Origin of the sequence: Thioalbus denitrificans (assembly GCF_003337735.1) — a bacterium.
In the GTDB taxonomy this organism is placed as follows: domain Bacteria; phylum Pseudomonadota; class Gammaproteobacteria; order DSM-26407; family DSM-26407; genus Thioalbus; species Thioalbus denitrificans.
The window spans coordinates 1-57,671 of the sequence record NZ_QPJY01000017.1 but is presented as its reverse complement, the minus strand read 5'-3'; the positions used below and the strand labels follow the sequence as shown (position 1 = coordinate 57,671).

Genomic DNA, 57,671 nt, shown 5'->3' with positions numbered 1-57,671 from the left:
CGATCGAGGAACGCCTCCACCCCGCCGCCCTCGTGGGCGCTGGTCTTGTAGTCGACGATCCAGCGCACGCCGTCGGCGTCGATGAAGGTGCGGTCCATGATCACGTGCACCAGGTGGCCGCCGAGCACCCCGGTCAGGGGGTATTCGCAGCGGGCCTCCCGCTGGCCCGGGTCGAGAATCCAGCGTCCGCGCGGATCCTCCAGGCAGCGGTGCAGGGCCGCGATGACCCGGTCCGCCGCCTGCTCCAGCGCCTGCCGCGCCACCCCGCGCCGGGCCAGCGCCGCGCGGCAGACCGGCCGCAGGGAGGCCAGCCGCGCCGCCGACCAGTGCCCGCCCTGCAGCCCCATGTTCTGCAAAAGGCGGTGCACCACCGTGCCCACGTGCCGGGCCGTCTCGCCCGCCCACTCGAAGACCACCTCCGGCTCCACCGGGGTAGGCGGTGCGGTCGCCCGCCAGCCTACCGCCGGCGGCGGCTCCGGCCGCGACCAGTCCCTGACCAGGCGCAGCTGGGCCGGCGGCGGCAGCGGGACGGACGCGTCATCCGCCGCCGCGGGCGCCTCCAGCGCGGCGCTGAACGTCCCCTCCACCACCGGCCACAGGCGCGCCAGGAGTGAATCGGCGGGGGGCGCGCGCAGGGCGTCTCCCGCCTCGACGGTCTTCACGTGGCCGAGCAGGTGCACCCGGCGCCGGGCCCGGGTGACGGCCACGTAGAGCAGGCGTCCATCCTCGTGCAGACCCTTGGCCCGGTCCAGGGCGTAGAGGTGGGCGTAGATGGGATCCCGATCCCGGCCGCTGCCCTTCATCGGGGCGATGAGCAGGTCGCTCGCCCCGCCGCCGCGGGGCCGCTCCAGCCACATGAACAGCCGTTCGCTCTCACGCCGCGGGCTGCGCCCCAGCCCCGGGAGGATCACGGTATCGAACTCCAGCCCCTTGGACTTGTGGATGGTCATCAGCTGGAGCGACTCGTCGGCCTGCGTGTCGGGGCGGGCGAACAGCTTTCCGGTCTGCTCGGCCAGGCGCTCGAAATCGGTCAGGTCGCCGCCCTCCTCCAGCCCCTCCAGCATCTCCAGGTAGACCCGGGCATCGGCGAGCGCCGTGTGGTCCTCCACGCAGGCCGGTCCGCCCAGCGCCAGCCAGCACCCCTCCACCCAGCGCCGCAGGGGCCGGCGGCCCCGCCCGGCGAGGGTGGCCACCAGCACCGCGCGCACCCGCTCCAGCCGCTCGCGGGCATCGGGGTCCAGGCTGTCGAGCCGCCCGGGCTCGTTGATGAGCGTCCACAGGGTCCGCTCCGGCGCGTCCCCCGCCAGCCGCTGCAAAGCCGCCAGGTCCAGTCCACACCAGGGCGCCCGCAGGAGCGCCAGCCAGGCGATGCGGTCGGCGGGATGGAGCAGGGCCCGGGTCAGCGCCAGCAGGTCCTGCACCACCGGCCGATCGCCCAGGGGCTCGATGTCGATGGCGCGGAACCGCAGTCCGGCCGCCTTCAGGGCCGGCGCGATGGCGGCCAGGTGGGTGCGGCCGCGCACCAGCACGGCAATCCGCCCCCCCGGGTCCTCCGCGCGAGCGGCCTGCACCAGCCGCACCACCCGGGCCGCCTCGGCGGCATGGGCGGCGCCGAGGAAGGGATGGACCTCCACCGCCGGCTCCGGCAGCCCGGGCCGGGTGGCGACGGCCCCGGCATGGGCCACGGCGCCGGAGGCGATGTCGTCGCGCCCGGGCAGGATTCGGGCGAAGGCGTCGTTCACCCATTCGACCACCCCGGCCTGGGAGCGGAAATTGCGGCTCAGGCGCAGCGGTTCGAGCGCCACCATGCCGATGCCGCTGCGCCAGGCACGCAGGAACAGCCCCACCTCCGCCTCGCGGAAGCGGTAGATGGACTGCATGGGATCGCCCACCAGGAACAGGGTCCTGCCGTCACCCGGCTCCCAGCCGGCGGTGAGCCGCTCGAGCAGGGCGAACTGGGCCTCGGAGGTGTCCTGGAACTCGTCCACCAGCAGGTGGCGGATGCGGTAGTCCAGCGCCAGGGCCAGGTCGGTGGGCGCCTCCGGCTCGCCCAGGGCCTCCAGCGCCCCCCAGGCCACGGCGGTGAAGTCCACCTGGCCGCGGGCCTGGAACACCAGCCGCAGCTGCGCCACCGCCACCGGCAGCAGCTCGAACAGGGATTCGAGCACGGCCCACTGGAACTCGTCGTAGGCTGCGGGCGGCAGGTCGCGGACCGCGTGCAGGGTCGTGGCCAGGTCGCCGTGCGCGCCCAGCTCCGCCACCAGGCGCTCGAAGTCGTCCTTCAGCGCCTGCCGGCGCGCCTTCTCGGCGGCGTCCCGGGTGCCGCTCGGCGCCGGGAAGCCCTGGGCCTGGCTGACCCGCCGGCGCCACTCCCCGCTCCGGGTGAGCAGCAGCTCGGCCAGTCCCAGCCACAGGGACCGGGCCGCTTCCAGCCCCTCCGGCACGGCCGCCACGCCCGCGCAGGCCAGCACCGGGCTCTCCACCCCGGCGGCGGCGAGGTTCTCCGCCGCCGCCCGCGCCACGGACAGCGTCGCCTGGAGGGACGCGGACGGAAATGCGTCGTGCAGGGTTTCCAGCGCATCGGTCAGCAGCCGCCGCAGGCCCGCTTCCAGGGTCTCGCGCCGGACGCGCGGATTGTCCGGGTCGGCCACGTGGCGCAGCCACTGGTCGCGCCGGGCCAGCATCTCCGCCAGCAGCGACTCCACCCGCCCCCAGTTGTTGTCCAGGTGGAGCAGCAGCCGCTCCACGGCACCGCCCCAGGCAGCCCCGCTGTCCAGCTCGCGCAGGGTCTCGCGCGCCGCCTCCCGGTAGAGCTCCGCGGCATCCTCGGCGATGGCCGGCGGCGCGCCGAAACCGGAGAGGACGGGCATCTGCCGGGTGAGCGCCGCGTTGAGGGCGTCGATGGTGAAGATGCGCAGGCGATCGGGGGTCGCGGCGAGGCGCCAGCCGCGTTCCTCAGCGTGCGCCAGCACCGCCCGGGCGAGCTCCCAGGTACGCCGCTCGTGCGCCGCCGCCGGCTCGCTCCCGCCGGCGGCGGCCAGCGCCTCCAGGATGCGCCCGCGCATCTCGCCGGCGGCCTTGCGGGTGAAGGTGATGGCCATCACCTCCTCGGGCTCCTCCACCCGCACCAGCAGCGCCAGGAAACGCTGGGTGAGCAGGCCGGTCTTGCCGGAGCCGGCGGGCGCCTGGACGATGAAGGAGCGTTCCGGATCGAGCGCCGCGGCCCGCGCGGCGATGTCGGCCCGGACCCGATCCGGCTGCGCCGCCTCACTCATCGCCAGCCTCCCCGGAAACGCCGTTCTCCGCCTCGGGCGGCGGTGCGACGGAGTGGACGCGGCACAGGGCGGGGAGCGGACACCAGGCGCAGGTAACGGGGTAGTGCTTCGGCGCCACCCGCGCATCGCCGGCGCGGAACTCCGCGGCCAGCCGCTCCAGGACGGTGCGCCAGCGGGCGATCATGGCGTTCCACTCCCCGCCGGTGAGACCGGCGACCCGGCCCGCGTCCACCGCCTCCACCCCCGGCAGCAGCTCCGCGCCGTCGGACAGGCCCAGGAAGCCGCACTCGCCCGGCCGGACCTGGGCGAAGGCGAGCGCCGCCACCGGCGCCGCCGCAGTGACCGCGTACAGGGGCAGCTGCGGCTCGTCGGGCCGCTCACCGAACCAGCCGGCCACCCGGGTCCGTCCGCTCTTGTAGTCGATGACGGCCAGGCGTCCGTCCGCCAGCCGGTCGATGCGGTCCATCCGCAGCCGCAGCTCCAGGCCGCCGAAGACCACCTGGCGCTCGCGCTCCACTCCCGCCACGGTGAAGGGCGGGCGGCCCCGCTCCACCTCCAGCCACTCTCCCAGCAGGCGCAGCAGGCGCTTCCGCTCCAGGGCGCGGAAGGACGCGGTGACCGTCTGCGGCCGCTCCCGCTCCAGCTCGGCGAGCACCGCGTCCACCACGGCGTCGAGGAGGGCCGCGAGCCCGCCGTCACGCGCCACGGCAGCGAATCCCTCCGAGTCACCGAGCCGCTCCCACAGGGCCTGGAGCAGGCGGTGCAGGAGCGAACCCCGCTCCAGGGGGTCCAGGCCCGGCTGCGGTTCGCCGAGCGGCGTTGCGCCGAGGCGCAGCTCGGCGAAGGCACGGAACGGGCAGGCGGCCTGGAGCTGCAGCAGGCGTGCGCCGCCGGGCGCCCGGCTTCCCTCCAGCGGCGGCCCCACCGGCTCGGCCATCGGCTCCAGCCGGGCCGCGCCGCGGATGTGCGCCACGAGCCGCGGCGTGGCGAGGTCCGGGAACTGCGTTTCCGGCAGGGCCGCGATGAGCGGGCTGGGCCGCAGATCCCGGTCGCCGTCGAGCCGCGGGCTGGAGAGGACGATCTCGGGAGCACTGGCCCGGAGCCGGTCCAGGGTGCGGGCGGCATAGGCCAGCTCGCGCTCGGCGGAGGCGTGGGGCAGACCCAGCCGGCGCTGCAGGCTGTAGGGCAGGAAGGGATTGGGCCGGACCGGGGCCGGCCACGCCTCGTCGTGCAGCCCCAGCACCCACAAGGCATCGAAACGGGCGCCGCCGGACTCCAGCACGCCCAGCACCTGCACCGGTGCCGTGTCGCCCTCGGGCTGGAAGGCGCTCTCGGCGGCCAGGCGGCGCAGACGCGTCATGGCCGCGCCCGGCCCCAGCTGCCGTTCCACCAGCTCCACGGCGGCGAAACGCTCCAGCAAGTTGCGCCAGGCGCCGAGCACCTGGTACTCGGCGCTGTCCAGGGTACGCTTTCCCGGCCAGCCGGCCAGATCCAGAAGCCGGCTGAAATGCTCGGCCCAGCCGCCGGCGGTGCGCGGCGGGTTCTCGCGGCGGGACGCCTCCCGCGCCCGGGCGAGCAGCCCGGCCAGGCCGGGACAGCTCCATGGCCGGGGCAGCCCCTCGCCATCCACGGCCCCGGCCAGCGCCAGCAGGCCCCGGAGCGTCACCGTGAGCTCGCCATCCTCGCGCAGGCGGGCATCCAGCAGCGCCCGCGCCGGCAGTTCATCCGGCTCCCCCAGGTAGGGGGAGCGCAGCAGCTGTCCGACCCGCTCCAGCGGCACGGGCCGGCGCAGCAGCTCGAGCACACCCAGGGCGGCGTTCACCAGCGGCTGGTCCAGCAGCGGCGCCCCCAGGGAGAGATTGAACGGGCGCGGGTCCCCCCCCGCGCCGGGCAGCAGCGCCCCCGGACGCAGGGCGTCGTCGAAGCAGCGGGCGATGCGGGTGCGCTGCCCGGCGAGATCGGGCACGACCACCCCGATACGGGCCTCCGGCTGCCGTTCCAGGCGCGCGCGGACCCAGGCTGCGCACGCCTCGACCTCGGCCTCGGCATCAGTGAAAGCGTGGCGCACGCACTGCCCCGGCGCCTCCGCAGCCCCCGCCTCGATCTGCTCGGTCCCGAGGCGGCCGAGATGATCGACGAATGCCCGCTGCTGGGGTGTCAGCTCGTCGAAGCCGGCCAGCAGCAGGCGTCGCGGCAGCAGCCAGGGCGCCTGCTCCAGCCGCTGGGCGAGGAGATCGGGAAGCCGGGCGGCGTCCACCCAGCCCTCATGGGCGCAGAGCGCCTGGTAGTGCCCGGCCCAGTCGCTGAAGGCGCGGCCATCATCGTTCAGGAAATCGTGCCCGGCGAGGGGAATCCGCCAGCCATGGAGCAGCCGCCAGGCTTCGGCCGCGAGCCGCGCCGCCTGTGGAACCTGCAGCAGCGCCCCCCCCGGCAGCGCCGCGAGACCGGCGCCGATGACCTGCTCCCACACCGCCTGTTCCTGGACCGGATCCAGCACGACGGCGGAATGCGCGTCCACGCCCATGAGCCCTTCCCAGAGACGGGAAAGCCAGGCGTTCCAGGGGAGGATGTCGAGGGATTCCCAGGCCCTGTCGCCGAGCTCGGAACGGCGGCGCGCATCATGGGCCCGCTGCAGATTGCGGGCAAGCCGCCGGTTGACGGTGACGACGGTGGTGCGGGGGGGAAGTTGTGCGAGCAGTGCGTCCATGGCGTGCCGGCGCAGCTTACCCCGGATGCCCCGGGGAGGCTACAGGATCACTGCAGGCCGACGGCCCGCGCCGCGGAAGCGGTCCGTCCTGGAAAGGGATGGCAGGAATGGGACCACCCGCCCGGCCGGGCCGGGCGGGATGACCGGCCCGTTCAGGCCGCGCTGGCGAGGAACTGCTCCAGCAGACGGTGCTGGGCCTCGGCCTCGTCATGCACCTCGGTATCTCCCTGGGCGATCTTCTGACAGGTGCGGGCCATGCGGGCGAACATGGCCGCATCCCAGGCGGCGTTCTTGGCCTGGGCGCTGCGCGAGGGGGGCACGGAACAGTCGGCGGCGGCGGTGGCCACGAAATGGGCGGCCTGGGCGTGCCAGTCGGTATCGCGGCCGCAGGCGGTGTAGCTCTCCACCGCGGCGGTCTTGGCGTCGCGGTTGACGCCATCGAGCTCGGTCTCCTGGGCATCGGGCTTGCGCGCCACCTCGACGGCCCGGCGTACCCTCGAGTCGTCGCTGAGATCCAGCACCCGCTCCACGAACATCGCGCCTAACACCCGTTTCTGGACCGCCGAGAGCTTCTCCAAGGCCTGTTTGAATTCCTGGTCGTTGCTGATGGACGCCATTTTGCCTCCCTTAGAGGAAACTCCTGATTGAGCCGTTGTCCGGCCGCTGCCCTGTCGACGGCGACCGTCACCGGCGGCGACCCCACCCTTTGTCTAGCACGCGCCCCCCGGGTGGTCAAATGAGGGCCGTATCGACCCGGCCCGGAACGGAACCGTCCGCCCATCCTGCCGCCAGGGGAACCCGCGGATGCGGTCTCAGCCGGATTCGGAGCCGGTGGCGACGGGGCGCCCGGGATCGCGGATCCATTCGCTCCAGGATCCCGGGTAGAGGAGCGATCCTGTCAGCCCGGCGAGCTCCATGGCCAGCAGGTTGTGGCAGGCGTTGACCCCCGAGCCGCAACTGTGGACCACCTGTGCGGGGGGCAACCCGCCCAGCCGGGCCCGGAACCGTTCGGCCAGCCGTCCGGGCGGCAGGAAGTGACCGTTCGCATCAAGATTGCCGGCAAAGGGAATGTTCAGGGCGCCGGGCACATGACCGGCCACCGGGTCGATGGGCTCCATCTCGCCGCGGTAGCGCTCCGCCGCGCGGGCGTCCACCAGGGCGTAGCGCCCCGTTCCCAGCGCGGCGGCCAGCTCGGCGGTGCCGACCCATGCCTGCCGATCGGGGTGTGCCTCGAAGCGCCGCGGCTCGGGCGCGGGGACCGTCACGGTCAGTGGACGTCCCTCCGCCAGCCAGGCGGGCAGGCCGCCGTCGAGAACCGCCACCGACCGGTGGCCCAGCCAGCGCAGCAGCCACCAGAGGCGGACCGCGAAACCGCCGCCCGCATCATCGTAGACCACCACCTGGCTGCCCGCTTCCACCCCCCATGCGCCCAGCCGGGCGGCGAGGGCCTGCGGATCCGGGAGGGGGTGGCGGCCCGTATCGGGCGTCGGTGGCGAGGAGAGATCCTCGTCCAGGTGGGCATAGCGGGCACCGGGGATGTGTCCCTGCTGATACAGACGCCGGCCCAGCCCGGCATCGGCGAGGGAGAAGCGGCAGTCGAACAGTATCCAGCCGGGCTCGTCGAGATGTGCCGCCAGGGTCCGGCTGTCCACCAGGTGCTCAAAGGGCATGGCTGTCTCCGCAAGGTGCGGCGTAACACGGGAGCCGGTCGGTGGGAACCTGGCGCATCCGGGGCGACCGGAAGCTGCGGCGCCCTATTCCGCGACGAGCTGGAGCGTGCCGATCTCCTCTTCTTCGAGCAGGCGCTGGCGGATCATGCGCCAGTGGCCGTCCTCCTCGCGGGCGATCTCCATCTCCAGCCCCATGGTGTTGACCGATGCGTCGCTGGCCCGCACGGTCTCGACGGTGGCGAACACGATGCGCCCGGCATCGTGCTCCCGCAGCACCAGCCCGCTGTAGTCCACGTGGTCAAGGATGCCCTCGTCGAACTCGTGCTTGCACTGCCGCGCCCACTCCTCGTAGCCGATGGCATCGAAACCGGGCAGGCCCTTGATGCTCACCTGCTCGGAGATCAGCGCCATGTGCGCGGCAAAGTCCTTGGCATTGACGGAAGCGGCGAACTCATCGAGGAATTGCGCCGCTATGCTACTGTCACTGTCCATCCATCCACCAGCTCCACGGGATCCAGAGATCGTTTATACCGCCCAAGAAGCCGGCAAGGCAAGATTGCCGGCGCGGCCCGGAGGCGGGCGGCCGAACCCCGCTTCACCACGAAGAACACGAAGGGCACGAAGAAAGGACTGCCCGACCGCCGCTTGGGCAGATTCACGCTGATTATTCCGTTTGAACAGAGGAAGTTGGATTTCGGCTCGAACGTAAGGCCGACTGACAAGCCAGGCAAGCCGCCGCCTTCGGCCACCCACGCGAATGACAGGTCGCGAACAATCGCCATGTCCGGAAGAAAGACCGCACGATCCGCAGTCAGGCTCCCGCGGTCTTCTTCGCGCCCTTCGTGTTCTTCGTGGTAATCAACAGCCTGCACGAGCTGCCGCCGCCTTGCCTGCGGGCGGGCGCGGAGCGCAGAATCCAGACCCATGTCCGGGACGCCATCCGCGATCGCCAAATGAAGCTGCGCACACTGATACTGATCTTCCTGATCGTGGTCGGTCTCACGCCCGTGGCCGCGGTGGTCGCCCTGAATCTGCCCATGGTGCTGGACCGGCTCGGGCTGTGGGTGCAACGGGCCCACCTGCAGAACCTGCGGCTGGAGTTCGGCGACCTGCACCGCTACCTGGCCAGCCGCGAGGAGATGGTGCGCTTTCTCGCCAACCTGCCGCCCCTCTCCCCCGAGGGTGAGACTACTTCCACCTACCCTCCCGACAGCGAACTGCAGTTCACCGACTGGATCAACCATACCCTGCGCAGCGGCCCGGAGATCTTCCGGGTCGTCTACCTCGACCGCGCGGGACGGGAGTACTACCGCCTGGAACGGCGCCAGGTGGGGGCCGAATTGAAGGCGGCGCCGCCGAATCCCGACGCCGACTACACCCCCTACTTCCGGGCCGCCATCTCCATGCAGCGGGACGGGGTCTACTTCAGCCCGCTGGAGTTCGCCCCCGCCGATGACACGGACGCACTCCATCCGATGGTCATCCGCCTGGCCACGCCCATCTTCGGCAGCGACGAGCAGCCCCGGGGGGTGGTGCTGGTGAACATCGACGCCGGTGGCCTCGCCTATGCCTACCCGGACAACCTGTGGGCGCTGGACGATGGCCGCTACCTGCCCAGCAATCCCCGCGCAGAGGCCAGCACCGGCAGCGCACTGGAGGATTTTCCCGGCCTGGGCAAGATCATGGCCCAGCCCCAGGTCGCCATCCTCGAGGACCGCCAGGGCAACCAGGTGATCTGGATGCCCCTGTTCCCGACCCAGTCAGGGGGATCCCTGTGGGTGGGGCGACGGGTGGATCCCACCGACATGGATGCCTTCCGCACCGACCTGATACGCCAGGTGGTGATCATCGTGATGGTGCTGATCGTGGTGGTGCTGGTCGTCGCGCGCTGGCTCGGCCTGCGCGCCGAACGCTTCGGCGCGGCGCTCACGGAGAATATCCGCCGGGTGCTCGACGGCGAGCAGGGCGTGGTCTTCGCCTGGCGCGGCCCGCGGGAGCTGCAGGACCTGGGGCGGGAGTTGACCCGGCTCGCCGATGCCCATGCCACCAACACCCGCAATCTCATCGCCCGGGCCGCGGAGCTGGAGGCGTCCAACCGCTACAAGTCGGAGTTCCTGGCCAACATGAGCCACGAGCTGCGCACCCCGCTCAACTCCATCATCCTGCTCTCCAAGCTCCTGGCCGCCAACGATACGGGCAATCTCACCGAGGAGCAGCGCCAGCAGGCCCGGGTCATCAATGCCGCCGGCAACGACCTGGCCACGCTCATCAACGATATCCTCGACCTGTCCAAGATCGAGGCCCGCCGCACCTCCATCTATCTGCGCGATGTGGACCCGGCGGCCCTCTGCCGGGGCCTGGTGGAGCTCATCGGGCCCCAGGTGCACAACAAGGGACTGGGCCTGGACCTGGTGGTGGAGGAGCAGGCGCCGGCCAGCCTCGAGACCGACGAGGACAAGCTGCGCCAGATCCTGAAGAATTTCCTCGCCAACGCAGTGAAGTTCACCGACCGGGGCGGCATCACCGTCACCGTGGGCCGCAACCGCGCCGGGGACGCCGATGAACGGCCGCTGGCCATCAGCGTGCACGACACCGGCATCGGCATCCCGCCGTCCCAGCATGAAATGGTGTTCGAGCCGTTCCGGCAGGTGGACGGCTCCACCAACCGCCGCCACGGCGGCACCGGCCTGGGCCTGGCCATCAGCAACGAGCTGGCCAAGCTGATGGGCGGCCGCATCGAGCTGGACAGCGACACGGGCCTGGGGACCACCTTCACGCTCCTTCTGCCGCTGACCTTCGACACCAGCGGGCTGGACGCGGAGCTTTTCAACGTCCATCGTGAAGGCGAGGGGGAGGAAGGGCCGGAGCCGGCGCCGCCCCCCGTCGCGGCCCCGCCGCCGCGCGCGGCGGCCGCTCCAGCCGCCGCGGAGCCGGGGGGCGCGGGTGAATCCCGTGAGTTCCGCGGCCGGCGGGTGCTGCTGGTGGATGACGACGTGCGCGAGCTGCTGCGCCTGACGCCGCTGCTGGAAGGCTGGGGCATGGAGGTCACCGCGGCCGGCAGCCTGGAGGAGGCCCTGCAGACACTGGACAGCGACGCCCCGTTCGAGGTGGCGCTGATGGACATGCACCTGCCGGAGCTGCAGGGCGCCGGCGGCCTGGAGCGCCTGCACGGCCATCCCGCGGGCGCCGGCCTCCCGGTCGTGGCCATCCTCGCGGCGGATGCCGATCCGGCACTGCGGGAGTACTGCGAACAGGCCGGCGCATGCACGGTCCTGCCGGGACCGACGCCCCCCGAGGCCCTGCGTGCGGCACTGCGGACACTACTGGGACAGTAGACTAGTGTACTGTTTCACTCTTGGAGGTACTTTCAGAGCCCCCCGAAAGTGCCAGGACAAGGCGCAGTGCACAGGCAATGGTTGTTCCCTTGTCAAGCGCTGCAACGCAGTCATGGTGCTTTCGGGGGGCTCCCTGCGGGCGAGCCGCTGGCCGGCCATCTGCGGCGTTGCGCTTGCTTGAAAGGGGGCCTGCCATTCCTGCGCAAGCGCGCCTTGCATCTGACCGGCCAGCGACTCGCTGAATGGGCCTCCAAGAGTGAAGCAGTACACTAGACAGACGGAGGCAGATGAGGGGATGGCGACCGACACTCATTCCGGTGGCAGCGAACGGGCAAACTTCACCCTCCTGGTGGTGGATGACAACGAACACAACCGCTTCGCCCTGAAGACACTCATCGGCAAGTACCTCCAGGTGCAGGTGCTGGAGGCCAGCTCGGGGATGGAGGCGCTGGAGATCGCACTGCAGGCGCCGGGGATCGACCTCATCATCCTCGATGTGCAGATGCCCGAGATGGATGGCTTCCAGACCGCCTCGATGCTGAAGATCCGGAAGAAGACCCGCAACATCCCCATCATCTTCCTGACCGCCGCCTACAAGACCCCCGAGTTCCAGCAGCGCGGCTACGAGGTGGGCGGCGTCGACTACCTGCTCAAGCCCATCGACGACAACCAGCTCATCAACAAGATCTCCACCTATATCCGGCTCATCGAGCAGGAACGCAACATGAACCGGCTGCTCGAGGAGCAGGTGCGCCAGCGCACCGCCGAACTGGCCCGGGCCAACGAGTACCTGAGCAACCTCATCTCCTACATGGGCGAGGCGCTCATCGTGCTGGACCCGAAGGGGATCGTGCAGCAGGTGAATCCCGCCGCCTGCCGCATGCTGGACTACCCTGAGGCGGAGCTGCTGGGCCGCTCGGTGGGGGACATCTTCCAGGAGGAGGACGAGGAGAAGGCGGGCGCCTTCATGGGCACCTGGCTCGAGGCGCTGATCCGCAGCGGCGTCATCCCCAACATCGAGGCGAGCTTCATCCGCCGCGACGGCACCCGGGTGCCGGTGCTCTTCTCCCGCTCGGCCATGCACGACACCCAGGGCGCCATCCGGGCCATCATCTGCATCGCCAAGGACATGAGCGAATACAAGCGGCTGCAGGAGGCGCTGAGCGCCGAACGGAGTTGAGCGATCACAGCGATGCGCATGAAAGAGCAGGCACAGAGGATTGAATTTCCGGGGGAAGTGCTGCGGGTGCTATCATATAAGCATTCGCTGAAATGATATCATCGCGAGCCTTGGGCAACCGCCGTTCCAGCCATGTCAGACATACCTGAAATCGACCAGGAAGACGATCCGATCCTCACCGCCAACGCCCTCAAGGCCATGGCGCACCCAGTGCGATGGAGGATTCTCTGCGCCCTGGGGGAGCAGGAGCTCACCGTGCAGGAGATACTCGACCGGGTCGGCACCACCCAGAGCAACATCTCCCAGCACCTCGAGGTGCTGCGTTCCAAGCACATCGTCTCCTCCCGCAAGGAGGGAACCCGGGTATACTGCCGGGTACGCAACAAGCAGCTGCAGCTGCTGATCGAGAACATGCGTGATGTGCTGTGCGTCACCAATCTCGAGGAGCAGGACTGAACGCCGGTCCGGGGTGCGGTTCGCGCACACCCTGCGGGTGCCGCATGGGCACGGGTGACTTCGCTGAGGGTCCCCGGGAGGTCCCCGGCGGCGTCTGCGCAGCGCCGCGTCGCATTGCCCCTCCCCCGAACGCTCCGGCCTGCCGGCGGGGCGGGCCCGACGGCTACCGAGGGGCGGCCCTGTCCCGTCGGGCGCGGATATGGCCGGCGAACACGTGCAACGGGAGGTGAGAGATGTGGGCCTGCCTCAGACGCCAGCTCCTGCTCTTCTACCTGCCCTTCGCAGCGGCGATCATCTTCGGTGGCTACACCGCCTACAGCGCACTGACCGAGCCTGAACTCACCCAGCTCGAGGTCAGCCAGAACCAGGCCGTGGAACGCCAGCGGGCGTTGACCGGCGAGACGCTCGAAACGGTCATATCCGACCTCCGCTTCCTCACCGATCTCTACCTCGCCTCGCTCCCGGAGTCGCCGGTGCAGTTCCCGTCCGCGGCGGTGGCCGAGACGTTCCGGCTCTTCTCCCTGCGCCGCAACATCTACGACCAGATCCGCTTCCTGGATGCCGGGGGCATGGAGCGGCTGCGCGTCAACCTGGGTAACGGCAATCCCGGGATTGTTCCTCCCGAGGCGCTCCAGCCCAAGGCGCAGCGCTACTACTTCGACGCCGCCATGGCGCTGGGGCGCGGGCAGATCTACATCTCCCCCTTCGATCTCAATATCGAGCACGGCCGCCTCGAGCAGCCCCCCAAGCCGATGCTGCGCTTTGCCGCCCCCCTGTTCGATGCCTCCGGGCAGCGCCTGGGTGTGGTCGTGCTCAACTTCCTCGGCAACCGGCTGTTCGACGTGCTCGAACCCCACAACGGGACCCAGGGCCGGTTCATGCTGCTCAACGCCGAGGGGTACTGGCTCCACGGTGGACCTCCCGGCGCCGACTGGGCCTTCATGTACGACGATCGGCGCCAGCTCAGTTTCGCCCGCCTGCACCCGGAGGCATGGGCCCGGCTGCAGGAGAGCGGAAACGGCCAGTTCCGCGGCGACGGGAGCCTCTACACCTTCACCACCCTGACCCTGTCCCGGGATTCGGGCCCCGGCGGCATCCCGGGCGGCCGCATCGTCAGCGGCGACAGCCACTGGAAGCTGGTGCGGGAGCTGCCCCTGGCCGCAGTGGAGGCACGCCACCGGGCGATCGCGGCCTGGCTGCTGCCGCTCGCCGGCCTGCTGCTGCTGGGAACGCTGTCGGTCATGCTCCTGCTGGCGCGCAACCAGGCCCGGCAGGCGGCGACCGAGCAGCACCTGGAGCGGCAGCGTGAGCTGGCCGATGTGACCCTGCAGTCCATCGGCGACGGCGTCATTGCCACCGATCTCGACGGGCGCGTGCAGCGCATGAACCCGGCGGCGGAGCGACTCACCGGCTGGCGCGCGGGCGAGGCCCTGGGGCTGCCCCTGGAGGAGGTTTTCCGCGCCCGCAACAGCCACACCCGCGAGCCCCTGGGCAACCCGGCGCGGATCGCCATCCGGGAACGATCGCTGGTGCCGCTGGCGCGCGACACCGTGCTCCAGCATCGCGACGGCCAGGAACGGCTGATCCTCGACAGCGCAGCCCCCATCCGCAACAGCAGCGGCGCCATCGTGGGCGGCGTGGTGGTGTTCCGCGATGTGACCGACGCCCGCGAGCTCGCCAACCGCCTGTCCTGGGAATCCAGCCACGACCCCCTGACCGGGCTCATCAACCGGCGCGAATTCGAAAGCCACCTGGAACGGGCCCTGGCCGGGGCCCACGCCCATAACCTGGTGCACGCCCTGCTCTACATCGATCTCGACCAGTTCAAGATCGTCAACGACACCTGCGGGCACCAGGCCGGGGACGAGCTGCTGCTGCAGCTGGCCGCCCGACTGCAGCACCTGCTGGACAACAACGGGCTGCTCTCGCGCCTGGGCGGAGACGAGTTCGGCGTGCTGCTGGAAGGGTGCTCGGAGGAGCGGGCCCTGCGCATGGCCGAGCAGATCCAGGAGAACGTCTCCCAGCTCCAGTTCAACTGGGAGGAACGCACGTTCCGCATCGCCTGCAGCACCGGGCTGGCGGCCATCGATGCCGAGACCGTCAGCCCCCAGAGCGCGCTGAGCCGCGCCGACATCGCCTGCAACATGGCCAAGGACGCCGGCCGCAACCGCATCCACGTCTACCGCGAGGGCGATGCGCGGGTGGTCCGGCACCAGGCCGAGATGGACTGGTATGCGCGCATCCAGCAGGCCCTGGAGCAGGAGGAGCTGCGGCTCTACGTCCAGCCCATCGTGCCGTTGCGGAAAGCCGGCGTGAATCCCCTGCGGCTGCGCTACGAGGTGCTGTTGCGGCTGCGGGAGGCCGATGGGCGGATCACCCCGGCGGGGGCCTTCATCGGCGCCGTGGAACGCTACAGCCTGATGCCGGCGCTGGACCGCTGGGTGGTGCGCTCCACCCTGGACTGGCTGGCCCGTCACTATGCCCACCGGCCCGAGGAGCTGCCGCAGCTGTCCATCAACATCTCCGGCAGCTCGCTGGCCGACGAGTCGTTCCTGGCCTATGTCCAGAACCAGTTCTGGCGCAGCCCGGCGTCGCCGAGCGCCGTGTGCTTCGAGATCACCGAGACCGCGGCCATCGCCAACCTCAACCAGGCGGTGCGCTTCATCGACGAGATGAAGAAGCTGGGCTGCCGTTTCGCCCTCGACGACTTCGGCAGCGGGCTCTCCTCCTTCGCCTATCTCAAGAACCTGCCGGTGGACTACCTGAAGATCGACGGCAGCTTCGTCCACGTCCTCACCGAGGACCCGGTGGCCGAGACCCTGGTGGACGCCTTCAACCGCATCGGCCATGCCATGGGACTGGAGACGGTGGCGGAGTACGTGGACAACGAGGCGACCCGCGAGCGCCTCGCCGCGCTCGGGGTCGACTACGCCCAGGGCCACGGCGTGGGATTCGCCCGCGACATCGACAGCCTGCTGGAGGACGCGGCGGAGCCGGCCCTGGGTTGAGCGGGACAGCCGCTCCTCAAGCCGCGGCGAGGGCGCGCCGGCTTGACGTGCCGGCCACCCGTGGTCAGCGCCGGCCAGGTCTCCTCGTAGAGATCGCCGTCGACCACGCCACGCACCGTCACCGGGATGTCCGGGTCCCGCTCCACCTCGCCCCCCTCCCCCTTGATCACCACCGCCCGCGGCTGTCCGAGCAGCTGCGCGGCCTGCTGGTGAATGACGGCGAAGCCGGGGTGGAAGATGCCCTGCATCAGCAGCGGCGCCTGGAACGGGTTGAGCATGCGGACGATGGTGTGGGCCGGCGAGCGCAGGCCCAGCAGGCTGCGCAGGCCGATGAACTCGTGCATGCGCGGCGCCAGCTGCTCGATGGAGAGGTAGGCGAAGCCGCGGGCCTCCAGCGCCCCGGCCGCCTCGGCCAGGGAGTCGCAGGGCCGCAGCCCGAGCGCCGCCAGCGCATCCGGGGTATAGACCCGCTCGTCCGCCCGGGTCATGCCGTGCATGAACACGCTGATGCCGTTCTCGCTCAACAGCAGCGCGGCGAGGAGATACCAGGGCAGCTGGCGCCGCTTGCCCGCGTAGCTCGGCCAGTCCACGTCCACCCGCGGCAGGCGCGAAGGCAGGCGCTGCGCCGCGCGCACCGCCTGGACGAAGCCGGCCACCTCCGCCGCCGTCTCCTCCTTGACCCGCATCAGCATCAGGAACGCCCCGAGCTGGATGGGCTCCACCTCGCCGGCCAGGATCATGTGCATCGCCTCCCGGGCCTCGCCCTGCGACAGCGCGCGGGCGCCCTGGCGGCCCTTGCCCAGGGTGCGGATGAAGGGGGCGAACGGGTGTTCTGCGGTCATGGTTCCCTCCGGTCGGCGTCGACAGCCGGAAGCGGGTTATTTACACCCGGACAACCATTCTTTCAATAGGGGATTTCTCCGGGCCATGCGCAATATTGACCGATGTCAGGGTTCCCGCGCCCCCCGGCGGGTATGCTCCGAGCCGTTGATCCAGCATCCAGGAATGACTCCGCGCAGATGAGCAATCAGACCCGAACCGACACCGAGACCTTCACCGACCTGCTCCGGGTCCTGCCCGACGGCCGCCCGCGGCTCCAGGAGGGCGTGCACCCCCTCCCCGAGCTGCTGGAGCTCGACGCCGAGGGGGTCCTGGAGGCGTTCCGCACCAGCCAGCAGGCCGACTTCCGGCGCGTCATCGGGGAGCTGGAGGATCCGGCGAACCCGCTCCACCGGATGTTCGCCGAGCTGCGCGACATCGCCGCCCGCGACCCCGGCAACCGCTTCGCCGACCTGGAGGTGTTCGCCCCCGGGGCCCTGGCGACGCTGTTCCTGGAACTGCACGAGCACGTCATGGGGCACCCGGTCTGGCGCCACCCCTTCTTCCTGCGCGTCTTCGCCGGCGACTTCGACGCCGCCCAGCTGCGGGCCTTCGCCCTGCAGTACTTCAACCAGGTGAAGAACACCCGCCAGTGCGTGGCGCTCGCCATCGGCCGCTTCCACGGCCTGCTGGAGATGCCCTACGGCGTGCTCAACGAGCGGGTCTCCGAACTCGCCCAGATCGTGCTGGCCCAGCTGGTGGCGGACGAGTACGGCGTGGGCTCCCACAGCCTGGATGACTACCCCTCCCTGCACGGTCTGTTCAGCTCCACCACCCACATGGTCATGTACCGGCAGCTGTTCGAGGGGCTGGCAATCCCCTTCGGAGAGCAGGACGTGCCCATGATCCACGGCGTGGCGGACAACGTGCTCATCCAGCGACTGGTGGCCGGGGACGGACGCTTCAGCGTCCAGGAATCCCTCGCCTCGGTGGGGCTGGGCATGGAGTGGGGCGTGCCGGAGTTCTTCAGCCTGCTGCTGGGGGGGATGATCCGCTGGGCCTGGCGCGAAGGGGTGCCCCTGAACCGCCACCACCTGTGGGTGTTCATCGCCCACGTGGCCTACGACGTGCTGCATGCCATCTCGGTGATGCTGGTGACGAGCTTCTTCACCACCGACGACGACTCGGTGGCGCGCATCAAGGGCGCCACCAACCTGCTCATGAGCGGCCGCTACGCCATGATGAGCGACCTCTACCGCCACGTCTTCGACGAGCCCTGCCCGGGGCCGGCGGAAATCGGGCTCGCGCCCGCCTACCACATCGCCGACCGGCGCATCGAGGCGGCCCTGCTGGAAGCCCGCGCGCAGGCGGGTGCAAGCCGGGTGGCGGACGCCGCGGGCTACCGCGCCCGCACCGACCTGCCCTTCGTCTTCGCCGCGGAGGGCTGAGCGCCATGAAGGCCTTCTCGCCCTGCCGCGGCCGCGAGCACTGCACCGAAGACGGAAGCCACTGCCGCGGCTGCGGACGCAGCCATACCGAGATCGAACTGACCCGGGAGTTGATCGGCGAACTGGCGGAAATCTGTTCGGCGTTCGGCTACGGAGCGAATGAGGACGAGGCGTTCATGCGCTACGTGGCGGAGAAGGCGCTGAAGAAGAAGCGCAGCATGGACAGCGGGGCCGCCAGCCTCTGAACCCCATCGGCCCGGCCCTGATCCCGGCGCCGGGTGTCAGGTCCGTGGCCGGACTTCCTTCGCGGGCAGGAACAGCAGGGCCGCCAGAGCCACCACCGGGGCCACACCGAGCACCATCCACAGCCACCAGCCATCCGCCTCGCCGCGCCAGGGCAGAAGCAGCAGCGTCATTCCCGCCAGCCAGCTTGCCAGCCCGAGGACAAACCGGCGCCGCAACGGCGCATCGCCCGCCCGGGCCCGGGCGTAGGACCGCAACGTCTGCAACGGGACGGCGTAGACAGGCAGAAAGACGGTGAACAGCAGCAGCCCCCCCGCCAGTCGCCAGGAACCGTAGGGGATCACCACGGCGAGGGCGAACAGCAGCCAACCGCCGCCCAGGATCAGCGCGGTGCGATGCTCGGAAAGTTTCACCGTCGTGGCACGTTGTTGTTCCAAGAGGCAGACTCCCTTGCATGGCCAAAAAGGTCGGACATCCCTGTCCGCAAGAGGCAGGCATGACATCGCGACGGGGGTTGCGCATGCACGACCACAGTGCCCGTCCATACGATGACTGCGGGCGTGACTGTAACGCGCCACTGTGACTCCCCGATGAAACCCGGAAGCGCTCGACTCCTTGCGAATATCTGCTAGTGTACTGCTCCACCCTTGGCGGCTCTGCAAGTGCCGCCAAGGGTGGAGCAGTACACTGGCCCGATATTTCTTGATATCTCTCGCCAGGACGCGAAGAACGCCAGCTAAACAAGGGATTGACGGTCTTATACTGCAGCGGCCCCCGTACCAGACGAGGCTCGATGCTCGATTCATAAGGTCTTGATCATTTTGAACCTTGGCGTTCTCGGCGATCTTGGCGAGAAAAATCTGGGCCAGTTCTCCGCCAGCGAAGACCGGTGGCCGTCAGGACAGCCGGATTTAAAACCCGGGCCGGGCATTTCATGTCCTGATCACATGACAGCGGTAAAGAGGTTTCTCTCCGGGCAACCCAACCAGGACAGGGAGGTATTCAGGATGACCAAGACCACCGATTCAGCGCCCACGACCCGCGCCCCCGCCGGCAGGACAGCCCCCGCGGCGAAAGCCAAGGCCGGTGCCGGAAAACCCACAACCTCCCGCGCAGCCAAGTCCCCCGCGGCGAAGAGCGGGGTGGCGGACAAACCCGCCCCGCGCAAACGGACCCCGACGCCGAGCCGCCGCAGCACGTCCCGGTCGATGCCGGTCTCGCTGCGCCAGGTGCACGAAATGATCGCTGAAGCGGCCTACCTCAAGGCCGAGTCGCGGGGCTTCTCGCCCGAGGGGTGCCTGGACGACTGGCTCGAGGCCGAGCGTGAGGTGGAGAGCCGTCTGTCCTGGCGGTGACGACGAACCGGGCGCAGGAGGATTGAACTGCGGCAGGCCTGTTGCGCCCTCCCGGACAAAGCCCATCGACCGGCCCGGCCCCGCCATGTTGCGCACCCCGTGCGCGCCGGCCCGGGGCCGGGCATCCGGACGCTGACCGCCGGCCGGCCACTCATCGGCCACCTGAGGACCCTCCACGATCCAGCGCGGAACAATAGGGTGATCCGCCAACCTATTGTTTGTCATTGCAATCATTTTCCCCCGTTCCGACAACCGCGGCTGAAATGCCGACCCGGCAGACCCAAAACCACATCCAGCCCCGGTCAATCCCGACCTGTCGCATATCGACAACTACCCGAGTATTTAACTAACGCTTGACTTTCATCAAGATAGGGCTATCTTTTTAGTTGTATAGTTCATTTGTGTCGTCAGAACGACAACACGATGCCAAATTGAGACAGCACAGCTGCAACGCGAGGAGCTGAACCATGGACAACCCCGACCCTGAACCCCGGAGCGAAGCCGAAGTCCTGCGCGAAATCCACGATCTCGAGTATCTCGCCGCCGATTACCGCACCGCCCCCGTCTGCCGTCCCCGCCTGGAGTTCCTGCGCAGGCTGCTGGCCGCCATCCGCGACGGTCACCCTGACCGCTGGGCCGACTACACCGCCACGCACTGAAAGCGGTACCGCCGGCCTTGCAGGTGAACGCTCACCTGCGACCCGCGCACGGGAGAACGCCCCGGCAACATGCCTGAGCCCGGCATTCGCACCTGAAACCCCATTTTTGTTGCTATATTGACCCGGGCGGCCGTCAATGAAGACGTCCGACCAGACAACAGGGGGAAGTGCCGGGTGCCAGACCGCAAACCGCCCATCGAACTGCCGGTGCTCGAACTCAGCCCGGACAATGTCCGTTTCGAGTTCAGCATGGCCATCGCTTGCGACGATCCGCACCTCGACTACGTGACCCGCTTCAAGGGTGTCGCGCTGCTGGACGATCCCGACGCGGAAGCCCCTCTCGAGTTGTGCCAGGCCGAGGGACATCGCCTCAATTTCTGTGACGCCCTGAACCAGGGGGTCGATCTCGAACAGCTCTTCGATTCGCTGAGCGCGGAGCTGTCCGATTTCTATCGCGTGGCCTTCGCGCCCGACGGCAGCGGTCGCCTGCGCACGGCCCACGGCACCCACCCCGCCGGGGAGATCTGCAACCTGGTCTACGTGGACCAGATCGAGGTCCGTCCGGAAGCCCGGGGCATGGGCATCGGCAGCCGCATGGTGCGCCGGCTGGTGCGGGCGCTGGACGCCGGCGACAGCCTGGTGGCGCTGAAGGCCTTTCCCCTCGCCGACGCGGAGGAGGAGCAGAGCCGGGAGGCTCACGCGATACGGCTCCGGCGCGTGAAACGCTTCTACAGCGAACTGGGCTTCGAGCCGGTGGGCGAGGAGTTCATGGTGGCCGACGCCCGGGCATTCAAGTCACGGCCCCGCTGACCCGCGGAAACGTGACCCCGTTCACACTGCACTCCATGCGGGGAGTGCGGCCCCGCCCGTTGTGCTATTTTCACCGAAACCGAACACGGACTGTCAGGGAGCCCCTCATGGCTGAAGAACGAAGACACCAACTCTTCGTCAACAAACAGTTCCAGTACCGCTACGTCCTGCTCACGGTCTCCATCGCCATCATCCTGGTCAACGCCCTCACCGTGATCGGGATCCTCCTCTACGGCCCCCACATCAAGGGCGGCATCGCCTGGTACCACACCGCGATACTGGCGGCGATCGAGGTGATTCTGCTCCTGACCGTGTTCTACTTCAGCGCCCGGGAGAGCCATCGCCTGGCCGGACCGATGTTCGCCATCAGCCGCCGGCTCGAACGCCTGGGCAGCGGCGACCTCTACAGCCGGCTCAAGCTCCGGCAGGGCGACCACTTCCACGAAATCGCAGAGACCCTGAACGACAACGTGGGCATGTTGCGCCAACGGGTCGAAACGATAGAGGCACTGGTCGCCACCCTGGACCACCATGCGGATCCGGACAGCGAAGCCGGACAGACACTGGCGCGCCTGCGCGGGGAGCTCGAACACCTGGCAACAGCGCCGCCACAGGACTCCGGGATTGACGCACCCCAATAAGCGACAACAGAACAGCCGATGACCTCACAGGGTGATTCACTGGAAACCGGACATGTGCAGGGGGGCCTGGATTCGATGCGCTCGGTCAATAGAGGATTCACCATCATTGAGCTCATGATGGTCGTCGCGGTCGTCAGCATTCTGGCCATCATTGCCATACCCGCCTATATCGAGTACACCTCCCGCGCCAAGATCAGCGAGGCCCTGGTCTTCGCCGACGAGACCCGCACCACCGTCAGCGACTATTTCTTCTTCCATGGCCAGACCTGGCCCAGCAACAACGCCGAAGCGGGGCTCGGACCCAAGGCCAGCTATGCCAAGAAATTCATCAACGGCATCGAGGTCAAGACGGACGGCGTGATATGGGTCGAGCTGTCGTTCTCGCCCCTGACCGGCGAATCGGTCATCTTCACCCCCGATTACGACGGCCACCGCATCGCCTGGGACTGCACCGGCAGCGCGGGCGTCCCGAACCGGTTCCTGCCGGCGAGCTGCAGATAGCGTCCGGCGGGCCCGCGGACCCGCTCCTCCCCGCCCTCCCCTCACGAGCCGACTCGCTTCAGGCGGGAAGAGACATCCACCCGCCGTCGGTGTCATGCGCCTCGGTAAACTAAGATGGAAGCAAGCACCCCGGCCTTCGAGTCATCGCCATGCAGGGCCCCACAACCAGCAAACCGGGCCGCAGGCGGTTCCTGCGGCTGCTCGGTGGCTCCGCGCTCGGAGCAGTGACGGGAGCCGCCCCTTTCACCCGGGCACGCGCCCGGGGTGAGCGCCTGCGGGCCATGCCCCGGGACAACCGCAGCGATCCATCCCCCGCCACCCGTCCACTCACGATTTTCCTCTGCGGCGACGTGATGACGGGGCGCGGCATCGACCAGCTCCTGCCCCACCCCGGCGACCCGACGCTGCACGAATCCTGGGTCACCGATGCCGCCGAATATCTCCGTATCGCCGAGCGGGCCAACGGCCCGATACCCGGGCCGGTGGCGTTCGGCTACCCCTGGGGCGAGGCGCTGGAGGAGCTGGCGCGGGTGAGGCCCGACGTGCGACTGATCAACCTGGAGACCGCCGTCACCGACCGCGACGACTGGTGGCCCGGCAAGGGCATCCACTACCGCATGCATCCCCGCAACGCCGGCTGCCTGTCGGCGGCGGGGATCGACTGCTGCGCGCTGGCCAACAACCACGTGCTGGACTGGGGCTATCCCGGGCTGGAACAGACCCTGGAGACCCTCGCCGCGGCGGGGATGCGCACCAGCGGCGCCGGGAGGACGCTCGCGGAGGCGCAGGCCCCCGCCGTCCTGGAATGCCCCGGGAAGGGGCGCGTGATCGTCCTCGCCCTCGGCCATGGCTCCAGCGGAATACCCGGCGAGTGGGGCGCCCGGCCGGACCGGCCGGGCGTGGACCTCCTGCCGGATCTCTCCCCAACGACGGTCGGGCGAATCGCCGATCGGGTCCGCACGGTGAAGCGGGCGGGAGACATCGTCGTCGCCTCCATCCACTGGGGCGGCAACTGGGGCTACCACATCCCCGCAGAACAGCGCCGCTTCGCCCGCCAGCTGATCGACGACGCCGGGGTGGACGTCGTCCACGGCCACTCCTCCCACCACCCCCGGGGGATCGAGGTCTACCGGGAAAAGCCGATTCTCTACGGCTGCGGCGACTTCCTGAACGACTACGAGGGCATCGGCGGGCAGGAGTCCTTCCGCGGCGATCTCACCCTGATGTACTTCCTGACCCTGGACCCGGCGAGCGGGCGGCTGCTGCGCCTGTCGCTGGTGCCCTTGCAGATCCGGCGCTTCCGCCTGCACCGGCCCTCCGCCGCCGACGCGGCCTGGCTGCGGGCGGTGATGGCGCGCGAGTGCGGTCGGCTGGGAACGACGGTGGCCGGCGACGACGCCCGGCGCTTTGAGCTGCGCTGGATCGAGTGGGACTGACAGGCTCCTGGAAGACGCCCGTCGCCGCCCCCACGCCCCAGCCCGCCGCCCGGGGCAGCCCGAGCAGCGCCCGCGCGCTCTCCGCATCCGGCTCGGCGCACACGCCCCGGGCCAGCGCCTCCGCCGTCCCGCAGTCGGTCCGCGCAACGGTGCGGGCCAGGGCGGGGATGAGGCGCGGCTCCACCGAGAAGGTGCGGAAACCGAGGCCGAGCAGCACGGGCAGGACCCCCGGCGCCTGGGGCAGGAGCCCGCACAGCTGCACGCCCGCGGTCGCCTCCCCGGCCTGTTCCGCCAGCCGCTGCAGGAAGCGGAAGGTGGCAGGGGCATGGGGATCGAGCAGGTGCCCCACCTCGGGCAGGTTGCGGTCCGCTCCGTACAGACCCTGCATGAGATCGTTGCAGCCGACGCAGACGAAATCCGCCAGCAGCAGCCACTCGGGGATCTCCAGCGCCGCCGCCGGGGTCTCCACCATCACCCCCACCGCGATGGGCGCCGGCAGGAGAGCCTCGATTTCGCCACGCCAGCGCCGGTACTCCTCCGGCCGGGACACGAATGGCAGGAGCAGCGCCAGATCGAAGGCCTGGGCGACCGGCCCCACCGCCTCGAGCAGCGCGCCCAACACTGTCCTGACCGGCTCCCGTCCATAGAGGCGCACGCCCTGGAGGCCGAGCGGGGCGAGCGGCAGGTCCGCCGGGAACCAGGAGGGCCGCTTGTCCTCCGAGAAATCCGGCAGCCGCAGCATGACCCGCAGGGGGTGGGCCGCCAGGCACAGTGCGGTCAGCGCCGTTGCGTAGAAGGCGGCATCGGGCGCAAGCCCGCCGCCGGGTTCGAGGTATTCGCTGCGCACCAGCCCGATGGCCTCGGCCCCGTTGGCCAGGGCCTGTTCCGCGCCCGCCGCGCCGGGAATGCTGGCCCGCAGGCAGATCGCCTGGCCGTCGGCGGTCAGGACAGGCGCCCCGGACCGCGGCGGCAGGAAAACAGCTTCCGGAGCGACCGGAGCGGCCACACCGGCCTCGAGCAGAAGGCCCCGGTCGCCGTCCACCGTCACCTCCATCCCCTCCTCCAGGCCCGCCGCCTGGGCCGGGGCCAGCAGGAGGGTCCGGTATGCCGGCCCCGATGAGGCGCAGCATCCGGTGGGACAGGGGCGCGGCCCCGGTCACGATGATAGCCGCCGGCGTGCCCTGCAGGCGGCAGAGCTCCGCGTGGGTCAGCAGCAGCACCCGGTCCGCGGCTCCGGGTCCGCCCCGCCGCAGCACGCCGCGCGCCCGCCCCGGCCCGTAGGGAACCCCCTGCAGCGGCAGCATGGCCTGACACCTCCCGATCGGGTGACACCTGCCTTGAGGTTAGCACCGTCCGGACATGCATCGCCCGGCGAATGTGCTGAACTAAGGGAGAAGGCCGACCCGACGGGCCGGGTCGCCGGGAGGGGCTGCCGATGACGAAGAAATCCCACGCACGCCGGATCCACATCGGGACCTCGGGGTGGTCCTACGCCCACTGGAAGGGCCCCTTCTACCCCGAGGACATCGCCGACGCGGCGATGCTCGGCTACTACGCGGAACGGCTCTCCACCGTGGAGATCAACAGTTCCTTCTATCACCTGCCGCAGGAATCCGCCCTGTCCCACTGGAAGGCGACGGTGCCTTCCGGATTCCTCTTCAGTGCCAAGGCCAGCCGCTACATCACCCACATGAAGAAGCTCAAGGACCCGGACCGCTCTCTGCGCCCTTTACTCGACCGCATCGGACTGCTCGGGGACCGGCTCGGCCCCCTCCTGTTCCAGCTCCCGCCCCGCTGGCACTGCAACCCGGAACGGCTCGGGGCCTTCCTCGAGGCCCTGGGTAGCGACCGCCGCTGCGCCTTCGAAATCCGCGACCCGAGCTGGGAGGACCCGGCGATCTACGACCTGCTGGCGCGCCACGGCGCGGCGCTCTGCATCCACGACCTCGACGGCCGCCTCTCGCCCCGGGAGCTCACGGCCGACTTCGCCTACGTCCGCCTGCACGGCCCCGACGGTCCCTACCGGGGCAGCTACGACCGGCGGGCGCTGGCCGGGTGGGCGGAAACCTTCCACGACTGGGCCGGCCGGGGGCTGGAGATCTTCTGCTACTTCGACAACGACGAGGCCGGCTACGCGGCGCTCAACGCCCTGGAGCTGCAGCAATTGGCGGTGTCCGGATAGACCCCGGCGCGGCCCGGCCGGGTGGCCGGGAGCAGACATCCCTCATCAGGCATCGGCGAAATCACCCGCCCCCAGGCCATAGCGCTCCATGAGCTGCTCCCGCGTCCCCGCCCGCAGGATCGCATCGGCGGACGGCGGATGCCGCTCCTCGGCCATGCGCTCCGTCTCGTCGTCGTAGCGCCAGGCCTTCGACAGGGGGTTGTCGTTGCCGTCCAGCCAGATGTAGTACTTCATTGACAGTATTGCCCTGTAGACACAAATGTCAGGCGATTACTATCACTGTACAGGCTGTCCTTGCGCATTGGCACTTATCCAGATTCGTTAGGTCAACTTGCACAGCCATCAGTAACTGAAAACCATATCTCGCGTCATTTTCGCACATGCTCTTCCAACCAGCAGAATCGCGGAAGACATGCCTACAACCGTGTTACGCCCAAGTACTCTGAACGATACTCGATACGCTCTCTGTCCCTACTCAGCCTCACTAGAAATACACGGTTCCCTCCACTGCCTGACACCACTCGCAGAATCCAGTCATCCTTCTTCTTGTGCAGAGCGATATCACCAGGTTCAGCGCTGTCGGCGGGAAAAAGGCTCGAATGGTCATGGCGTAGAATCTCACACTGAAAAGCTAATCTCTGAACTTCCTTAAGCCAGTCCATTTCGCTCGATGTCAGGCTGCCGATGCTCTGACGCGCCTCATCGATAACCACATCATCCGACTGAATCATCTGGGCCAGAGCCAGGATCATCGCGTTCCGCTTCAAGCGTTCGTCAAGTTGATTGCGACTCTCCATGAAGGGTTTATTCAATTCCATGGTCAGGCCACAGTCCCAGGCGAGCCATAGAACAAGTCCCTTGAGCCGGGCCATGTCGTCACTGTGTTGGAAGTCGTCGCCCAAAGCTTCCAGCTGGAGGAGAGAGGATTCGCCCTCGAACAGATTAAGCATGATCTCTTCCAAGAGACGGTGCCTTTGTTTCATTGGCACTGTGGTCTGTCCCTTCTCCACCCAAGAAACCCGTCCATCGCAGGAGCGCAACTCTCTGAGTACCGCCAATACGGCAAGCAATCGCACCAGTAGATCTCGTAGAGTCTGCTTACCCTTCGCATAGGCATTCAGCTGAGCAACCATCCGGCTGATAACCGTGCCTACCCGTGCATGGCAGACATCGAGAATCACTTTCTGCTTCTGAGCGGTCGGCTGCTCACTGTCCGCGTCCTGATCATCATCGGCGCCAACTTGTTCTTCCTCGTTTCGGCCGGCGTGGTCGAGCTCTTCAATCGACTTATCTTCAGCGATTCGGAGATGATAAATAAGAGCATCAAGCAGATAGGAGAAGTCGCTTGAATGGATTAGCCGTTTCTTGGACTTGTGATGCTTAACCTCGCTGATGTCGATAGCGAGAGCTGCAGGCGGCTCTTGTTCCTCTGATGGCGCCTGTCCTCGAGTCCCCGTCTTCTTGAGCCCGGGAGACGGTGTATCTCGGGATTCGGAGGCGATTATCTTGTCGACGCAATGGATTAGCAGCTCAATATTTGGTGTGTCAGTATCGAGACTCAGCAAGGCTTCTTTGAACCGCCGCTGGGTTCCGCTTCTCGCCTGATCCTCAATCGCACGCACATGATGCAACAGTAGTTTCAGAACCAGTTCGCCGGAAATCACAACATCAACCACACTGGCGTCTGTCAGCTTTGCCTCCGGGAATTCGATGATCCCAGCATCAGAGTCCACGCGCAGCCGGCTCGAGCGATCGAGGACTTTGCCATTGGGAGAGCACAGCAGAAACTCCGGATTTCCAAGCCCCTCCAGCAGGGCTTGTCTGATGATGACGCATGTGTCCTCGACGACGGCGATCCCACTGCGGTAACGGGGCCGGATGGGATCCCCACACTGCTCCGTGTTCGACGCAATGGTCGTCCAATCGGCCTCGCCAAGGACTGGCATTTCAACAATCCGTGTGAAACCCATGTCCGCCGCGATTGCACGCGCCCGTTGGCCTGTATAAGCCAGCATCAGTTCGACGTTGGCGCTAGAGTCAGACGATAACCATGCGGGCGCGCTGGGATTAGCGCTGCCCGACGCGAATACCGTGCCACCGTTGGCCTGCTCCACCAGAATGCCCTTGGCATGGAGATACCGACTGCTCCCTTCCTCCTTTCCGTCTTCCAGGCCAAGGCCATTGGCTCCGACAATTGAAATGTCCGCCATTGTTCGGGCTTGTGGAGGTATCTTGACCGTGTCTGGATCGACCGCCACCGTAAACCAACGGGGCTTGAGGTCATGCTTTATCCGTTTCAAGAACCTAAGCTCTTGATCAAAGAAGGCGCCGCAGAGAGATACATGTGTTGCCTCGGAATCTAGAAGATCCGTTAGTTGTTCCCACAAGGTACGCCCCCCCGGCCGGCCGACGAGTAACCGCAAGACATCACCAGCCCCACCCTCCGCCGAAAGCCAAGGGGCAAAGTCCCTTACCCGACGCACCATACGCTTGACGTGATCAGGCACACCCTCAGAAAAATTTATGAGCCAGTGCTCAACCTCATCCCAGACTTCATGCGCCAGTGCGACACCATCCCTGTCATCGGCACCCTCAATACGGGCAAGGTTGGTCAGTTCACGATTGAAACCGAATCCCGCGAGCGTCATGTTATGGCTGCCGACAACAATCAGGCCCTTGCGCTTACCCACCAGGAACATCAACTTCGGATGGAAGGTTCCGGCCACCTTGACCGGCAGCAGGATATATTCGCGCCCAGCCAGCCGGGGCGGATAGTGTTCAAGTGAGTGGCCATACTGCCGCGCATCCATCATCAGGACGTTGTGGCGCACGCCTGCGCCAACCAGACGACGAAGGACAACCTCTTCATAGAACGGCGGATAGGCGTTGAAGGTTGTAATCAGGGACGCCTCGTAGCCCCCCTTCCGCAGTTCGTCCAAAAGGGAGATTCTAGGGAGCATCGCCCAACTCCATGACCGAAACACCGAGTGCACTCGGCTGCCAAACTCCTGACGAGGTTTGCTCCAAAGCACCGATGTCCTTCAGGACCCTGAGCGCCTGATTGAAGCGTGGGCGACTGTGAGCGGCCGACGGGGCGCCGATCACTTCCATACCTCGGTCGGACGGACGGATCCGAAAGGTTGACTTGGACTGTCCGCGAAGCTTCCTCAGCGCAACACGCAGGTGCAGGTCTATACCCCAATGGCTAAGAAGCCACCGAAGCACCTCCTCCATGGTCATGCCTGTCCACGTATGGTTCTCATGCAGTGAAAAAGATTCTAAATTGATTGGGTAATAGAGGAAGTAGCCCTTGTCGAATATGAGGTCGCCGTAGGCGTTTGCCTGATCATCTGCCCGACTGGCGAGCCCGATTAAAATCCGCATAACGGCTACGATGATCGCTGTCCGTGTGTCGGGAGACTTGGAGCCCCGCGACATCTGCACGACATGTTCCATCAGAGCCGCTTCATGGGATGGCTCGCGCCAGTGCTCGAGCGCCGGCAGCCAGCCGACGCTGTCTGCAAGGCAACGCGAAAAGGTCCGCTGCCGTCCCACAGTTCCCAGAGCTTCCCTCACTTCTGGCTGGGCCAGGTACCAGTCGACCACCTGTGCGCTGGCATCGAACCGAATCCCCGACGCTTCATAGGCATCGAGAAGCACGTAGAAAAGCCCTTGCACTGCAATCGACAGAATTTCGTTTCGTGCATAGAGCGCCCACTTCTGACGATTGCCGGCGAGCGACGGAGGGACCACCCACGCAGTACCACTTGGTAGGCTACTTGTATAGGCACACCCACGGAAAGTTGCTTCTGTAACCTCTTCTTCTTCGTTGACAAGGAGTTCTGTAAGTTGGAGCAGCGATTGGAGCGTTCGACGTCGCGGCAATGTCTCCTTGTCATAGAACAGCCCTCGCACGAAAAACAGGTCAGACAGGATGTCGTGCTCACCTGCAGATTTCACAAGTTGGCAGGGGCAAAACGCGCTCAGCGCTTCCAGGTCGGCCGCGGTCACGGCATCCGCGTCCACAGCCGCGAGGAACAGCTTCCGATTGATGCCCGCATCGACACGGATCGCAATCTGCTCCCCGACTTGTCTGGTGTACTTGATCCCGCGCGTCGTGTCGCCATCCAGGATGTTCAATTCCCGCAGAACGCCGAGATAGTACTGCCCAAGACCGCCCAAACGGTTGAGAAAATAGCGGGCCTTCGCACCGTCGCGAAGTGAATAATCGGAGAGCCTCACCTCGCCATTGTCATCCAGAGATGAGGCAACCGTGGCCAGCGTGTTGCTTCCGACCATCGCCGCCGCATGGTCCTCGTAGTTACCGCCCGCCGTGATGGCATGGCGCTCCGCAATCAGCGAGTAGAGGCAATCGGCGCGTCGGAATCGCTCGATGAATGTGTCGTCATACTGGGTGTATCCCGCCTGGTCTAGCGCCCATATCAGCCATGGATAGAAGGAGTAGTAGCGCGCCCGATCTGTAACATTGGTAATTCCTGGCAGGAGGCGGCTATAGATGTTGATGCACGGGGCCTGTACAGCAAGATGGTCCAGACCGCCTATCTGTGACGGGGCCTTCACCCAAGCCGTCTCAACTTGCATGGCCAGTCCTCCATGTGGCGGATTATGTTGAGCTCAGGCCTGGCGAGCCCTGACGGACTTGTCCGTTACCCTAGTCCGCATGTCTCTTTGGCGACTTCTTAGTAATACTGCCGGATATATCCGAAAGCCTTGTCAAACAGATCCTGGTCCTTGATCTTGTATTTTACGTAAACCACCTTGCGCAGAGCCTTCTGTACCTCCCGCTCGCCCGCCTTCGTGTCCTGCCACCCTGGGAACTTGACCTTGCCCACTATCTCGTCGATGTCGTTGACGATTCGCTCCACGATTACCGGGGTTTTTGTACCTTTCACCTCGGCAAACAGCTCAGTCAGAGCCGCCTTGGCCTTTGCCTGCTCGTCCACAGGATCTACCTGCTTCTCGGCCTGCACTACTTCCTTGGCCAGCGTCAGCAGCTCCTTCAGGAAATCGAGGCTGTGCAACAGGCCCTGTTCGTGACGCTCCCTGAGTTTTTCCAGGCGCTCGCCGAGGGCGACGAACGTGGGGTCGCTCTTGTGCTTGCGCAGCCGGGCGATGAGTTTGATCTCGATTTCCTTGGATTTCTTGTCCGGGTCCTTGACCTCCAGCAGTCCTTCCAGCACTTCCGCGTCCATGACCAGTGTTTCCAGGTCATCCCTGACCTCCTCGATGGCCACATTCTCATGGACCAACTCAATGGTTTTAGCGCCCAATGCATGCCACAAGAGCTTGCCATGCCCGCTGGGAGGCTTGACGGACTCATAGACCTGGGTCAGCCACTTATAGTCCTTTTCATAGGGGCCGAGACAGGGATCGGGAGACAGCGCCTCCCACAGTCGGGAGAGCACCGAGTATTCCGCCGCGAACTTGTCCCGGGTCTCGTTATTCGGCAGGCAATCCTGCGCCGCGATCAGCCCCTCGTAGCCGCCCACAGTACGGTCCACACCGGGGAAGAACGCCAGGCATCTCGCCACCACGCCGGGCAGCTCTTTCTTGAGCTCATCCAAATTGGTGATGACCTTCTGCACCGCCTTTTCATCGAAATCGAGGGCCGTGGCCACGTCATCGAAGATGCCCAGGTAATCCACGATCAGGCCGTGGGTCTTGCCGGGGTAGACGCGATTGGTACGGCAGATGGCCTGCAGCAGGTTGTGATCCTTCATCGGCTTGTCGAGGTACATCACCTGCAGAATGGGCGCATCAAAACCGGTCAGGAGCTTGGAGGTGACGATCAGGAACTTGAGTGGGTCGTTCGGATCGCGGAAACGGTCGAGGAGTTTTTCCTCCTCGTCCTTGGCCAGCTTCCATTCCGCGTACTGATCGGACTTGCCGCCCTGGGTGTGCATGACAATGGCGCTGGCCTCCGGTCCGACCAGCTCGTCCATGGCCTTCTTGTAGAGAACGCAGCACTCCCGGTCGAAGGTCACCACCTGGGCCTTGAAGCCGTTCGGCTCCACCTTCTCCTGGAAGTGCTTGACGATATGCTGGCAGATGGCGTTCACCCGCACCGGGGCCTTGATCAGCACCGCCATCTTGGCGGCCCGTTTGGCCAGGTCGTCACGATCCAGCTCGCTCAGCTCATCGGTCATCTGCGAGTAGGCTTCGTCAATGGCGTCCTTGTTGATTTTCAGCTTCACGTCTACCGCCTCGAAATGCAGCGGCAGCGTGGCCTTGTCCCGGATCGAGTCCTGGAACGAGTAGCGGCTCATATAGCCCTGCTCATCCTCGTCCGCGCCGAAGGCCCAGAAGGTGTTGCGGTCCCGCTTGTTGATCGGCGTACCGGTCAGACCAAAGAGAAAGGCGTTAGGCAGCGCGTCGCGCATCTTGCGGCCCAGATCGCCTTCCTGGGTGCGGTGCGCCTCGTCCACCATCACTATGATGTTCGAGCGCTCGTTCAGGCGGCCGTCCGCCTCACCAAACTTGTGTATGGTGGTGATGATGATCTTGCGGGTATCGGCCGCCAGCAGGCTTTGCAGCTCCTGCCGGGTGGCGGCCCCGATCATGTTCGGGATATCGGCGGCATTGAAGGTGGCGGTGATCTGGGTGTCCAGGTCGATGCGGTCCACCACGATCATCACCGTGGGGTTGCCGAGCTTGCGGTGCATCCGCAGCTTCTGCGCCGCGAACACCATCAGCAGCGACTTGCCCGAGCCCTGGAAGTGCCAGATCAGGCCCTTCTTGGGGTAGCCTTTGACCACGCGGGCGACCATCAGGTTAGCGCCCTCGTACTGCTGATAGCGGCAGATGATCTTGATGCGCCGGTGTTTCTTGTCGGTGGCGAACAGGGTGAAGTTCTGCAGGATGTCCAGCACCACATGGGGGCGCAGCATGGAGCGGATGGAACGCTGCACATCCGCAAGCGTCCCCTCGGCCTTGTTCTCGCCTTCGTGCCACGGCCCCCAGATATCGATGGGCATGCGTACCGAGCCGTAGCGATAGCACTTGCCCTCGGTGGCAAAGGAGAGGACGTTGGGCACGAACATCTGTGGCACGCTCTGTTCGTAGCCGTTATGGATGTCGCTGGCCCCGTCCACCCAGGTCACCGCCGGGCGCACCGGCGTCTTGGCCTCGCCGACCACCAGCGGGATGCCGTTGACCAGCATGATGATGTCGAAGCGGCGGCCGCCTTCCTTGACCGGATAGACCCACTGGTTGGTGACCACGTAATCGTTGTTGCTCAGGTTCTCGAAGTCGATCAGCCGTACCGGCGTGTGTTCGCCGCGCTCGCCGAAGGGCATGGACTTCTCGCCCCGCAGCCATTCGGCAAACAGTTCGTTGGCCCGCACCAGGCCTTCGCTCTGTACCGACAGCGGAATGGTCCGCAGGCGGTAGAGCACCTCGTCGGCGCGGTCGGGCTGGGCCTTGATTTCCGGGTTCAGGCGGATGAGGGCGTCGCGCACCATCGACTCCACCAGCACGTCGGAGTGCTGACGGGGCAGCTCCTCGGCGGACACGAAGCGCCAGCTTTTGACTTCGCCGCCGTAGCTCGCAAGCTCTTCGGCAACCATGTTCGAAGTCACGCCGCCGCAGAGCGTGTCGAGAACCATCTGTTCGACCGTATTTTCTTCGTTAAACATGAATAGCCCCCATACCATTTGTCGTTGACTTAATCAGACCGCGACAGCTCGCCAAATGGCTTTCCAAAAGGTCTATTTGAGCCTGTATTTTTGCGATTTTCTGAACGATAGATTCTTGAACCGCCAACGGTGGAACCGGCACCTGGAGTGGTCGCAGAATTTGCAGATTGATATTCTTCTGAGCTGTTTGGGTCGCTGCAACGTTTTCGAGATAGTGACGCTGCGTCCTCAAAAAATACTCAAGAAAATAGACGTTGATTTCATCTCCGGGAACAATCCCAACAACACTGTCAGTAGCCCAGGTTTCAGCTTCTGTAATAGCTGTAGCACCGATGACGGCCGCGATTGTGATTAGGATGGTGCCAGAGGGAAAGCTCTTGCTGTAATGCTTCCCTTCATCGGTCAACGTGTATTCGAAATCCCTGATGAAGCCCTTTGCACGATGCACATCTCCTGTTTGCGCAAAAGGATATGGCCCTCCATAAAACTGAGGCAAATTTCGCGGTCGATGTGAAAACTTCCCACGTTCAACGGTTGCGACATCCCCAAGAGCTTTGAAAGCCCAACCTTTGTCACGAGCATTTTTTGCCGTCTCTTCAACAACAGATTCGATTAAACGCTGCAAACTTGATTGACAACTATTCCATGACTCCACCGCCTCATCGGCCGCCCACAGAATCTCGGCAATACGCTTCTGTTCGTCAAGCGGCGGCAGCGAGAATTCAAAGTCCTTCAATGCCGTCCAACTGGTTCTCGGCGACAGCGATCCGGCCGAGGTGTCAAGCGCATGATCGAAGAAGGCATCGCTCTGGCAGATAAATGGCAGAAGCTCCGGCAGTAGAACCTTTCTGTTCTTCGGCTCGAACGTCAGGATATCCCCGGAGCAAATGCCTTCAAACTCAGCGTAGGCGACCTTGCGTTGATAGGCCCGGCGCTTACCGAAGAGCGTCTGTCCCGGTACGAACTTGCGGGTAAACGAGGTGCCATCCACAACAGAGTTCCAGCGCCGGACATGCAGATTCTCGGGATCGATGTGTTCAAGCCCGACGATTCTTTCAACGCCATTGGCCTCGGGATCACGTTCCACGAGGTTGGCGTTCTTCACCACCTCGCCGAACTTCACCATCTTCCAGCCGGGCTTCAGGGACTGCTCACTCATTTGCCACCTCCCATCACCCGTGCATCCTCAAGTACCTCGAAGAGGCCGTCCATCGACTCCCGCAATGCCATCGAACTTTCCTGCCAGTTCGCAATGGCTTGCTTGAGACTGACCGTTTCGGTCGCGCCGTTGCCATTGCCATTGCCATTTCCGTTGTCCGCCCGCACGTAGAGCGGGATGCTGAGATTGCTGGCTTTCTCCCGGATCTCGTCATTGCCGACCACCCGGGCAAAGCCGTCCTCGTCACCAAAAGCCTGGTAGGCGGCGACAATGCGCTGGATGTGATCGTCAGTCAGGAAGCTCTGTGCCCGCTCGCGGGTCACCTCGTTCACCGCGTTGATGAAGAGCACCTTATTCCTGCGTTCCTTGGGCTTGTTCATCCGGCAGATGACGACGCAGGCTTCCATGGGCGAGTTGTAAAAGAGATTGGGACCGAGACCCAGCACGCACTCCACCACGTCGTGGGCGACCAGCTTCTCGCGCATGGCCGACTCTTCGTTGCGGAAGAGGACACCATGCGGAAACAGGATGGCGCAGCGACCGCTCTTGGCCTTCATGCTCTTGATGATGTGCTGCCAGAAGGCATAGTCGGCACGGCCCTGGGGCGGCGTGCCGTAGATGTTCCGGCCCCACGGATCGGCGGACCAGGCATCGCGGTCCCACTGCTTGATGGAGTACGGCGGATTGGCCAGGACCACATCGAACTGCATGAGCCGGTCGCCTTCGACAAAGGCTGGGTTGGCCAGGGTATCGCCCCGGACAATGCGGAAGTCCTCGATGCCGTGAAGAAACAGGTTCATCCGGCCGATGGCGGAGGTGAGCAGGTTGCGCTCCTGCCCGAACAGCCGCAGGTTCCGCCACTCCTTGTTCTGCCGCTTCAAATGGGCGACGGCGGAGAGCAGCATGCCTGCTGACCCGCAGGTGGGGTCATAGATCGACTCACCCGGTTTGGGTTCGAGCATCTCGGTCATCAGATGGACCACGGTGCGGTTGGTATAGAACTCCGCAGCGGTGTGGCCGGAATCGTCGGCGAACTTCTTGATCAGAAACTCGTAGCCCACGCCCAGCTCATCCTCCGGGCAGTTGGAGAGTGAAAGCGTCTGCGAGCTGAAATGCTCGATCAACTCGCGCAGCATGCGGTCCGGCAGGCGGTCTTTGTTGGTCCACTGGGCATCGCCGAAGACCCCGTACAGAGTGTCGGGGTTGGCCGTCTCAATGGCCCGCAGGGCGTCCTGAATGGCCTTGCCTACGTTCTTGACCTTGGTTCGGGTGGACGTCCAGTGGGCGTCCTCCGGGATCTGGAAGCGGTGCTGTTCGGGAAGCGCGGCGTATTCCTGATCGCCGCCGGACTCCTCCAGCGCATCGGCCAGTTCCTCGTCGTACACGTCGCACAGGCGCTTGTAGAACAGCAGCGGGAAGATGAACTGCTTGTAGTCCCCGGCGTCGATGTAACCGCGCAGCAGGGTGGCCGCGCCCCAGAGGTAGGATTCGAGTTGGGATTGGGAAATCATTGCACCTGCCTCCGGAAAATCTTGAGCCCGCAGTGGGTGCATTCCCACGCTGGATCGTCATCGCTGACACAGCAGCCGCCAAGCGTGATCCGGCCTTCATTCATTTTTCGTTCTAGCTCCTCATCGAAAGCGGGCATGCCATAGAGGATGCTGGCCAGAGGGGCCTGCCCGCATTCGGGACATTTCCGTGGTTTCTGCGCACGTTCGACTCTGGTTGATGTGTTACTCATGCCATCAACCCCTCTTTCTCGAGCAACGCCTTCAACCGATCTTCGGCCGCATACGCCGCCTGCAGCGATTCCTTGAGGTTGGCGATGGCCTGATCGATGGTCATGGATTCTTCCTCGATCACCGGCTCCACGTAGCGGGGGATATTCAGGTTGAAATCGTTCTCGCGGATCTCGTCGAGGGTAACCACCCGGCAGATCCCTTCCACATCCTGATAGCCCTCGTACCAGCGATGGATGTTGTCCACGTGTTCCGGCAGCAGCTCGTTCTGGGCGCGGCCGGTCTTGAACTCCTTGGAGGCGTCGATGAACAGCACTTTCTGGCGGTGCGCCTTGGGCTTGCTGTCCCGGAAGACCAGAACGCACGGCGCGAGACCGGTGCCATAGAAAATGTTCTGACCGAGGCCGATCACCGCTTCGAGCATGTCCATCTCCAGCAGCTTGCGCCGGATCTCGCCTTCCTTGGACATGCGGAACAGCACGCCATGAGGAAGCACCACGGCCATGCGGCCGGTCTTGCGGGCCATGGATTTGATCATGTGCTGGACCCAGGCGAAGTCGCCGGACTTGGCTGGCGGCAGCCCGGCAAAGTTGCGTCCGTAGGGGTCGTTGATCCAGACATCGTCCCCCCACTTTTCCAGGGAGAAGGGAGGATTGGCGATGACGCAGTCAAAGGTGGCGAGGCTGTCGCCTGAGTAGAAGGCGGGCAGGCGCAGAGTATCGCCGCGTTCTATATGGAAATCCTCCGCGCCGTGGAGGAAGAGGTTCATCCGGGCGATGGAGGATGTGGTCAGGTTCTTTTCCTGGCCGTAGAGCTTGCCCAGCATGAGGTGCTCGTCGCCGCCATGCTCTTTGACATGGTGCAGTGCCTCGAGGAGCATGCCGCCGGTCCCGCATGCCGGGTCATAGATGGTTTCCCCGGCCTTGGGCGCAAGAATGCGTACCATCAGCGCGACCACAGAGCGCGGGGTATAGAACTCACCGGCCTTCTTGTTGGTGAGGTCGGCAAACTTTTTGATCAGGTATTCATAGGCCTGGCCGAGGATGTCCGCCTTGCAGAGCTCATTGCCCAGGTTGAGCGACGAGAAGTGTTCGAGCAGGTCCTTGAGCAGCGCGTCCGAAAGGCGATCCTTGTTGGTCCACTGGGCATCGCCAAAGATGCCGTGCAGGGTGTCCGGGTTGGCCTGCTCGATGCAGCGCATGGCCTTCTGGAGCGCATGGCCGATATTGGCGCTCTTGGCCCGGACATCCTGCCAGTGGCAATCCTCCGGCACCTGGAACCGGTGGTTCTCGGGGAACCGGGCGTACTCCACGTCCCCGTCAGCCTCTTCCAAGGCGGCGGCATACTCCTCGTCATAGACGTCGGAAAGCCGCTTGAAGAACAACAGCGGGAAGATGTAGGTCTTGAAATCGGCCGCATCGACCGGGCCACGCAGGATATTGGCCGCCTCCCAGAGATGTCCTGAGAGGGTCCCGATATCCAGAGCGACTGAATTGTCATTTCCGTTCTTCCTTCTCATTCCCCTTGTTCCTGTCTTGTCTTGTCCACCACGCCGCCAGCCTTCACCAAATTGTCCACATCGTCCTTCCTGAACCTCCAGATGCGTCCGAAGCGATGTGCGGACATGCCCTGCTTTTCGATCCAAGTACAGACGATGCTGCAGCTGATTATTCAGACCGCCATATAGATCTAGATTCCCAGTGCCGGGGCCTCGCACTGATCTCGAGCCCCAGGCACTTGAGCAGCTGCAGGACCTTGCCCAACTCTGCGGTGGGCTTGCCGTTCTCCAGTTCGGAAATGAAGCGAATACCGACGCCGCACAGGGCGGCGAGATCGGACTGGGTGGCCCCCTGGGCCTTGCGCTGGTCACGGACACAGCGGCCGATGTCCTCGGCGGTCACGAGAGTCCAGTTCGGCAATGGCGCTTTGCGGTTCATGCGGGCACTCCAGAATTTCCCGTTCGGGAAAGATAGAGGACCACTGTCTGCATTACAAACGACTCTTTCCCGCTCGGGAATATTTCAGGGGCCACCTTGAGGTTACGGCTGGAGCAGGCGCGGGGTTGGCGTTGATGCGAGGTAAAAAACGAAAAGGGCCGACTGCTGAAGGCAGTCGGCCCTTTTGGGATTCTGGCGCGCCCGGCACGATTCGAACGTGCGACCGCCTGGTTCGTAGCCAGGTACTCTATCCAGCTGAGCTACGGGCGCCTTGCTGAGGTGCGGTATTTTCCTCATTCGGGGCTGGGCTGTCAAGGGAGTGGCCGGCGCCGTAACCGGCGCTGGCCGACCGCCCTTTCCCGCCGCCCCGGTGGGTCACGGGCTTACCTGCGCGGCATACCCGGGCCATTGACGCCGCGGGCGGTTGTGTGGTGTCTTGGCCCGGTTGCCGGGTGGGTTCCGGCGCGGGGACGGAACTCCGCGACCGGGTTCGGGCCACCCGGTCCTGATGACCCGACCAACCTTCCAGGAGGATACCCATGACCGAACGGATTCGGTCCGCCCTCGGGGAACACTTCGGCCACGCGGAGCTGCGCCCCGGCCAGGCGCCGGTGATGGAGCACCTGCTGGCCGGGCGCTCCGCGGCGGCGGTGTTTCCCACCGGGGGCGGCAAGTCCCTCTGCTACCAGCTGCCCGCCCTGCTGCTGCCGGGCCTGACCCTGGTGGTCTCGCCCCTCATCGCCCTGATGAAGGATCAGATCGACGCCCTGGCCGCCCGCGGCATCGCCGCCCGGCGCCTCGACTCGACCCTCGGCGCCGAGGGCCACCGGGAGGTGATGGAGCGGGTCCGCGACGGCAGCCTGCGGCTGCTCTACGTGGCCCCCGAGCGCTTCAACAACGAGCGCTTCCGCGCGGCCATCGCCCGGGTGCGGGTGTCGCTGTTCGCCGTGGACGAGGCCCACTGCATCTCCGAGTGGGGCCACAACTTCCGGCCCGACTACCTCAAGCTGGCGGAGTTCGCCCGCGAGTTCGGCGCCGAGCGCATCCTGGCCCTGACCGCCACGGCCACGCCCAGGGTGCTGGAGGATATCTGCGCGGCGTTCCGGATCGCGCCCGGGTGCGCCGTGCGCACCGGCTTCTACCGGCCCAATCTCCACCTGCTGACGACCCCGGTGGCAGCCGACCGGCGCGACGGGAAGCTGCTGGGCCTGCTCCGGGAGCGTCCGCGCGGCCCCACCATCGTCTACGTCACCCTGCAGCGCACCGCCGAGACGCTGGCCGGCCGGCTCGCCGGGGCCGGCCTGCCGGCGCGGGCCTACCATGCCGGCCTGAAGGAGGAGGAGCGGACCCGGGTGCAGGAGTGGTTCATGGCCTCGGGAGACGGGATCGTGGTGGCCACCATCGCCTTCGGCATGGGGGTGGACAAGGCGGACATCCGCTACGTCTACCACTACAACCCGCCCAAGAGCCTGGAGAACTACGCCCAGGAGATCGGCCGGGCGGGACGGGACGGAGAGCCCGCCATCTGCCACCTGCTGCTCTGCGCCGACGATCTCAACGTGCTGGAGAACTTCGTCTACGGCGATACGCCCGACGTCGGCGCGGTGCGCGGCCTGCTGGGTGCGCTCTTCGCCGCGGGGGAGGCGTTCGACCTGTCCCTCTACGAGTTCTCGGCCCGCCACGATATCCGCCCCCTGGTCCTGCGCACCCTGCTCACCTACCTGGAGCTGGAGGGCTGGCTGGAGGCCGGCACGCCTTTCTATGCCGACTACCGTTTCCAGCCGCTGTTCGGCTCGGGGGAGATCCTGGATCGCTTCGAGGGCGAGCGGCGCATCTTCCTCGAGGGGCTCTTCCGCCAGGCGCGCAAGGGCCGCACCTGGTTCAGCCTCGACCCGGCCGCGGCGGCCGCGGCCCTCGGCTGCGACCGGGAGCGGGTGATCCGCGCGCTGGACTGGCTCGGGGAGCAGCGGATGCTGGAGGTGAAGGCGGCCGGGGTGCGCAACCGCTACCGGCGCCTGCGCGCCCCGGAGGACACCGACTCCCTGGCCGATCAACTCCACCAGCGGATGCTGCGGCGGGAGGCCGCAGAGATCGATCGCCTGGGGCAGGTGCTCGCGCTCGCCGCCGGTGAGGGCTGCCGCAGCGCCGCGCTGGCCGCCCACTTCGGCGAGACCCTGGTGGAGCCCTGCGGCCACTGCAGCGGCTGCCGCGGCGAGGGTGCCGTGACCGTCGAGCGGCGGAACCCGCCCATTCCGCCGGGGCTGGGAACGGAGCTCGAACCCCTGCTGGAGAGCGAGGCGCTGCTCGGCACTCCACGGGCGCTGGCCCGTTTTCTCTGCGGCGTCACCACCCCGAAGCTGAGCCGCGCCAGGCTCGGCAGCCACCGGCTGTTCGGGCGGCTGGAGCGGATGCCCTTCAGTGAGGTGCTGGCGTGGGCGGAGGCACGGCTGGAATGATGGATATTCGAATAGACAGGATTTACAGGATTGACATGATTTCCTGTCCCGTTGGCTTCCGGTGCTCCGGAGACCATTCATCCACCGGGCTCCGGCCCCGCCCTATCGCCCCGGGGGCGGGCCTCCCACTGGCTTTGATCGAGCCGCAGGGGCCGGGATGCCTTGTGGGAGGCGCGCCCTCGCGGCGATTGGTTTTGAATGGACAGGATTTACAGGGGTGACATGATTTCCTGTCCCGTTGGCTTCCGGTGCTCCGGGGACAAGTCATCCACCGGGCTCCGGCCCCGCCCCTATCGCCCCGGGGGCGGGCCTCCCACTGGCTTTGATCGAGCCGCAGGGGCCGGGATGCCTTGTGGGAGGCGCGCCCTCGCGGCGATTCCGGGCGTCCCTCAGCCGCCGGTCTTCGCCTCCAGGTAGGCGAGGCAGCCGTCGAGGCTGGAGAGCCGGGGGTAGTCCACCTCGGGGATGGTGATGCCGAGCTTCTTTTCCAGGGTGAGGACGAAGTTGAGGTAGTCGATGGAGTCGATTTCGAACTGGTCCCGGAAGCTGGCCTTGCTGTCGAGCCGTTCCGGTTCGAGGTCGGGAACGATTTCCTGCAGGATGTCGAGCGTCTCCGCCCGGAGTGCCTCTCTGTTCATGATTCTCTATCGCCTCGCCTATGCATCGCCCGACAGTGTCGAGAGGTCGCCCGCCGGCTGTCCCGTCTCCTGCGCCTTCAGCAGCCGCCGCATGATCTTGCCGGAGCGTGTCTTGGGGAGTTCGGGCCGGGCCTCGATCTCCTTCGGCGCCACCGCCGCGCCGAGGCGCCGGCGGGCGTGGGCCAGGAGCTGGCGCTGCAGATCCCGGTCCATGACCAGGCCGGGCTTCAGCACCACGAACGCCTTGACGATCTCGCCGGCCATCGGGTCGGGCTTGCCGATGACGCCGGCCTCGGCCACCGCCGGGTGTTCCATCAGCACGCTCTCCACCTCGAACGGCCCGATGAGGTGGCCGGCGGACTTGATGAGGTCGTCCGCCCGGCCGACGAACCAGAAGTAGCCGTCGGCGTCACGCCGGGCCAGGTCGCCGCTGAGGTACCAGCCGCCGGCGAAGCACTTGCGATAGCGCGCCTCGTCACCGAGATAGCCGCGGAACATGGAGGGCCAGCCGCTGCGCAGCGCCAGCTCGCCGGTCACGCCAGCCTCTTCCACCACCTCCACGCCGGCCGCACCGGTGCGGCGCACGATGGCCGCCTCGATGCCGGGCACCGGCCGGCCCATGGAGCCCGGCCGGATCGCCATGGCGCGGAAGTTGGCGATCATGATAGCCCCCGTCTCGGTCTGCCACCAATTGTCGTGGAACGGCAGGCCGAAGGCCTCCCGCCCCCACTCAACCGCCCCCGGGTTGAGGGGCTCGCCCACGCTGGCCAGGAAGCGCAGGGCCGAGAAGTCGTAGCCACGCGCCACCTCCGCGCCGTACTTCATCATCATCCGCACCGCCGTGGGGGCGGTGTACCAGACGTTCACCCCCTGCTCCTGGAGCACCCGGTACCAGCGCTCCACGTCGAACTCCTCCTCGTCCACGACGAGGGTCGCGCCGACGGTCAGCGGCGCGATGACACCGTAGGAGATGCCCGTCACCCAGCCGGGATCCGCCGTGCACCAGTAGATGTCCTCCGGGTGGAGATCGAGGGCCAGCCGCCCGGTGGCGTGGTGGGCTACCACCGCCTCGTGCACGTGGAGGGCCCCCTTCGGGCGGCCGGTGGTGCCGCTGGTGAAGTGAAGCAGGGCCGGCGCCTGCGGGTCGGTGGGGGGAATGTCGAAGCGGGCATCCGCCGCCCGGAGCAGGCGGTCGAAGTCGTGCGTGCCGGCGGGGGCCGCCGCGCCCTCCAGGCCGACCAGCAGCACGTGCGCCAGGTGCGGGAGCGCCGCGCGCAGCGGCTCCACCTTGCGCCTGTAGAGCGCCGCCGTGGTGACCAGCACCCGGGCCCGGCCGATCTCCAGGCGCGTGCGGACGGGCTCGGGGCCGAACGCCGAGAACAGCGGGCAGAAGACGCTGCGGTGCTTCCAGGCGCCCACGGCGGTAACATGGAGCTCGGGCACCCGGCCGAGCAGGGTGAAGACGGTCTCCCCCGGCCCCACTCCCAGGCCCTGCAGCAGGTTGGCGAAGCGGCCGGTGAGCTCGCGCAGCGCCCCATAGGTGATCTCCTGCACGGACCCGTCGCGGCGCAGCGCGCGCAGGGCGATCCGCTCCCGGCGCGGACCGGCGGCATGGCGGTCGACCGCCTCGTGGGCGATATTCAGGCCGGCCCCGCCGGGCAGTCCCTCCAGCCCGGCGCGGGCGGCCTCCCACGAGAAGGCGGCGCACTCGGCCTCGTAGTCCGCCAGGTTGGGTGGCGCGTTCCGGCCCGTGGGTGGTCCTTCGTTCATCGGCATCTGCACCTGGTGCCTGGGTTGTTAACTCCAGTGTAGTGTCCCAGACTTGGATCGACACCCGCAGCCCGGTCGATGCGCGGTCCGGCTGATGACCTGCAAGGCGTGACATGACCATCAAAAACCTCGAGTTCGTGTTCCGGCCGAAATCCGTTGCACTGATCGGCGCGAGCGACAGGCCGTCGTCCATCGGCGCGGTGCTGGCCAACAACCTCTACCTCGGCGGCTTCGACGGGCCCATCATGCCCGTCAACCCCAGCCACCGCTTCGTCCGCGGCGTGTGGACCTACCCGGACGTGGCCAACCTCCCCGTCACGCCCGATCTCGCCGTCATCGCCACCCCGCCCGATGCCGTCCCCGGCATCATCGCCGAGCTCGGCGCGCGGGGGACCAAGGCCGCGGTGGTGATTACCGCCGGCTTCGGCGAAACCGCCCAAACCCACGGCCGGGAGCTGCAGCAGGCCATGCTGGACGCGGCCCGGCCCCACACCCTGCGCATCGTCGGGCCGAACTGCCTGGGCGTCCTGATTCCCGGCATCGGGCTCAACGCCAGCTTCGCCCACCTCAACCCACTGGCGGGCCAGCTCGCCTTCGTCACCCAGTCCGGGGCCATCGTCACCTCCATCCTGGACTGGGCGCAGAGCCGCGGCATCGGCTTCTCGCACCTGGTCTCCCTCGGCGACATGGCCGACGTGGATTTCGCCGACCTGCTGGACTATCTCGCCAACGAGCGGGAGACCCGGGCCATCCTCCTCTACGTCGAGGCGATCACCAACGCGCGCAAGTTCATGTCGGCCGCCCGCGCCGCGGCGCGGATGAAGCCGGTCATCATTGTCAAGGCGGGCCGCCACGCCGAGGGAGCCCGGGCGGCCGCCTCCCACACCGGGGCGCTGGCCGGCTCGGACGCGGTCTATGACGCGGCCTTCCGGCGCGCGGGCATGCTGCGGGTCTATACCCTGGAGGAGCTGTTCGACGCGGCCGAGACCCTGGCCATGGGCTGCAGGCCGAGGGGGGAGCGGCTGGCGATCCTCACCAACGGCGGCGGGGTCGGCGTGCTCGCCGCGGACGCGGTCATCGACGAGGGCGCGCGCCTGGCGGAGCTCGCCCCGGAGACCCTGGCGAACCTCGACCGGGTACTGCCGCCCACCTGGTCCCACGGTAATCCCGTGGACATCGTCGGTGACGCCACGGGCAGCCGCTACGCCGACGCCCTGGAGGTGCTGGCGAACGACCGGGACATCGATGCCATCCTCGTCCTCAACTGCCCCACGGCGGTGGCCTCCAGCACCGACGCCGCCCAGGCGGTGATCCGCACCGCCACGGCGAAGCCGAAGCTGCCGCTGCTGACCAGCTGGGTCGGCGACGGCTCCGCGGCGGAGGTGCGCCACCTGTTCGCCCGCCACCGGATCCCGAGCTACGACACCCCCGAACAGGCGGTGCGCGCCTTCATGCACCTGGTGAACTACCGCCGCAACCAGGAGACGCTGATGGAGACCCCGCCGTCGGTGCCGGAGGAGTTCACCACCGACACGGCGCGGGCGCAGCGGGTCATCCGGCAGGCACTGGGGGAGAGCCGCGACTGGCTCACGGAGCCCGAGGCCAAGGAGGTGCTCGCCGCCTACGGTGTCCCGATCGTTTCCACCGAGTGGGCGCGCACACCCGGGGAGGCCGCCTCGGTCGCGGCGCGGATCGGCGGGACCGTGGTGCTCAAGATCGTCTCCCCGGACATCAGCCACAAGTCCGACGTGGGCGGGGTCGCCCGGGATCTCGACGGCCCCGCCGCCGTGCAGGAGATGGCCGTCACCATGCAGGAGCGGGTCCGGTGGGCCCGCCCCGAAGCGCGGCTGACCGGTTTCAGCGTCCAGCCCATGGTGCGCCGGCCGCAGGCCTTCGAGCTCATCATCGGGGTGACGGAGGATCCCCAGTTCGGCCCCACCATCCTCTTCGGGCAGGGCGGCACCGCCGTTGAAGTGCTGAAGGACCAGGCGCTGGCCCTGCCGCCGCTCAACATGCGGCTGGCCCACGAGGTCATGTCGCGCACCCGCATCCACAGCCTGCTGCAGGGCTACCGGGATCTGCCCCCCGCCAACCTCGAGGCCATCGCGCTCACCCTCATCAAGGTGGCGCAGCTGGTCATCGACATCCCCGAGCTCATGGAACTGGACATCAATCCCCTGCTGGCCGACCAATACGGGGTAATCGCGCTGGATGCGCGCATGCGGGTGGGCGAGGCCACGGGGCCGGCAGGCCAGCGCCTCGCGATTCGCCCCTACCCCAAGGAGCTGGAGGAGGAGATTCCCCTCGGCGACGGGCGCACGCTCCTGCTGCGCCCCATCCGCCCGGAGGACGAACCCTCGCTGCAGGCCACCTTCAGCAAGCTCACCCCGGAGGAGGTCCGCCTGCGCTTCTTCATTTCCATGAAGACTCTCTCCCACGTGGCGGCGGTCCGCTTCACCCAGATCGACTACGACCGCGAGATGGGGCTCATCCTCACCGAGAGCGGCATTCCCGGGAAGACCGAGATCTACGGCGTGGCGAACATCATCGCCGACACGGAGAACGAGCGCGCCGAGTACGCCATCATCGTCCGCCACGACATGACCGCCATGGGCCTGGGCATCTTCCTGATGAAGCGCATCATCGACTACGCGCGCCAGCGCGGCATCCGGGAGATCTTCGGCGACGTGCTGCAGGAGAACCGGCAGATGCGCAAGCTGTGCGGCATCCTCGGGTTCAGGGAAGCCGCCGTGGCGGACGAACCCGGCATGATCCGGGTGACGCTGAATCTCGAGCCAGGCGCGGTCTGAGCGCCGGGACGATCATCCGGAAGACACCGCCTGGAAGATACGATCCGGAGATCGGATTCCCGGCGGTAACGAATCCGGTCAATTCCAGGCACAAAAAAACCGCCTGCGGGCGGTCTGCTTCCTGGGATACTGGCGGAGAGGGAGGGATTCGAACCCTCGATGGAGCTTTTGACCCCATACTCCCTTAGCAGGGGAGCGCCTTCAGCCTCTCGGCCACCTCTCCAAAAACGAGCGCGAAGAATAGCATGAAAGAAGGCCGATGTGTAGAACACGATCGGCCTTCTCAGGGGGTCTGAAAGGACTGTGAATCAACCGGCATTGCTGTCCGGCTCGCCCTCCTTTTCATGCTGGATACGCTGGTAGATCTCCTCGCGATGAACGGAGACATCCTTGGGAGCGTTTACGCCGATCCGCACCTGGTTGCCCTTGACCCCGAGCACCGTCACGGTGACTTCGTCGCCAATCATCAGGGTTTCACCGACACGCCTTGTCAGAATTAACATCGTCAATCACCTCACTTCCCTATTGCGTCGTTTTATGATTCCGGTGCTGCTTCAGGGTTCCCGGGTTGGGGTTGGATATCAAGCGACTGTGACAATGTTTGACAATAATGTTTCAACCCTGTACGGGACCCGTCTTCGCTTGTGTTTTTGCAGCTCCTCAGTCCTTCCCTGGCTGTTGCTGAGGCCTCCCCGCCGGACCCGCTGCGCCACCCCTTGAACCCTGGCGCGGCTGGCCTGCAGGGTGGACCCGTTGTCGGGTCAGGAGGAGATGGTCTCCTCCTGCGCCCCTTCCAGTCCGAAGCCCGAGTGCAGAGCGCGCACGCCGAGCTCCAGGTACTTCTCGTCGATGACCACGGAGATCTTGATCTCCGAGGTGGAGATCATCTGGATGTTGATGCCCTCCTTCGCCAGGCACTCGAACATCCTGCTGGCGATGCCGGCATGGGAGCGCATGCCCACGCCCACGAGGGAGATCTTGGCGATCTTCTTGTCGCCGCTCACGGAGCGGGCGCCAAGGTCGGCGGCGGTCCGCTCCAGCAGCCCGAGCGCCTTTTCATAGTCGTTGCGGTGGACGGTGAAGGTGAAGTCGGTGGTGTCGTCCGCCCCCACGTTCTGGACGATCATGTCCACCTCGATGTTGCTCTCGCCGATGGGGCCCAGGATCTTGTAGGCCACGCCCGGGCGGTCAGGCACGCCGGTGATGGTCAGCTTCGCCTCGTCCCGGTTGAAGGCGATGCCGGAGATTTCGGGTTGTTCCATAGCCTGGTCCTCTTCCTCGTAGGTGATCAGCGTGCCGGGGCCCTCTTCGAAGCTCGACAGCACGCGCAGGGGGACGTTGTACTTGCCGGCGAACTCCACCGAGCGGATCTGCAGCACCTTGGAGCCGAGGCTCGCCATCTCCAGCATCTCCTCGAAGGTGATGCGATCGAGCCGCCGGGCTTCGGAGACCACCCGCGGGTCGGTGGTGTAGACGCCGTCCACGTCGGTGTAGATCTGGCACTCGTCGGCCTTCAGCGCCGCGGCCAGGGCCACGGCGGTGGTGTCGGAGCCGCCGCGGCCGAGCGTGGTGATGTTGCCGCCCTCGTCTACCCCCTGGAAGCCGGCCACCACCAGGACGCGGCCGGCGTCGAGGTCGGCGCGCATGCGCTCGGTCTCGATGTCGAGGATGCGCGCCTTGGTGTGGGCGCTGTCGGTCAGGATCTTCACCTGGCCGCCGGTGTAGGAGCGGGCCGGGCAGCCGCGCTTGGTCAGCGCCATGCTGAGAAGCGCGATGGTCACCTGCTCGCCGGTGGAGACCAGCACGTCCATTTCGCGCTGGGTGGGGTTCTGGTCGATCCCGCGGGCCAGGTCGAGCAGCCGGTTGGTCTCCCCGCTCATGGCGGAGACCACCACCACCACGCTGTTGCCCGCGTCCCGGGTCCGGCTGACCTTCTCGGCCACGTTCTCGATGCGCTCGATGGTGCCCACCGAGGTACCGCCGTACTTCTGAACAATAAGTGCCATGTACTGCCTCTTGGGCGATAAAAACGCGTTATTTTATAGGTTTATCCACCGGAAATCTAAACATCAGGCGCCCAGCTGCTCCGCCACCCAGCCCGGCACGTCCGCCAGCGCCCCGTCCAGGTTCTCCGGCTGGGTGCCGCCCGCCTGGGCCATGTCGGGCCGGCCGCCGCCGCGCCCGCCCACGCGGCTGGCCACCACGTTGACCAGCTCGCCGGCCTTGAGGCGACCGGTGGCGTCCTTGGTGACGCCGGCCACCAGGGTCACCTTGCCCTCGCTCACGGTGGCGAGCACGATGGCGGCGGTGCCCATCTTGTTCTTCAGCTGATCCAGGGTCTCGCGCAGGGACTTGGGATCGGCCCCGTCCAGCCGGGCGGCCAGCACCTTCACCCCGCCGATCTCCTGCGCCTGTCCGGCCAGATCGGAGCCGGCGACGCTGGCGAGCCGGCCCTTCAGCCGTTCCAGCTCCTTCTCCAGGGCCCGGCTGCGCTCCAGGGCCTGGGCCACGCGCACGTCGAGCTGTTCGCGTCCGCCCTTGAACAGCGCGCCGATGTGCTCCAGCTGGGCCTGCATGCCCTCCACCCACTCCAGGGCGCCGGCGCCGGTCACCGCCTCGATGCGGCGCACGCCGGCGGCCACGCCCGCCTCGGCCACGATCTTGAACAGGCCGATGTCGCCGGTGCGGCGCACGTGGATGCCGCCGCACAGCTCGGTGGAGAACTCGCCCATGCTGAGCACCCGCACCCGATCGCCGTACTTCTCGCCGAACAGCGCCATGGCGCCGCGCTCGATGGCCTCGTCATAGGTCATCTCGTCGGCCTGTACCGGCAGGTTGGCGCGGATCTGCCCGTTCACCAGCCGCTCCACCTCGCGCAGCTCCGCGGCGGTCATGGGCTCGAAGTGGGAGAAGTCGAAGCGCAGCCGGCCGGGCTCCACCAGCGAGCCCTTCTGGGTCACGTGCCCGCCCAGCACCCGGCGCAGCGCCGCGTGCAGCAGGTGGGTGGCCGAGTGGTTGCAGGCGGTGGCGCCACGCTCCCGCGCGCTCACCTCGGCGCGCACGCGGTCCCCCACCCGCAGGCTGCCCAGGCGCAGCCGGCCGAGGTGCAGGTGCACCGCGCCCTCCTTGCGGGTGTCGCCCACCTCGAAGGAGGCCTCGCCCGAGGTGAGGGTGCCGTGGTCGCCCACCTGGCCGCCCGACTCGGCGTAGAAGGGCGTGCGGTCCAGCACCACCACGCCCTGCTCGCCCGCGGCGAGCGTCTCTACCGCCTCGCCGTCGCGGTAGAGGGCGGTGACGGTGCCCTCGCCGGCGACGCCGTCGTAGCCGGTGAACTCGGTGCGCCCCTCCACCGCGGGAGTGGCGTGGTAGTCGGAGCCGAACTGGCTGGCGGCGCGGGCCCGCTCCCGCTGACCCTCCATCTCGCGCTCGAAGCCGGCCATGTCCACGCCCAGGCCCCGCTCGCGGGCGATGTCGGCGGTGAGGTCCACCGGGAAGCCGTAGGTGTCGTAGAGCAGGAACAGGACATCACCCGGGATCACCCCGCCCCGGTCGAGGCCGGCGGTCTTCTCCTCGTAGATGCGCAAGCCCTGGTCGAGGGTTTCGGCGAAGCGCTCCTCCTCGCGGGCGAGCACCCGCTCCACCTGGGCCCGGGCCGCGGCCAGCTCCGGGTAGGCCGCGCCCATCTCCGCCACCAGCGGGGCCACCAGCTTGTGGAAGAAGGGCTCGCGCAGGCCCAGCTTGTGGCCGTGGCGGATGGCCCGGCGGATGATGCGGCGGAGCACGTAGCCGCGCCCCTCGTTGGAGGGCAGCACGCCGTCGGTCACCAGGAAGCTGCAGGAGCGGATGTGGTCGGCGATGACCCGCAGGGAGACGTTGGCCGTGCTGTCGAGACCCGCCAGCGCCGCCGCCGCCTCGATGAGGTGGTGGAAGAGATCGATCTCGTAGTTGCTGTGCACCCCCTGCATCACCGCCGCCAGCCGCTCCAGCCCCATGCCGGTGTCCACCGAGGGCTTGGGCAGGGGATTGAGGGTGCCGTCGGCGGCGCGGTCGTACTGCATGAACACGAGGTTCCAGATCTCGATGTAGCGATCGCCGTCCTCGTCGGGGCTGCCGGGGGGGCCGCCCGCCACCTCCGGCCCGTGGTCGTAGAAGATCTCCGAGCAGGGGCCGCAGGGGCCGGTATCGCCCATGGACCAGAAGTTGTCGCTCTCGTACTGCTTCCCGCCGGGCTTGTCGCCGATGCGGGTGAAGCGGGCCGGGTCGACGCCTATCTCCCCGAGCCAGATGTCCGCGGCCTCGTCGTCGTCCTGGTAGACCGTCACCCACAGCCGCTCGGCGGGCAGGGCGAGCACCCCGGTGAGGAACTCCCAGGCGAAGCCGATGGCCTCGCGCTTGAAGTAGTCGCCGAAGCTGAAGTTGCCCAGCATCTCGAAGAAGGTGTGGTGGCGGGCGGTGTAGCCCACGTTCTCGAGATCGTTGTGCTTGCCGCCGGCCCGGACACAGCGCTGGGAGGTGGCGGCGCGGCTGTAGGGGCGCTGCTCGCGGCCGAGGAACACGTCCTTGAACTGCACCATTCCCGCATTGGTGAACAGCAGGGTGGGGTCGTTGCCGGGCACCAGCGGACTGCTGGCCACCACGGTGTGGCCCTGGCGCTGGAAGTACTCCAGGAAGGCCTGTCTCAGTGCTGCACTGCTCGTCGTCATCGGACCGCCTCGGTCTTGGTCTTGCTTTATGGATGTTCTGTGTCGTGCGTCGCCGGCGCCTAATCGTCCGCATCGCCGCCCAGGGCGGCGCGAATCGTCTCACTGCCGAAGCCCCGGTACTGGAGGAAGCGCGCCTGCTTCGCCCACTCCGGGTAGCCGCGGGGAAGCCGCTCCCCGAAACGGCGGCGGCGCACCTCCGCGGCGAGCGCGGCCCAGTCGGCCTCCGCCGCCGCGAGCGCCTGCCCGGCCAGCGCCTCGTCGACGCCGCGCTGGTTCAGCTCCTGGCGGATGCGCAGCGGCCCGTAGCCGCTGCCGGCGCGGGTGCGGATGAACACCTCGCAGAAGCGCTCGTCGCTCAGCAGCCCCTCCCGGACCAGGGCGTCCAGCTCGGCGTCCACCGCCGCCGCCGGGTGCCCCCCGTGGAGCAGCCGCGCGCGCAGCTCGCCGCGGGCATATTCGCGCCGGGCCAGGCGCTGGAGCGCCGCGGCCCGGACATCGGCCTGCTCGCTCAGGCCTCGGCCTCGGCCGCGGCGGCCGCGGGGTCGGCGGCCGGCACGGTGGAGGGCAGCAGGCGGGCCCGGATCTTGGCCTCGATCTCCGCGGCCATCTCCGGGTGCTCCTTCAGGAACTGGCGCACGTTGTCCTTGCCCTGGCCGATGCGGTCCTTGCCGTAGCTGTACCAGGCGCCGGACTTCTCCACGATGCCCTCCTTCACGCCGAGGTCGATGATCTCGCCCTCGCGGGAGATGCCCTCGCCGTAGAGGATGTCGAACTCCGCCTGCCGGAAGGGCGGGGCCACCTTGTTCTTCACCACCTTCACGCGGGTCTCGTTGCCCACCACCTCGTCGCCCTTCTTGATGGCGCCGATGCGGCGGATGTCCAGGCGCACCGAGGAGTAGAACTTGAGCGCGTTGCCGCCGGTGGTGGTCTCGGGGTTGCCGAACATCACCCCGATCTTCATGCGGATCTGGTTGATGAAGATCACCAGGGTGTTGGAGCGCTTGATGTTGGCGGTGAGCTTGCGCAGGGCCTGGGACATCAGCCGCGCCTGCAGGCCCACGTGGGAGTCGCCCATCTCGCCCTCGATCTCGGCCTTCGGCGTGAGCGCCGCCACCGAGTCCACCACCACCACGTCCACCGCCCCGGAGCGCACCAGCATGTCGGCGATCTCCAGCGCCTGCTCGCCGGTGTCGGGCTGGGAGACCAGCAGGTCGTCCACGTTGACGCCGAGCTTCTCGGCGTAGCCGGGGTCCAGGGCGTGCTCGGCGTCGATGAACGCGGCGGTGCCGCCAAGCTTCTGCGCCTCGGCCACCACCTGCAGGGTCAGGGTGGTCTTGCCCGAGGACTCCGGGCCGTAGACCTCCACCACCCGGCCGCGGGGCACGCCGCCCACCCCGAGCGCGATGTCCAGCCCCAGGGAACCGGTGGAGATGACCGAGATGTCGCGTACCGCGCTGCCATCGCCCATGCGCATGACCGAGCCCTTGCCGAACTGGCGTTCTATCTGGCTCAGGGCTGCGCTGAGGGCCTTCCGCTTGTTGTCGTCCATCGTCGCTCCTGTGATCGGCGTCCGCGGCAGGCCCCGGGGAGCCTGCCTGAAATCCAAATGAAAATTATCCCATACCTGGAAACGGGCTCCTAGCCCGGATGCCGCATGGGAAGGGGGGTGAAAAGCGGATTTGCGGGCCGGTGGGCTACCCGGCCGGCCAGCGCGCCACCACCTCGTAGTGCGCCCCCTCCGGGGCGAGGCGGGAGCGGACCAGGGCGAAACCGTCCACATGCCAGGCGAGTGGCTCCGGCGCCAGGTGCCGGGGCGGCCGGTCGAGCTTGCGCATGAGGGTGATGTGGGCGCGGAAGGGCCGCCGCTCCGGTTCGTGGCCGCACTCGCGCAGGCCGGCGTTGAGCCCCCCGGCCAGCCGCGCCAGGGGCATGGGCAGCTCCCCGGCGCCGAGCCAGAGGATGCGGTTGCGGGGGACATACTCGAGGCGGTCGAGGACCAGGTCGAAGGGTTCGAACGGCAGGCGTCCCGCCACCGCCTCCATGCAGGCGCGCCGCTCGGCGTCCAGGTCGCCCAGGAACGCCAGGGTCACATGGAGGTTGTCCGCGGGGGTCGGGCGCCCCCGCAGGCCGGCACAGGCCTCCCGCGCCTGCCGGGCCAGGGCCGCCCGCACCGTCGGCCCGGGCCAGAGGGCGAAGAAAAGGCGTTCGCGGGCGGACGGTTCGGACGGCATGGCGTCAGTCCGCCCGCTCCTCCAGCAGCTCCAGCAACCCCGCCAGGGCGGTGATCACCGCCTGCCGGCGCACGGACGTGCGGTCGCCGTCGTAGCGGTGCAGGCGCGCCCGGGGCGACCGCCCCGCCAGCGCCCAGCCGTGCCAGACCGTCCCCACCGGTTTTTCCGGCGTGCCGCCCGTGGGGCCGGCCACCCCGCTGATGGAGAGCGCCACCCGGGCCCGGCTGTGGGCCAGGGCCCCGGTGGCCATCTCCAGCACGGTGGCCTCGCTCACGGCGCCGTGGGCTTCCAGCGTCTCCGCCCGCACCCCCAGCAGTTCCTGCTTGGCCGCGTTGCTGTAGGTGACGAAGCCGCGCTCGAACCACTGCGAGCTGCCGTCGACGGCGGTCACGGCCTGCGCCACCCAGCCGCCGGTGCAGGACTCGGCGGTGGCCAGCATCAGCCCCCGCTCCAGCAGCGTCCGCCCCACCCGCCGGGCCAGGGACTCCAGTTCGGTTTCGCCGTTCATGGCGACCAAGTTACCGACTCACCGGAGGCGCTTCAATAGACGCCGCGGATCAGCAGACCCAGCCCCCAGGCAATCAGCAGGCCGCCCAGCACCCGGCTCGGCCACGGACCCCGCACCAGCGCCTTCTCCGCCAGCACCAGTAGCGACAGCGCCGCGACCCAGAGCAGGTTCATGGCACCGAACACGAACAGCAGCCCCATCAGCGCCCAGCAGCAGCCGACACAGTGGCGGCCGTGCAGCCAGCCCAGGCGCAGGGCGCCGGCCGGCCCCGGCCGCCATTCGGTCATCACCAGGCCGAGGGGCGACCGGCAGCGGGTCAGGCAGTAGTTCTTCAGGGGGGTCAGCTGGAACAGGCCGGCGGCAACCAGCAGCACGGCCGCGAACTCCACCCGCCGTCCCGCCAGCATGGGGGTGATCACCTCACCCTGCAGCAGGGCCCAGTGGACACCGGTGGCAATGGCGCTGAACAGCGCCCAGGTGATGCTGTAGCCGACGATCAGGGCGCCGACCCGGACCAGCAGCCGACCCCGGCCGCCCGGCCGGAGCCGCGTGACCAGGAGCAGTAGCGGCACCAGCGTCGGGGTCATCATCGCCACCATCATCACCGTCCACATGGCGAAGATGAGCACGGCATCCGCGCTGCTCCAGCTGCTGCTCATCGGCATCAGCACGGGCAGGCCGCTGAGCCACTCCGTCATGGCCATCTGCCGGTCGATGACCAGCAGGTAGGCCCAGGCCGCAGTGACCACCAGGGCGAGCGGAATCCAGACCACCCAGCCGCCGGCGAATGGCCGGGCCGTCGTGGCGGTCATCGCCCGGCCTACCCGGAGGTGTAGCTGAAGGGAGCGAAAAAGGCGTTGAGACCCGCCTTCCCCAGCGTGATGCCGTGGTCGCTCAGGCTGACCGCCGCGGCCTTGCCCACGGTGAGCGGCTGACCGGGAGACAGCGACAGGGGCGCGTTGTCGATGCGCACTGCCTGGCCGCCCTCGCCCGCCACCGGCTCGATGTCCGCCGACCCGGCCCCTTCGATGCTGAAGTGGCGACCGCCACCCGCGTTGCGGAACTCGATGGCGGCGCTGCGCACCCCCGCGACCTCGCCGATGAAGCCCTTCAGCTCGCCGAACAGGCCGCCGGCCTCGCCGCCGAAGATCTGCTGCAGGGCCTCGCGCTGGGCTTCCCCGGCCCGGTCATCCACATACATGGCCACCCGCCACTTGGTCTCCAGCATGTGGCCGGGCGAGTTGAGGGCAAGGGCGACATTGAGGCCGCCGAGCGGCGTGCCGTCGAATTCGCCCTCCTCGATGTGCCACGCCGCCCAGGCGGTGCAGTCCTCCTCCGTGGGGGCGTTCAGGAAGTTGCAGGGGCAGGGTACGGAGCAGCTGCAGGTCTCCGCATAGTTTCCGGACAGGTTCCAGGTCGCCATATTTTCCTCCTCGATGCCGTCGGGACACCCCTGTGGAGAGGTAATCGGCGGAAGACACAGGGTTGTGCCGAGAAGGAGGCTCCGCGAAGCCGAAAGGGGTGTGCGGGGTGGGGCGGGGACACGCCCTAATATCATAGCAATTTAGTCTATTAAATCGCCCTGTCAATGTCGTCCGCCCCGCTCCTGCTCGCCACCCACTCCACCCCCCGGTCCGCATCCGTTAAACTGCGCCCCCATGACCCAGGCAATCCAGGACCTCTCCCGCCACACGCCGATGATGCAGCAGTACCTGCGCATCAAGGCGGAGCAGCCCCACCGGCTGCTGTTCTACCGCATGGGCGATTTCTACGAGCTGTTCTACGACGACGCCCGGCGGGTGGCGAAGCTGCTGGACATCACCCTGACCACCCGGGGCCAGTCGGCGGGGGCGCCGATTCCCATGGCGGGCGTGCCCGTGCACGCGGTGGAGAGCTACCTGGGCCGCCTGGTGCGGCTGGGCGAGTCGGTGGCCATCTGCGAGCAGATCGGCGATCCCGCCGCCTCCAAGGGGCCGGTGGAGCGCCAGGTGGTGCGCGTGGTCACCCCCGGCACCGTCAGCGACGAGGCCCTGCTGGAGGAGCGCCGGGACAACCTGCTGGTGGCGCTGGCCGGCCACGACGGGCACTACGGCCTGGCGAGCCTGGACATCACCAGCGGCCGCTTCCAGGTGCTGGAGGTGGAGGGCCGGGAGGCGCTGCTCGGCGAGCTGGAGCGGCTGCAGCCCGCCGAGCTGCTGGTGGACGAGGAGCTGGAGTCCGGTTTCCTGGAGCCGCGCTTCCGCCCCACCCGCCAGCCGCCCTGGTACTTCGACCCGCAGACCGCCACCCGGGAGCTCTGCGCCCAGTTCGGCACCCGCGACCTGGACCCCTTCGGCTGCGCCCACCTGCCCCTGGCGGTGGGCGCGGCCGGCTGTCTGCTGCAGTACGCCAAGGACACCCAGCGCAGCGCCCTGCCCCACATCCGCGCCCTGCGCACCGAGTCCCGGGAGGAGAGCGTCATTCTCGACGCGGCCACCCGCCGCAACCTGGAGCTCACGGTCAACCTCTCGGGGGGGCGCGAGCACACCCTGCTGGCAGTGCTGGACCAGACCGCCACCCCCATGGGCTCGCGGCTGCTGGCCCGCTGGCTGCAGCGCCCGCTGCGCGACCGCACCACGCTGCGCCTGCGCCAGCACGCCGTCGGCACCCTGCTCGAGGAGCACCGCCACGAGGGGATCGCCCCGCTGCTGCGGGGCATCGGCGACGTGGAGCGGATTCTGGCGCGGGTGGCCCTGCGCTCGGCGCGGCCACGGGATCTCGGCCAGCTGCGCCTGGCGCTGGGCATGCTGCCCGGGCTGAATACGGCCCTGGCCGGGCTGGACTCCCCCCGGCTGGCGGAGCTCGCCGGCGAGACCGCGCCCCTGCCGGCGCTGCATGAGCGCCTCTGCCGCGCCCTGGTGGAGACCCCGCCGGTGCTGGTGCGCGATGGCGGGGTGATCGCCCCGGGCTACGACGAGGAGCTCGACGAGCTGCGCGGCCTGAGCGAGGACGCCGGCGACCGCCTGCTGGAGATGGAGCTGCGGGAACGGGAGCGTACCGGTATCCCCACCCTCAGGTTCGGCTACAACCGGGTGCACGGCTACTACATCGAAATCAGCCGCAGCCAGGCCGCCAAGGCGCCCACCGAGTACACCCGGCGCCAGACCCTGAAGAACGTGGAACGCTACATCACCCCGGAGCTCAAGGGCTTCGAGGACAAGGTGCTCTCCAGCCGGGAGCGGGCGCTGGCGCGGGAGAAGGCCCTCTACGAGGAGTTGCTGGACTGCCTCGCCGCGGAGCTTCCGCGGCTGCAGTCCACCGCCGCGGCGCTGGCGGAGCTGGATGTGCTGGCCAACCTGGCCGCACGGGCCGCCGCCCAGGACCTGGTGCCGCCGGAGCTGGTGGACGAACCGGGGATCGTCGTCGAGGCGGGGCGCCACCCGGTGGTGGAACAGGTGCTGGAAGCCCCCTTCGTGCCCAACGACGTGCACCTCGACGAGACCCGGCGCATGCTCGTCATCACCGGCCCCAACATGGGCGGCAAGTCCACCTACATGCGCCAGATCGCCCTCACCGCCCTGCTTGCCCACACCGGCGCCTTCGTGCCGGCCCGGCGCGCGCGAATCGGCCCCATCGACCGCATCTTCACCCGCATCGGCGCTTCCGACGATCTCGCCGGCGGACGTTCCACCTTCATGGTGGAGATGACCGAGACGGCCAACATCCTCCACAACGCCACCGCCGAGAGCCTGGTGCTGATGGACGAGGTGGGTCGGGGCACCAGCACCTTCGACGGGCTCTCCCTGGCCTGGTCCAGCGCCGCCTGGCTGGCGAGCCGGCTGCGCGCCTTCACCCTGTTCGCCACCCACTACTTCGAGCTGACCGCCCTGCCCGAACAGTACGAGGGCGTGGTCAATGTGCACCTGGACGCGGTGGAGCACGGCGAGGGAATCGTCTTCCTGCACGCAGTGAAAGAGGGGCCGGCGAACCAGAGCTACGGCCTGCAGGTGGCCCAGCTGGCCGGCGTACCCCGGGAGGTCATCGGCCAGGCGCGGGAGAAGCTGCGGGAACTGGAGGACCAGAACCGGGAGCACGGTCACCCGGTGGCGGCCTCGGCCCCGCGGCAGGCCGACCTCTTCCCCGCCGCGCCGCCCCACCCCGCCCTGGAGGCCCTGCGTACAGTGGAGCCCGACGCGCTCAGCCCGCGCGAGGCGCTGGAGACGCTCTACCGTCTGAAGGGGATGGTGGACAGGGAGTGAGGCCCGGGTGTTCCGTGTTCCGTGTTCCGTGTTCCGTGTTCCGTGTTCCGTGTTCCGTGTTCCGTGTTCCGTGTTCCGTGTTCCGTGTTCCGTGTTCCGTGT

44 protein-coding genes, 2 tRNA genes and 1 pseudogene (1 of these 47 running past the window's edge) are annotated in these 57,671 nt (G+C 67.5%); 16 read left to right on the top strand and 31 right to left on the bottom strand.

Features of this window, described 5'->3' with window-relative positions; genetic code table 11:
- The 6 genes from DFQ59_RS18800 to DFQ59_RS19665 form a co-directional block, all read right to left on the bottom strand.
- Positions 1–3,275 carry the 5' portion of a UvrD-helicase domain-containing protein gene (locus DFQ59_RS18800; protein ID WP_114281281.1) on the bottom strand. Its footprint begins 142 nt before the window's first position, so 3,275 of the gene's 3,417 nt are visible here — the first part of the coding sequence; it begins with the start codon at positions 3,273–3,275; its stop codon lies beyond the left edge, outside the window.
- Positions 3,268–5,982, bottom strand: coding sequence for a PD-(D/E)XK nuclease family protein (locus tag DFQ59_RS18795; protein WP_114281280.1), 2,715 nt, complete (start codon positions 5,980–5,982; stop codon positions 3,268–3,270). Before DFQ59_RS18795 ends, DFQ59_RS18800 begins: the two co-directional genes overlap by 8 nt.
- Before the next feature lie 152 nt (positions 5,983–6,134).
- The gene (locus DFQ59_RS18790; protein WP_114281279.1) at positions 6,135–6,599 is read right to left on the bottom strand and encodes a hypothetical protein; all 465 of its coding nucleotides are present in this window, start codon (positions 6,597–6,599) and stop codon (positions 6,135–6,137) included.
- A 195-nt stretch (positions 6,600–6,794) separates the two neighbouring features.
- On the bottom strand, positions 6,795–7,652 hold the full coding sequence (locus DFQ59_RS18785) for a sulfurtransferase (protein ID WP_114281278.1): 858 nt from the start codon (positions 7,650–7,652) through the stop codon (positions 6,795–6,797).
- 84 nt (positions 7,653–7,736) lie between these two features.
- Positions 7,737–8,144: a Cif family virulence factor gene (locus DFQ59_RS18780; protein WP_114281277.1), complete on the bottom strand. Its 408-nt coding sequence runs from the start codon at positions 8,142–8,144 to the stop codon at positions 7,737–7,739.
- The gene (locus DFQ59_RS19665; protein ID WP_147275290.1) at positions 8,123–8,578 is read right to left on the bottom strand and encodes a hypothetical protein; all 456 of its coding nucleotides are present in this window, start codon (positions 8,576–8,578) and stop codon (positions 8,123–8,125) included. Before DFQ59_RS19665 ends, DFQ59_RS18780 begins: the two co-directional genes overlap by 22 nt.
- 27 nt (positions 8,579–8,605) lie before the next feature.
- Here DFQ59_RS19665 and DFQ59_RS18775 point away from each other — a divergent pair, with 27 nt between their 5' ends.
- The 4 genes from DFQ59_RS18775 (at position 8,606) to DFQ59_RS18755 (ending at position 15,631) form a co-directional block, all read left to right on the top strand.
- The gene (locus tag DFQ59_RS18775; RefSeq protein WP_147275289.1) at positions 8,606–10,987 is read left to right on the top strand and encodes a hybrid sensor histidine kinase/response regulator; all 2,382 of its coding nucleotides are present in this window, start codon (positions 8,606–8,608) and stop codon (positions 10,985–10,987) included.
- 295 nt (positions 10,988–11,282) lie between these two features.
- On the top strand, positions 11,283–12,167 hold the full coding sequence (locus DFQ59_RS18765; RefSeq protein ID WP_114281274.1) for a response regulator: 885 nt from the start codon (positions 11,283–11,285) through the stop codon (positions 12,165–12,167).
- 132 nt (positions 12,168–12,299) lie between these two features.
- Complete coding sequence (locus DFQ59_RS18760) at positions 12,300–12,623, top strand: ArsR/SmtB family transcription factor (RefSeq protein ID WP_114281273.1); 324 nt, start codon at positions 12,300–12,302, stop codon at positions 12,621–12,623.
- 233 nt (positions 12,624–12,856) lie between these two features.
- A complete protein-coding gene (locus tag DFQ59_RS18755; RefSeq protein ID WP_114281272.1) occupies positions 12,857–15,631 on the top strand; it encodes an EAL domain-containing protein in 2,775 nt (924 codons plus the stop codon).
- Here DFQ59_RS18755 and DFQ59_RS18750 read toward each other — a convergent pair.
- Positions 15,550–16,473, bottom strand: a complete 924-nt coding sequence (locus tag DFQ59_RS18750) for a glycosyl transferase family protein (protein WP_114281271.1) — start codon at positions 16,471–16,473, stop codon at positions 15,550–15,552. The genes DFQ59_RS18755 and DFQ59_RS18750 overlap by 82 nt on opposite strands.
- 177 nt (positions 16,474–16,650) lie before the next feature.
- Between DFQ59_RS18750 and DFQ59_RS18745 the strand changes: the two genes are divergently transcribed.
- Positions 16,651–17,898, top strand: a complete 1,248-nt coding sequence (locus DFQ59_RS18745; RefSeq protein ID WP_114281270.1) for a hypothetical protein — start codon at positions 16,651–16,653, stop codon at positions 17,896–17,898.
- 5 nt (positions 17,899–17,903) lie between these two features.
- The gene (locus DFQ59_RS18740) at positions 17,904–18,143 is read left to right on the top strand and encodes a DUF1289 domain-containing protein (RefSeq protein ID WP_114281269.1); all 240 of its coding nucleotides are present in this window, start codon (positions 17,904–17,906) and stop codon (positions 18,141–18,143) included.
- 36 nt (positions 18,144–18,179) lie between these two features.
- Here DFQ59_RS18740 and DFQ59_RS18735 read toward each other — a convergent pair whose 3' ends face one another.
- On the bottom strand, positions 18,180–18,578 hold the full coding sequence (locus tag DFQ59_RS18735; RefSeq protein WP_147275288.1) for a hypothetical protein: 399 nt from the start codon (positions 18,576–18,578) through the stop codon (positions 18,180–18,182).
- An 801-nt stretch (positions 18,579–19,379) separates the two neighbouring features.
- Between DFQ59_RS18735 and DFQ59_RS20380 the strand changes: the two genes are divergently transcribed.
- The 6 genes from DFQ59_RS20380 (at position 19,380) to DFQ59_RS18705 (ending at position 23,543) form a co-directional block, all read left to right on the top strand.
- A complete protein-coding gene (locus DFQ59_RS20380; RefSeq protein WP_245937327.1) occupies positions 19,380–19,496 on the top strand; it encodes a DUF2934 domain-containing protein in 117 nt (38 codons plus the stop codon).
- Between the two features lie 467 nt (positions 19,497–19,963).
- Positions 19,964–20,155: a hypothetical protein gene (locus DFQ59_RS18725; protein ID WP_114281266.1), complete on the top strand. Its 192-nt coding sequence runs from the start codon at positions 19,964–19,966 to the stop codon at positions 20,153–20,155.
- Positions 20,156–20,329: 174 nt separating this feature from the next.
- A complete protein-coding gene (locus DFQ59_RS18720) occupies positions 20,330–20,965 on the top strand; it encodes a GNAT family N-acetyltransferase (RefSeq protein ID WP_114281265.1) in 636 nt (211 codons plus the stop codon).
- Positions 20,966–21,072: 107 nt separating this feature from the next.
- Complete coding sequence (locus DFQ59_RS18715) at positions 21,073–21,606, top strand: methyl-accepting chemotaxis protein (RefSeq protein ID WP_114281264.1); 534 nt, start codon at positions 21,073–21,075, stop codon at positions 21,604–21,606.
- A gap of 18 nt (positions 21,607–21,624) precedes the next feature.
- Entirely contained in the window at positions 21,625–22,107 is a 483-nt protein-coding gene (locus tag DFQ59_RS18710) for a pilin (protein ID WP_114281263.1), read from the top strand.
- Between the two features lie 149 nt (positions 22,108–22,256).
- Positions 22,257–23,543 (top strand): CapA family protein, encoded by a 1,287-nt coding sequence (locus DFQ59_RS18705; protein ID WP_245937326.1) that lies wholly within the window; start codon positions 22,257–22,259, stop codon positions 23,541–23,543.
- 145 nt (positions 23,544–23,688) lie between these two features.
- Here DFQ59_RS18705 and DFQ59_RS20370 read toward each other — a convergent pair.
- Positions 23,689–24,597: pseudogene (locus tag DFQ59_RS20370) on the bottom strand (putative PEP-binding protein); the annotation flags it as partial.
- 381 nt (positions 24,598–24,978) lie between these two features.
- On the opposite strand from DFQ59_RS20370, the gene DFQ59_RS18695 reads away from it, so the two are divergent.
- Positions 24,979–25,725 (top strand): DUF72 domain-containing protein, encoded by a 747-nt coding sequence (locus tag DFQ59_RS18695; protein ID WP_114281260.1) that lies wholly within the window; start codon positions 24,979–24,981, stop codon positions 25,723–25,725.
- 45 nt (positions 25,726–25,770) lie between these two features.
- Here DFQ59_RS18695 and DFQ59_RS18690 read toward each other — a convergent pair whose 3' ends face one another.
- From DFQ59_RS18690 to DFQ59_RS18640, 10 genes are all read right to left on the bottom strand, one after another.
- On the bottom strand, positions 25,771–25,959 hold the full coding sequence (locus DFQ59_RS18690) for a hypothetical protein (RefSeq protein ID WP_114281259.1): 189 nt from the start codon (positions 25,957–25,959) through the stop codon (positions 25,771–25,773).
- A 182-nt stretch (positions 25,960–26,141) separates the two neighbouring features.
- On the bottom strand, positions 26,142–28,685 hold the full coding sequence (locus DFQ59_RS18685; protein WP_114281258.1) for a phospholipase D-like domain-containing protein: 2,544 nt from the start codon (positions 28,683–28,685) through the stop codon (positions 26,142–26,144).
- Entirely contained in the window at positions 28,675–30,327 is a 1,653-nt protein-coding gene (locus DFQ59_RS18680; protein WP_114281257.1) for a hypothetical protein, read from the bottom strand. Before DFQ59_RS18680 ends, DFQ59_RS18685 begins: the two co-directional genes overlap by 11 nt.
- A gap of 98 nt (positions 30,328–30,425) precedes the next feature.
- Entirely contained in the window at positions 30,426–33,380 is a 2,955-nt protein-coding gene (locus tag DFQ59_RS18675; RefSeq protein ID WP_114281256.1) for a type I restriction endonuclease subunit R, read from the bottom strand.
- Positions 33,373–34,539 carry a restriction endonuclease subunit S gene (locus DFQ59_RS19970; protein WP_170142223.1) on the bottom strand — a complete coding sequence of 389 codons (1,167 nt, stop codon included), beginning with the start codon at positions 34,537–34,539 and terminating at the stop codon, positions 33,373–33,375. The genes DFQ59_RS18675 and DFQ59_RS19970 overlap by 8 nt, the downstream gene beginning before the upstream one ends.
- The gene (locus DFQ59_RS18665; RefSeq protein ID WP_114281255.1) at positions 34,536–36,050 is read right to left on the bottom strand and encodes a type I restriction-modification system subunit M; all 1,515 of its coding nucleotides are present in this window, start codon (positions 36,048–36,050) and stop codon (positions 34,536–34,538) included. Before DFQ59_RS18665 ends, DFQ59_RS19970 begins: the two co-directional genes overlap by 4 nt.
- 226 nt (positions 36,051–36,276) lie before the next feature.
- Positions 36,277–37,797 carry a type I restriction-modification system subunit M gene (locus DFQ59_RS18655; RefSeq protein ID WP_114281253.1) on the bottom strand — a complete coding sequence of 507 codons (1,521 nt, stop codon included), beginning with the start codon at positions 37,795–37,797 and terminating at the stop codon, positions 36,277–36,279.
- Positions 37,794–37,934: a MerR family transcriptional regulator gene (locus tag DFQ59_RS18650; protein WP_281268273.1), complete on the bottom strand. Its 141-nt coding sequence runs from the start codon at positions 37,932–37,934 to the stop codon at positions 37,794–37,796. The genes DFQ59_RS18655 and DFQ59_RS18650 overlap by 4 nt, the downstream gene beginning before the upstream one ends.
- Positions 37,935–37,945: 11 nt before the next feature.
- Positions 37,946–38,215 carry a helix-turn-helix transcriptional regulator gene (locus DFQ59_RS18645; RefSeq protein WP_114281251.1) on the bottom strand — a complete coding sequence of 90 codons (270 nt, stop codon included), beginning with the start codon at positions 38,213–38,215 and terminating at the stop codon, positions 37,946–37,948.
- A gap of 193 nt (positions 38,216–38,408) precedes the next feature.
- Positions 38,409–38,485, bottom strand: a tRNA-Arg gene (locus tag DFQ59_RS18640).
- Between the two features lie 269 nt (positions 38,486–38,754).
- Here DFQ59_RS18640 and DFQ59_RS18635 point away from each other — a divergent pair.
- Complete coding sequence (locus tag DFQ59_RS18635) at positions 38,755–40,671, top strand: RecQ family ATP-dependent DNA helicase (RefSeq protein WP_114281250.1); 1,917 nt, start codon at positions 38,755–38,757, stop codon at positions 40,669–40,671.
- Between the two features lie 389 nt (positions 40,672–41,060).
- Here the strand turns inward: DFQ59_RS18635 and DFQ59_RS18630 are convergent, their stop codons facing one another.
- Complete coding sequence (locus tag DFQ59_RS18630; protein WP_114281249.1) at positions 41,061–41,309, bottom strand: acyl carrier protein; 249 nt, start codon at positions 41,307–41,309, stop codon at positions 41,061–41,063.
- Between the two features lie 18 nt (positions 41,310–41,327).
- The gene (acsA, locus tag DFQ59_RS18625; RefSeq protein ID WP_114281248.1) at positions 41,328–43,079 is read right to left on the bottom strand and encodes an acetate--CoA ligase; all 1,752 of its coding nucleotides are present in this window, start codon (positions 43,077–43,079) and stop codon (positions 41,328–41,330) included.
- A gap of 113 nt (positions 43,080–43,192) precedes the next feature.
- On the opposite strand from acsA, the gene DFQ59_RS18620 reads away from it, so the two are divergent.
- Positions 43,193–45,889: a bifunctional acetate--CoA ligase family protein/GNAT family N-acetyltransferase gene (locus DFQ59_RS18620; RefSeq protein ID WP_114281247.1), complete on the top strand. Its 2,697-nt coding sequence runs from the start codon at positions 43,193–43,195 to the stop codon at positions 45,887–45,889.
- A 130-nt stretch (positions 45,890–46,019) separates the two neighbouring features.
- Here DFQ59_RS18620 and DFQ59_RS18615 read toward each other — a convergent pair.
- The 10 genes from DFQ59_RS18615 to DFQ59_RS18570 form a co-directional block, all read right to left on the bottom strand.
- Positions 46,020–46,112, bottom strand: a tRNA-Ser gene (locus DFQ59_RS18615).
- Positions 46,113–46,197: 85 nt separating this feature from the next.
- Complete coding sequence (gene csrA, locus DFQ59_RS18610; RefSeq protein WP_114281246.1) at positions 46,198–46,392, bottom strand: carbon storage regulator CsrA; 195 nt, start codon at positions 46,390–46,392, stop codon at positions 46,198–46,200.
- A gap of 258 nt (positions 46,393–46,650) precedes the next feature.
- Entirely contained in the window at positions 46,651–47,895 is a 1,245-nt protein-coding gene (locus DFQ59_RS18605; protein WP_114281245.1) for an aspartate kinase, read from the bottom strand.
- A 63-nt stretch (positions 47,896–47,958) separates the two neighbouring features.
- Complete coding sequence (alaS, locus tag DFQ59_RS18600) at positions 47,959–50,592, bottom strand: alanine--tRNA ligase (protein ID WP_114281244.1); 2,634 nt, start codon at positions 50,590–50,592, stop codon at positions 47,959–47,961.
- A 59-nt stretch (positions 50,593–50,651) separates the two neighbouring features.
- Entirely contained in the window at positions 50,652–50,990 is a 339-nt protein-coding gene (locus tag DFQ59_RS18595; RefSeq protein WP_245937325.1) for a regulatory protein RecX, read from the bottom strand.
- A gap of 110 nt (positions 50,991–51,100) precedes the next feature.
- Complete coding sequence (recA, locus tag DFQ59_RS18590; protein ID WP_114281242.1) at positions 51,101–52,141, bottom strand: recombinase RecA; 1,041 nt, start codon at positions 52,139–52,141, stop codon at positions 51,101–51,103.
- 145 nt (positions 52,142–52,286) lie between these two features.
- Positions 52,287–52,823, bottom strand: coding sequence for an RNA 2',3'-cyclic phosphodiesterase (thpR, locus tag DFQ59_RS18585; protein ID WP_114281241.1), 537 nt, complete (start codon positions 52,821–52,823; stop codon positions 52,287–52,289).
- A 4-nt stretch (positions 52,824–52,827) separates the two neighbouring features.
- Positions 52,828–53,331 carry a nicotinamide-nucleotide amidase gene (pncC, locus tag DFQ59_RS18580; RefSeq protein ID WP_114281240.1) on the bottom strand — a complete coding sequence of 168 codons (504 nt, stop codon included), beginning with the start codon at positions 53,329–53,331 and terminating at the stop codon, positions 52,828–52,830.
- A 32-nt stretch (positions 53,332–53,363) separates the two neighbouring features.
- Positions 53,364–54,143: a DUF2182 domain-containing protein gene (locus tag DFQ59_RS18575; protein WP_114281239.1), complete on the bottom strand. Its 780-nt coding sequence runs from the start codon at positions 54,141–54,143 to the stop codon at positions 53,364–53,366.
- An 8-nt stretch (positions 54,144–54,151) separates the two neighbouring features.
- Positions 54,152–54,754 carry a DUF1326 domain-containing protein gene (locus tag DFQ59_RS18570; protein WP_170142222.1) on the bottom strand — a complete coding sequence of 201 codons (603 nt, stop codon included), beginning with the start codon at positions 54,752–54,754 and terminating at the stop codon, positions 54,152–54,154.
- 235 nt (positions 54,755–54,989) lie between these two features.
- Here DFQ59_RS18570 and mutS point away from each other — a divergent pair, with 235 nt between their 5' ends.
- Positions 54,990–57,569 carry a DNA mismatch repair protein MutS gene (gene mutS, locus DFQ59_RS18565; protein ID WP_114281237.1) on the top strand — a complete coding sequence of 860 codons (2,580 nt, stop codon included), beginning with the start codon at positions 54,990–54,992 and terminating at the stop codon, positions 57,567–57,569.
- Positions 57,570–57,671: the final 102 nt, after the last annotated feature.

Excerpts from the sequence above, each read along its gene's own strand:
- DFQ59_RS18795 (WP_114281280.1), bottom strand. The coding sequence starts at position 5,982 with ATGGACGCACTGCTCGCACAACTTCCCCCCCGCACCACCGTCGTCACC.
- DFQ59_RS18790 (WP_114281279.1), bottom strand. The coding sequence starts at position 6,599 with ATGGCGTCCATCAGCAACGACCAGGAATTCAAACAGGCCTTGGAGAAG.
- DFQ59_RS18785 (WP_114281278.1), bottom strand. The coding sequence starts at position 7,652 with ATGCCCTTTGAGCACCTGGTGGACAGCCGGACCCTGGCGGCACATCTC.
- DFQ59_RS18780 (WP_114281277.1), bottom strand. The coding sequence starts at position 8,144 with ATGGACAGTGACAGTAGCATAGCGGCGCAATTCCTCGATGAGTTCGCC.
- DFQ59_RS19665 (WP_147275290.1), bottom strand. The coding sequence starts at position 8,578 with ATGGGTCTGGATTCTGCGCTCCGCGCCCGCCCGCAGGCAAGGCGGCGG.
- DFQ59_RS18775 (WP_147275289.1), top strand. The coding sequence starts at position 8,606 with ATGAAGCTGCGCACACTGATACTGATCTTCCTGATCGTGGTCGGTCTC.
- DFQ59_RS18765 (WP_114281274.1), top strand. The coding sequence starts at position 11,283 with ATGGCGACCGACACTCATTCCGGTGGCAGCGAACGGGCAAACTTCACC.
- DFQ59_RS18760 (WP_114281273.1), top strand. The coding sequence starts at position 12,300 with ATGTCAGACATACCTGAAATCGACCAGGAAGACGATCCGATCCTCACC.
- DFQ59_RS18755 (WP_114281272.1), top strand. The coding sequence starts at position 12,857 with ATGTGGGCCTGCCTCAGACGCCAGCTCCTGCTCTTCTACCTGCCCTTC.
- DFQ59_RS18750 (WP_114281271.1), bottom strand. The coding sequence starts at position 16,473 with ATGACCGCAGAACACCCGTTCGCCCCCTTCATCCGCACCCTGGGCAAG.
- DFQ59_RS18745 (WP_114281270.1), top strand. The coding sequence starts at position 16,651 with ATGAGCAATCAGACCCGAACCGACACCGAGACCTTCACCGACCTGCTC.
- DFQ59_RS18740 (WP_114281269.1), top strand. The coding sequence starts at position 17,904 with ATGAAGGCCTTCTCGCCCTGCCGCGGCCGCGAGCACTGCACCGAAGAC.
- DFQ59_RS20380 (WP_245937327.1), top strand. The coding sequence starts at position 19,380 with ATGATCGCTGAAGCGGCCTACCTCAAGGCCGAGTCGCGGGGCTTCTCG.
- DFQ59_RS18725 (WP_114281266.1), top strand. The coding sequence starts at position 19,964 with ATGGACAACCCCGACCCTGAACCCCGGAGCGAAGCCGAAGTCCTGCGC.
- DFQ59_RS18715 (WP_114281264.1), top strand. The coding sequence starts at position 21,073 with ATGGCTGAAGAACGAAGACACCAACTCTTCGTCAACAAACAGTTCCAG.
- DFQ59_RS18710 (WP_114281263.1), top strand. The coding sequence starts at position 21,625 with ATGACCTCACAGGGTGATTCACTGGAAACCGGACATGTGCAGGGGGGC.
- DFQ59_RS18705 (WP_245937326.1), top strand. The coding sequence starts at position 22,257 with ATGCAGGGCCCCACAACCAGCAAACCGGGCCGCAGGCGGTTCCTGCGG.
- DFQ59_RS18695 (WP_114281260.1), top strand. The coding sequence starts at position 24,979 with ATGACGAAGAAATCCCACGCACGCCGGATCCACATCGGGACCTCGGGG.
- DFQ59_RS18690 (WP_114281259.1), bottom strand. The coding sequence starts at position 25,959 with ATGAAGTACTACATCTGGCTGGACGGCAACGACAACCCCCTGTCGAAG.
- DFQ59_RS18685 (WP_114281258.1), bottom strand. The coding sequence starts at position 28,685 with ATGCTCCCTAGAATCTCCCTTTTGGACGAACTGCGGAAGGGGGGCTAC.
- DFQ59_RS18680 (WP_114281257.1), bottom strand. The coding sequence starts at position 30,327 with ATGCAAGTTGAGACGGCTTGGGTGAAGGCCCCGTCACAGATAGGCGGT.
- DFQ59_RS18675 (WP_114281256.1), bottom strand. The coding sequence starts at position 33,380 with ATGTTTAACGAAGAAAATACGGTCGAACAGATGGTTCTCGACACGCTC.
- DFQ59_RS19970 (WP_170142223.1), bottom strand. The coding sequence starts at position 34,539 with ATGAGTGAGCAGTCCCTGAAGCCCGGCTGGAAGATGGTGAAGTTCGGC.
- DFQ59_RS18665 (WP_114281255.1), bottom strand. The coding sequence starts at position 36,050 with ATGATTTCCCAATCCCAACTCGAATCCTACCTCTGGGGCGCGGCCACC.
- DFQ59_RS18655 (WP_114281253.1), bottom strand. The coding sequence starts at position 37,797 with ATGAGAAGGAAGAACGGAAATGACAATTCAGTCGCTCTGGATATCGGG.
- DFQ59_RS18645 (WP_114281251.1), bottom strand. The coding sequence starts at position 38,215 with ATGAACCGCAAAGCGCCATTGCCGAACTGGACTCTCGTGACCGCCGAG.
- DFQ59_RS18635 (WP_114281250.1), top strand. The coding sequence starts at position 38,755 with ATGACCGAACGGATTCGGTCCGCCCTCGGGGAACACTTCGGCCACGCG.
- DFQ59_RS18630 (WP_114281249.1), bottom strand. The coding sequence starts at position 41,309 with ATGAACAGAGAGGCACTCCGGGCGGAGACGCTCGACATCCTGCAGGAA.
- acsA (WP_114281248.1), bottom strand. The coding sequence starts at position 43,079 with ATGAACGAAGGACCACCCACGGGCCGGAACGCGCCACCCAACCTGGCG.
- DFQ59_RS18620 (WP_114281247.1), top strand. The coding sequence starts at position 43,193 with ATGACCATCAAAAACCTCGAGTTCGTGTTCCGGCCGAAATCCGTTGCA.
- csrA (WP_114281246.1), bottom strand. The coding sequence starts at position 46,392 with ATGTTAATTCTGACAAGGCGTGTCGGTGAAACCCTGATGATTGGCGAC.
- DFQ59_RS18605 (WP_114281245.1), bottom strand. The coding sequence starts at position 47,895 with ATGGCACTTATTGTTCAGAAGTACGGCGGTACCTCGGTGGGCACCATC.
- alaS (WP_114281244.1), bottom strand. The coding sequence starts at position 50,592 with ATGACGACGAGCAGTGCAGCACTGAGACAGGCCTTCCTGGAGTACTTC.
- recA (WP_114281242.1), bottom strand. The coding sequence starts at position 52,141 with ATGGACGACAACAAGCGGAAGGCCCTCAGCGCAGCCCTGAGCCAGATA.
- thpR (WP_114281241.1), bottom strand. The coding sequence starts at position 52,823 with ATGCCGTCCGAACCGTCCGCCCGCGAACGCCTTTTCTTCGCCCTCTGG.
- pncC (WP_114281240.1), bottom strand. The coding sequence starts at position 53,331 with ATGAACGGCGAAACCGAACTGGAGTCCCTGGCCCGGCGGGTGGGGCGG.
- DFQ59_RS18575 (WP_114281239.1), bottom strand. The coding sequence starts at position 54,143 with ATGACCGCCACGACGGCCCGGCCATTCGCCGGCGGCTGGGTGGTCTGG.
- DFQ59_RS18570 (WP_170142222.1), bottom strand. The coding sequence starts at position 54,754 with ATGGCGACCTGGAACCTGTCCGGAAACTATGCGGAGACCTGCAGCTGC.
- mutS (WP_114281237.1), top strand. The coding sequence starts at position 54,990 with ATGACCCAGGCAATCCAGGACCTCTCCCGCCACACGCCGATGATGCAG.